We start from the raw sequence: 56,758 nt of genomic DNA, 5'->3' as shown, positions 1-56,758 counted from the left end.
GTCGCCGTCGTCATCTGTGGTGGCGTTGTGCAAGCGTGCCGCAGCGAGCGAAGCCCCAATCTCGGTCTTCCAGCCGTCACCGGCGAAGTTGCGCGCAACGCGCAGGTTCACCTGGTCGCGCTTTTCGTTGTCCTGGCGCGAGTGGATAGCCGGGATGGCGTTGTCGTTCAGGTCCGAGAAGCGCCCAACTTCAGGGGAATAGCGCAGGTCGCTGGGCAGCATGCGCGGGAAGTAGCCGGCCTGGATGTGCCAGTCGGCGTCCTTGTAGACGTACTTGGCGCCGGCCCCGGCGCTGACCCCGTAGCCGAGGAAGAACGGGATGTGGTAGCTCCAGCCGAACTGCGGGTAAGGCTCGAGGCCGAAGGGCTTGAACGGCGCCCCCAGTTGCAGGCTGGAGGTATCGCTGAACTTGTAGCCAACGAAGCCCCGGTCGATGGAGTGCTTGCCGTCGTCCTGAAACCAGTAGCCGACATCCGAGAAGAAGTCCTTGTGGGTCGCCTGCACATCCAGGCGGAAGGTGTCGAAAAGGAAGCGGCCGTTGTTCTCGGTGGTGTCCCAATCCTCGTCGCGGTAGTTCATGCGCAGGGCGCCGCCGATATCCAGGGTGCTTTGGCCGTCATCGCTGCGCAGGCTGATGTGGGGGAAAGCCTTGGCCGGCTTGGCGACTGGGGAGGCGGGACCGGCGGATTGGTCCGCCATGGCCGAAACAGTGGAAAACGCGAGACCAAGGGACAGCAGGTACTTGTTCATTACGACCTCATCTGCAAGTTCGCTAAGGCAGAGTTTTTTTGGCAAAGCGATACCCACCGACTGAACTTCGCAGCAACTTTAAAATTGCAATTACGAGATGCTCAGGCGCTTCGCTTATTGCTCGTTAATTGTTTCCAGGACTTTCCGTCGACCTGTCCGGCTGTTACCCGGCAGCGCTGCCGGGGGCCGACTTCATCGCGAGGCGTTTCACCTACGATACGTTGTTTTGAGCATGAATCATGCCATCACAAAACAACCCGAGTAACTCAAATAAAACCCTTTAAATACAATTGTTTATATGCTGAACGCGACACTTTGTACCGCCCTCGAAACGTGATGAATGCGGGGTAACAAAAACGCACAAAGTGCGTGCGTAGAATCTTCACGGTGACACTTTATGGGGATATCTGTCGTTTCACTGAAAAAACAAGGTGGAAAAGTCTGAATAGCTTTCGGGGATATTCGAATAGCACAAACAAACTTCAAACGCTGCCCAGAGAAAAAGGACTCAACAAGGTGCAACACGGAACTTCGGAGAACAGCGGATCAGGTTGAGTTGGCAGGATGGTGTATTTGCCTTTGTACATCTCCTTGCTGGTCGCGCCTGACGAGGAGAAAGATGACGGCATCCGGCGAGACAGTCCGCATTCGCCAGCAAGCTGGCTCCTACAAGGGAATCCAGAGTCGCACGGAGGCGAGCGACATGGATGCAGGGGAAAATGAGCAAGGCTCACGCCCCCAAGCCGGATTGCCAAACCCGTACTAGCCGTCCTCCCCGGCCAACCACGAGGAACAAAAAAAAGCCGGCGTCACGAGCGCCGGCTGAAGGGGTAAACAAAGGAGCACAACGGGTGAAGCGGTATTACAGATCCAGCACTAGACGCGAGCCCTTGCAGCCGGAAACACAGACCATCATCGTCTGGTTCGCCGCCTTCTCAGCCTTGGTCAGCACGCCGTCACGGTGGTCCGGTTCGCCTTCCAGCACACGGGTTTCGCAGGCGCCGCAGACACCTTCGCGGCAGCTGCAATCGACCTCGATGCCCGATTCAAGCAGCGCATCGAGCAGCGACTTGCCCCCCGGCACCTCGACGCTCTTGCCACTTCGAGCCAGTTGCACCTCGTAGGTGCCCTGGAGCGCTGCGGGCGCCTGGGGTGCGGCAGCGAAGCGCTCGATGTGCATGTTCGGGTGACCAAGGCTTTCGCAGAGGTTCTCGAAGGCATCGATCATCGGCGTCGGACCGCAGCAATAAAAATGCGCGCTGGACGGCCGCTCGGCGAGGAAGCTCCTGAGGTCGACAGGCCCGCCCTTCTCATCATCGAAGTGCAACTGGATATTGGCATCGCTGGCGGCCAGCTCTTCGACGAAGGCAGCCTCCTTGCGCGAGCGCGCGCAGTAGAGCATTTCCACCGATCGGCCCAGGGCGCGCAGCCGGTTGAGCATGCAATAGATGGGCGTCACGCCGATGCCGCCAGCCACCAGAACGGTGTGTTCTGCGTCTTCGTCCAGTTGGAACAGATTGCGTGGCTGGGAGATCTGCAACTGCATGCCAACCCGCAGGTTCTGGTGCACGTAGGCCGAGCCACCACGGCTATTGCGATCACGCAGAATACCGACCACATAACGGCTGCTGTCTTCCGGCGAGTTGAGCAGGGAGTAGCTGCGCACCAGCCCGTTGGGCAGGTGCAGGTCGATATGAGCGCCAGCGCTGAAAGGCGCGAATACCTGATCGCCGCATGGGCGCAGCTCGACACTGGTGATGCCTTCCGCTTCGAAGCGCAGGGTATGGACGAAGGCCGTAAGCGTGTTGTTGTGAGTCATGTTCTACCTCTGTTTCAGGCTTCGTCGCAGTTCGCCAGATCGATGTCCAGACGCGCCCAGGCGTCAATTTCCACCACCAGTTCGGGGAACACCAGGCCACGGACCTCCACCAGGGTGGAGGCCGGGAAGATGTTCTGTCCGGCGAAGAAATCGCGCCTTGCGCGCCCGACCTCGTCCTTGTCGGCGATGCGGGTGACATAGACGTTGAGCTTGTAGATATTGCCGATGTGTCCGCCCGCCGCTTCCAGCAACGCCTTTACCTTGCCCAGCACCACTAGGGTCTGGGCATGGGCGTCCAGCGGTTCGCCACGCTCGGCCGCTTGACGGGTGGCCGGGTGCCCGGTCATACCGGACATCACCAGCTCCTGCCCCACCAGCAGGGCATTGGACCAACTGGCGGTGGGCTGCTCGGGCAGGGCGTTAGCGCGGATGCGACGGACGGGGGTCATAGCTGCTTGGCCTCAATGAGCTCCAACTGAGCCTTGGCCAGGTTCTTCATGTGGCGGCGCAGTCGCACCAGGCCCAGGTCGTGTTGGTAGAGGTTTTCGCGCTGGTTAGCGTCCGACTCCATGAACTCGAGCATTTCCCGGTCCTGCTCCAGCACCGCCCAGTGACGGGCCTCCAGGCGGTTCTTGTAGAGGAAGCGCCAGGTGTCACGTTGCCAGCCGGTAAGCGCCCGGCAACGCCAATGGAACACCGCGGAGAGCTCACGGCTGATAGGCGTGTAGCTGCCGACGATATGGAAGTTGCCGCCCGGGCCGCCGGTCTTCGGATAGGGGATCTCCAGGCGCATCCAGTGCACACCGGTATCGGCCCACTCGGTCCAGTCGAAGTTGACGCCGCGCTGACCGTCCTTCTCGAAGATGAAGCCCGTGTCCGTGTCGCGGGTGACGAACTTCGCCTGGCTCTCACCTTCGGACATGGAATGCGACTGCTTGTGCAGGTAGGTGCCATGCATGGGGTCCATGACGTTGTCCAGCACGTAGCGGTAGTCGCCGCGCCACTCCGCATAGCAGAGGAAATGTGAGAACGCCGGGTCGGTCAGCTGCTCCGGCAGCACCAGCGGAGGCGCCTCCTCGATGTTGCTCGCCGAGTTGTACAACCACACAGCACCTGCCGCCTCGGTCACGTGGAAGTAGCGGGTGGCCTGGCTACCTTCCAGCTTGCAGCCGGGGCTGCCGGGGACGCGGGTGGTGACGCCATCGCAGCGCACTTCCACACCGTGGTAGGGGCACTGCAGGCGGTCACCCAGGTTCACCCCACGCGACAGTGGGGCGCCACGGTGCGGGCAGTGGTCTTCGAGGGCATGCAGGGAGCCGTCCGTGTCGCGCCAGAGGGCCAGTTTGTAGCCCAGGCGACGCAGGGACACCGGCTTGTCGGCGATGAAGCCGACCGGACAGATGGGGTACCAGAGGTTCTTCAGACCATTGGCCAGGAGTTGTTCAACAGGGTCCACGGTGCTCATATCGGTTTCCTCTTGAAGGGAATTCACTCGCCCAGGCGAGCCATCAGGGTCTTGTAGGCGTCCTCGGTCCAGGGCCCACCGCCGGGGCATGTCGGGCCGGCCTGGTTGAGGTAGCCGAGCAGACCCGGCAGGTCATGCAGCCCGGCGGCGTAGGCACGCTCGATGGAGTCACCGAGCAGGTCTTCGAAAGAGTTCGGCTCGCGGGAACGTGCCTGATGGGGTTCCAGATAACGGTCTTGCATTTCATTGGCCTCCATTGCGGACCCGTTCGCGGATGGATTCGCGAACCGGGACGAAGTCGTAGGTCGGGTAGCATTCGGTGCGGAACACGCCCCAGGCGGAGCGTTCCAGTTCAACGTTGATTCGTGGCAGCAGAGCTGGCGGCAGGCGCAGCGTGACGATCTGTCCCAAGCCCATGGCAACGGTCCAGGAAACGATCTCGACGCCTTCTCCGGGGAAGCGTTCCCACCACTCCATGGCCTTCATGTGGGCCTGGATGTCCTCGAGGTTCTTGGTCTGGTCGTGCTTGAGCAGCACGGTCAGCAGCAGGGTCTCGCTCATGGCCGCCTCAGCGCTTGGGCTTGTCGGTGAGGAACTTGCCTTGCGGCGCCTCGACGTTCTTCTGCCGCCGGGTGTTGCCGTCCAGGCCACCGGCGATGGCCCACTCGGCAAAGACGGTGGGACCCGGCTCGAACTCGCGGGCCTGCCACTCACCGGTCAGTTGGTCTTCGTCGGCGTAGTACTCCACCAGCGCGCCGGCGGGGTTCCTGAAGTACCAGAAGTAGGCGGACGACACCGGGTGGCGGCCCGGACCGATTTCGGTGTCCCAGCCGCAACGCGAAATGTGCATGCCGCCGCCGAACACCTCATGGATATCGCGCACGGTGAAGGCCACGTGGTTGAGGCCGGCGCGCGGCTGCGGCAGTTGCAGCATGAACAGGTCGTGGTGGCCGCCCTCCTCCGCGCAACGCATGAAGGCGCCACGGTTCGGGTAGCGGTCGGAGCAGACGAAGCCGAAGCGCTCGCGGTAGAAGCGTTCACAGGCGTTCACGTCCTTGACGAAGAACACCACATGTCCCACCTCGATGGGCTGGGCGCGTTCGTAGATAGGGCTGGCCTGGTTGACTCGCCCCTTGTATTGCCAGGTATTGGACTGGCCGCACTGCACCTGGATGTCGCGCTTCTTCGTGACCTGGAAACGAATGGCCAGGCCATTGGGATCAAGGCAGCCGATGCGACCTTCCCCTTCGGTAAAGCCGGGGTCGTTGGCGATACGTTCGGCGTAACGCTTGAGGTCCGCCTCGCTCTCCACGCCCCAGACCACCTCGCGCAAGGTGGAGCCGGCCTCGATGGCCGGGGGCAGGCCGGGTGTATCCAGCGGCGAGACAATGACCCGGCAGCCGTTGAGGCTTTCGAACACGACCCGGTCGCTGCCCGACTCCACCTGCTTCAGGCCCCAGTCGGCGAAGAAGCGAACGCTGGATTCCAGGTCCTCCACGCCGTAGGTGATTTCGTCGATTCCCAATACGCTCATCGCGTTTTCCTCGTCAGTGGCTGCCGGCCCAGGCCAGCGGCTGTTCGTTCAGGCCCCAGTAGAGGCTCTTCTGCTCCATGTACTGGAGGATCCCCAGGCGGCCCTTTTCGCGGCCCAGGCCGCTGTCGCGCCAGCCGCCGAACGGGGTGGAGATGGAGAACTGCTTGTAGGTGTTGATCCACACGGTGCCGGCCTGCACCGCTCGGCCCAGCTTCCAGGCTCGCTGGAAGTCGCGGGTCCAGATGCCGGCGGCCAGCGCGTAGCAGCTGTCATTTGCCTGCTCGATAAGCGCAGCCTCATCCTCGAAGGGCATGGCCACCAGCACCGGGCCGAAGACTTCCTCCTGGCACAGACGGGCGTCGTTGGAGAGGCCTTCGATGATGGTCGGGGTGTAGAAATAGCCACGGTCGAACGCCGCACCGTGGGGGCGGATGCCGCCGGTGCGCAGGCGGCCGCCTTCGGCCACGCCCATCTCGACGAAGCGCTCCACCGACTCGCGGTGACGTGCGCTGATCAGCGGGCCCATCTGCGTACGTTCGTCGGCCGGGTCGCCGACACGCAGGGCTGCCGCGCCGGCCGCCAGGCGCTCCATGAACGCCTCGTAATGCTCATGGGCGACGAACAGGCGCGAGCCGGCGATGCAGGACTCGCCGCTGGAACTGAAGATGCCGTAGAGCACCCCGGCTACCGCATGGTCGAGGTCGGCATCGGCCAGCACCATGGTGGGCGACTTGCCACCCAGTTCCATGGACACGGGCATCATCTTGTCGGCGGCGATGCGCGCGATGTGCTTGCCGGTGCTGGTACCGCCGGTGAAGGACACGCGCTTGACGAGCGGATGGCGGGTCAGCACGTCGCCGATCACCGAGCCCTTGCCCGGCAGCACGCTCACCAGGCCGCGCGGCAGGCCGGCCTCATCGCAGATGCGCGCCAGGGCCAGCGCCGCAAGCGGGGTAATCTCAGCCGGTTTCACCACTACCGCGTTGCCAGCAGCCAGGGCCGGCGCCATCTTCTGCGCCTCGGAGGCAATGGGCGAGTTCCACGGGGTGATGGCGGCCACCACGCCCATGGGCTCGTACACGCTCATGGTGACGAAGTCGCCGCGCGACGGTGTGATGGTCTCTTCCAGGGTTTCGCAAGCAGCGGCGAAGAACTGGAAGGTGGCGGCGGCGCTGGCCACCAGGTTGCGGGTTTCCTTGATCGGCTTGCCGTTGTCCAGACGTTGCAGCTGCGCCAGTTCTTCGCTGCGCTCGCGGATCAGCGCGGCGATGCGGTAGAGCACGGCGGCGCGCTCATGGGGCTTGCGCTGGGCCCAGCCGCTTTCACGGAAGGCGCGGTGAGCGCCCTGGATGGCTTCCTCAACATCATCCAGGCTGGCCGCGTGCAGGCGGGCGATGGCCTCGCCGGTGGCCGGGTAGAGGCTGGTGTAGAGATCACCACCGCCCAGGCGCCACTCGCCAGCGATGCAGATGGGTTGGATCGGGTTCAGGTCTATCACGGTAGTGCCCCTAAATCGAAATCACATGGGCGTGGTTGCCCAAGGCGCGGACCACGCTGTACACGGTCAGCGCCGACGTCTTGGGGTTGGCCGCCAGCGGCTTGCCGCGCAGGGTCAGCTCGAAGCCGCCGAAGGCGCCGCTGGCTTCCACCTGGTGAACGTTCTCGCAACTGGCCGGGTCGGCGATCAGACGCACCTGGGTGCGGTCCAGGCCGAGGCCGGCGAGCGACAGCGTGGCGGCGACGTTGGCGTTCTTCGGGTAGAGCCGTGCGGCTTCGCGGGCGCTGCCTTCGAAGATCACCTGCGCCTCGGCCAGATGCTCCAGGTCGCAGACCTGCTCACCCGGCGTGCCCAGCCAGGCGCGCGCCGGCTTGCGGCCGGTGTAACGCACCGATTCCAGCCCACCCACCTTGGCCGCCGACAGCGCATCGATACCGCCGATGGCACCGGGCAGCAGTTCGATACGGGTGCCGCCGAACTCCGCGGCGGCCTCCAGGCGTTCCACCAGCCCTGGCTCGGACAACGCGCCCACCGATACCACCAGGCAGGGAATGCCCTGGGCCAGTGCCGGCAGCACGTGCTGCTCGATGGCGCGATGCCCGGCGCACTCCACCAGCAGGTCGGGACGCGACCCGACGGGCAGCTCGCTGAGCACCTGCGGCGGCTTGCGCAGGCTGGCCAGGCGCTGGCGAACCAGCGCTTCGGACTCCGACGGGACTATCACCGCATCGACGCAGAGTTGCGGGTCGCTCTCCAGCAGTTCCAGCACACCGACGCCAATGGCGCCGCAACCGATCATGGTGATATGCAACATGGCATCTGCCTCAGACAGTGGCCTTGGCGGCCTTGGCTTCGTTGGTCGGCGGACCGGCGAAGATGGTCTTGAAGCTGCCCACCGAGAGCATGTCCACTTCCAGCAGGAAGGGACCGGACTCGGCCAGGGCGCCATCCAGCACGCTGCTGAATTCCTTCAGGTCGCTGACCTTGGCGTGGCGCAGGCCAAGGGAGGCGGATAGCTGCGCGTAATCCGGGGTGTGCAAGTCGACGTAGCAGCGACGGCCACCGTAGGCGGCGTCCTGGATGTTCTTGATCACGCCATAGCCTTGGTCGTTCATCAGGACGATGACCATGTCGGCTCGCTCCTGGACGGCAGTGGCCAGCTCACCCAGGTTGAGGATGAAGCCACCGTCACCGGCCAGTACGAAACTCTTGCGACCACGTGCGGTTTCCGCCGCGCCCACCGCCGCACCGATGCCCATGGCCAGGCCCTGGCCGATACCACCGCCGAGCGCATGTACTCCGGCACGCGGGCTGAAGATTTTCAGATGGCGGTTGCCCCAGGTGCTGTTGGAAACCGTGACGTCGCGGACCCAGTTGAAATCCCTGCCGGCCAGGGCCTGCAGCTGCTCAACCAGGGAGGCGTACGGGCCAAGGCCATCCACCAGTTGGGCACGGGCCTGGTTGCGCGCAGCGGCCAGGTCAGCGGCGAAGGCCGGGTCGACCGATAGGCGTCCTTCGAGCCGATCGGCCAGGCCCTTGAGGACCAGTTCAGAGTCGCCACAGACGAAGAAGTCACTGGGGTAGCAGCGGCCCTCCGCCGTGGCATCGGCGTCTGCCCGGTAGAGCGGACGCGGGAGCTTGAGCTCGTACTTGAGGGTTTCGTTGCCGCGCAGGCGCGAGCCAACGACAAGCATGGCATCACAGCTCTGGTAGAACTGCTCCACAGGCTTGTTCAGGTTGAAGGCGCCGAGCGAGCGTTCGTCGTCTTCCGGGACGATGCCGCGTCCCTGGGTGCTAGTGACCACACCCACGCCCATGGCCAGCAGGCGCTGGACCTGCTCGCCCGCGTGACGCGCACCGCCACCGAGCCAAAGCATCGGCCGCTTGGCCTTGGCGAAGCGCGCGGCCAGGTCGTCCAGGGCCTGTTCGGAGGGCTTGGCTACTGGCACCGGCAGTGGTGAGAGATCGGCCGGCATATTGATCAGGGCCGACTGAATGTCGATCGGGATTTCCACGCTCACCGGTCCGGTGGGCGCAGTCAGGGCGGTCTGCACGGCCAGCTTGATGGTGCTGATGGCGGTGTCGACGCTGCGCACGCGGAAGGCCGCCTTGGAGATGGCCTTGAGCATGGTCAATTGGTCCGGTGCCTCGTGAATGTAGGCCAGGCTCTGATCCAGGTAGGGGGTTTCGATCTGCCCGGTCAGGTGCAGCAGTGGCGTGCCGGCGGTGAGCGCCTCCACCATGGCGCCAGCCGCGTTGCCGGCGGCGGTGCCGGTGCTGGTCAGGCATACACCCAGGCCACCGGTGGTACGGGCATAGGCGTCGGCCATGTTGGCTGCACCAGCCTCGCCACGGGCCATCACGAAGCGAATGTTGCCGCGAATGGCGAAGGCGTCGAGGATCGGCATGTTGTGGATGGAGATCACCCCGAAGGCGGCCTTGACGTCGCACTGCTCGAGGAAGGCGGCGATAGCGGCGCCGACGGTGACTTGGTTTTCGTTACGCATGACGGGACAAACCTCCGGAAACATCGATGTGACTACCGGTCGTGTAGGCAGACAGGGGGGAAGCGAGGAAAACAATGGCGCGGGCCGCTTCTATCGGCTTGCCCAGGCGCCCCAGGGGAATCTGTTTGCGTTGTGCCAATTGGCCGGTCCACTGCGTCCAGTCCTGTTCGCGCTCCTCGCGGGACTCGAAGCGGCGGCGCCACTGGCCGGACTCGACCAGGCCGATGAGGATGCCGTTGACCCGCACACCCTTCGGGGCGAACTCGAAGGCCATTGAACGCACCAGGTTCTTGACCCCGGCGCGGGCCGCGCTGGTGGCCACCATGTGCGGCTCGGGCTGGCTGGCCAGCAACGAGTTGACGCATACGATGGCGGCATCCGCCTGACCTTCCAGTTGCGGCAGGAAGGCGCGCACCGGGTGGATGATGGAGAAGAACTTCAGGTTCAGTTCCTCGCTCCAGGCCTCATCCGTGGTGTCGGCGAAGGTGGAGACGCGGCCCTGGCCGGCGTTGTTGACCAGGATGCTGGCGCGGCCCAGCCGTGCCTGGCTGGCCTCGGCGAAAGCCAGGACCTGTGCTGAATCGAGCACGTCGCAGACCTGGGCGAACAGGCGCGCCTCAGGGAAGCGCTGGCGCAGGCTGCTCTCGGCGCTGTGCAGGCGGTCGGCGTTGCGCCCGCAGAAGGCCACGGCGGCGCCTGCTTCCAGCAGCAGCTCGACCGTGGCCAGGCCGATGCCGGAGGAGCCGCCAGTGACCACCGCCACGGCGGAGGACAGATCACACATGCTCATGCTGCTTGCTCCGGAAGATGGAGGTGACGTTGTCGTGGCTCTCCGGGGTGTAATTGAGCAGGTGCGAGAGTTCGTCGGCACTGCCGCACACACTGCGTACCAGACTGTCGATGCGGGTCGGTTCGATGTGCGCCGACGGAATGGTGGCTCCCATGGCGGCCACCACCTTGCCGCTGTGGTCGCGCACCGGTGCGGCCACGGTGGAGATGGTCGACTCGAAGAACCCCTCGCCATGGACGAAGCCGCGCTGGCGGTCGCTTTGCACCAGGTCGAACAGCTCCAGCACCGTCTTCGGGGTATTGGGCGAGAACTGCTCCAAGTGTTCTTCCGGGTACAGCTCGCGCAGCTCACCGAGAGACAGGTCCTGCAGCAGGATGCGGCCAAGCACGGTGGCATGGGCCGGCAGACGGGTGCCGACGTTGACCGTGCTGGTCAGCAGGGTCGACGGCGACACCTTGGCCACGTAGACGATGGAACGACTATCGCGCACCACCAGGTTGCAGGGATAGCGGATCTCGTCGCACAGGCGGTTCAGCAGCGGCTGGCCCAACTCGGTCAGTTCCAGCGATGCCAGGTACTCGAAGCCCAGGCGCAGTACCGCCATGCCCAGGCGATATTCATTGCCGAGGCGAGTGACGAAACCCATGGTCTCCAGGGTGGTCAGCAGCCGGAAGATGGTCGAGCGCGGCAGTTTCAGGCGTCGCGCCAGCTCCGGCGCCGACAAGGTACGGTTCTTCCGGCTGAATTCGCAGAGCAGCAGCAGGCCGCGCTCGAGGCCGGGCACGATGTACTTGTCTTGCTGGTCGTCTGACTTATCCATTGGCGGTTCCTTCAAGAGAGTGGCGTTGCGCGTGGCCAATGCGTCCTGCGACCACTTCGGGTTGTTCGATGGGGCTGGCATGGCCGGCCCCGGAAATCAGCGAGAACGGTGCGCCGAGCTGGCGGGCGATGGCACCGCAGGCCTGTGGCGTGGTGATACCGTCGTCCTCACCGCAATGCACTTCGCAAGGGGCCGTCGGCAGCCCGTGGCCCAGCAGGTCGTCACCGCAGAGCAACTCGACGGCCTGGCGATAGCCATGGGGGTTGAGCCGCGCCATGTTCCAGCGAACCCAGGCCAGGGCGTCCTCACTGGGGTTACGCCCCAGCAGGCGGGTCGTACGCTCGCTGGCCATGCCGTCGATGCCCAGGCGCTCCAGGTTGCCCAGGCGCTGGCGGCGCACCCGCTCGCCGGTGTCGCGCAGCTCGGCCGCGCCATAGCCGCGCGCCGGGCTCAGCAGCACCAGGCGACGAACCCGCGCCGCGCCGATGCCGGCCGCATAAGCGGTGGCCATCAACGCGCCGAGGGAGTGGCCCACCAGCAGGCAGCTGTCCACGTCCAGGGTATCCAGCAGCAGCTCCAGGCGCGCGGCGTAGTCGCCGGCCTTGGGTTGCGCCGGCGGCAACGGGGTGGACAGCCCATAACCTGGCGCATCCCAGGCGATCACACGGGAGCTGGCAGTCAGACGCTGGGCGCAATGCAGCCAGGACGCCGAGCCCGAGCCGATGCCGTGCAGTAGCACCACCACCGGACCCTTGCCGCATTCGCGGATGGCCACCTGGATGCCGTCGGCCAGTTGCACCAGTCGCTCGGGAAAGCACTGCTGCAGGCTCGGAGCGGGGATGTGGGTCTGCGCCATGTTCATCGGTGACCTCAGCGCTTGATGCTCGCCAGAGGGTGCTCCGGCGGATAGGTCGGGGTGATGGGCTTCTTCGCGCCGAGCATTACGCACATCAGCGCGTCTTCGTCGCCGATGTTGATTTCCTCGCGGTACACGCCTGGCGGCACGGAAATGACATCGCGGTCGGTGAGGATGGTTTCGAAGCGCTCGCCGTCTTTTTCCAGGACCACCTTGAGCTTCCCGCGCAGGACGAAGAACACCTCTTCGACGTCGATGTGCAGGTGCGGCGGGCCTTCGTGACCGGCGGGGATCACCATGGTGGAAAAGGTGAAGTGCTCTGACGGGATAGTGTTCATGTCACTGGCCACACCGGTGCCGCCCGTACCGATGTAACGCATCTGCGCACGGCGGAACTTGGGGTCGTAGTCGGCCTGGAACTTCAGTGCGTTCCAGTCGTACTTGCGCGTGGAGTAACGGGCGATACGGGTGTTGCACCACTCCTCGAAACTGGCGCCTTCGGGGCGGTCCCAGGATTTGGGGGCGTTCTGGTTCTGGTTCAGATCGGTCATGGATTCCTCCGGATCAGGGCATGACGAACCCGCCGTTGACCGGCAGGGTTTGTCCAGTGATGAAGCGGGAAAGGTCGGAAAGGGCGAAGAGCACCGCGCCACAAACGTCGTCCGGGACCTGGGAGCGCTTGAGGGCGCGCTGGTCCAGGTACAGCTGGTGACGGGCGGCGGGCACATACTGGGTGGCCTCGACCTCCACCAGACCGGGCGCGATGGCATTCACAGTAATGCCATCGCCACCCAGTTCGCGGGCCAGGCTGCGGGTCATGGCGATCACCGCCCCCTTGCTGGCGGTGTAGGCCAGCAGGTTGGGCGCGCCCCACAACGGCGTGTCGGAGGCCAGGTTGACCACGGCGCCCTGGCCGGACTGACGCAATGCCGGCAGGCAGGCGCGAGTCATCAACCAAGTGCCGCGCACGTTGACCTGCAGCACACGGTCGAACATCGCGATCTCCAGCTCCTCGCAGCTCTTGCCGCCGGAGTTGGTGATCGACGCGTTGTTGACCAGGCCATCGAGTCCGCCGAGCAGGTCGACGGTTGCACTCACGCAACGCTCGATGGAGGCCGGGTCGGCCAGGTCCAGGGACAGGCCGCTGACGTCCAGGCCCAGTGCGGCGAGTTCGTTGGCAGAGGCTTGCACGCGGTCTTCCAGGATGTCGGCGATCACCACCCGGGCACCGGCTCGGGCCGCAGCCTCGGCGAAGGCGTAACCCAGACCACGGGCGCCGCCGGTGATCATCACGCGGCGACCTTGCAGTAGCGAGTTCAGGCTCATGGCATTCACACCGTGCTCAGGTTGGCTTTGGGCAGGTAGTGCAGGACGCGCTTCTCGGCCCAGACCACCGCGCTATAGGCCAGCACGCCAATCAGGGTGAGCATGACGATGGCGACGAATACGCCCGCGGTATTGCCTTGACCTTCGGAGTCCACCAGCAGGAAGCCGAGGCCCTTGTTGCCGCCGACCAGCTCACCCACGGTGACGCCGATCACCGCCAGGGTGGAGGCGATGCGCAGGCCGGAGAACAGCGCGGCCATGGCCGAGGGGAACTCCACCAGGCGGAATATCTGCCAACGGCTGGCACTCATGGCGCGCACCAGGTTGATCATGTCCGGGTCGACAGTGCGGATGGCCGAGAGCACGTTGATCATCACCGGGAAAAACACGATCAGCACGGCAATGAGGATCTTCGGGTAGACCGTATAACCGAGCCACATCACGAACAGCGGCGCGAAGGCCACCTTCGGCGCGATCTGCAGCGCCAGGATGTAGGGCGAGAGCATGGCCTCGGTGGTAGGCGACAAGCCCAGGGCGACGCCGATGGCCACGCCCAGGAGGGCACCCAGGCCGAAGCCGATGATGATCTCCAGGGTGGTGATCGCGGTGTGCTCCAGCAGGTCGGCGTTGCGCCACATGGCCACGCCCTCCTCCGCCACGCGGCTCAGCTTGGGCAGGACGAACTCGGGCATGCCCAGCAGGCCGGGGCCCCACTGCCAGCCGGCGAGAAACAGGACCAGCAGCGCAATACTGCCGAGCATGGGTTTGTTCAGGCTGTTCATCAGGTCACCTTATTGCTTGGCGGCCACGCCGTCGGTCTCGACGAAGCGGTTGGTATAGAGCTCATCCAGCGGGGTTTCGCGGCTGACGATGCCTTCGCTGACGTAGAACTTGCGGACCTTGTCCAGGCGTTCGGAGTCGATGCGGCCCAGGGGGTGCTGATTGGCGTAGACGTGCTCGACGTAGAGGCGCAGGACCCTCTCCAGGCTGGCCTCCTTGCCCTTGTAGCTGGGCACCGCCTCGGCGAAGGTGGCAGCCGCGGCCTTCGGGTCGGCGATGATGTCCTGCATCCCCATGAGGGTGGCCTTGACCACGCCCGCCACCACATCAGGTTGTTTCTCGATGGCCTCTTCGGAAGCGAGGATCGCCTGGGCCATGCTTTCGAACACTTCCCTGCCCGGCATCAGCTTGACCTTGAGTCCGGCGTCCTCGGCGTTCACCACCCAGTCCGGCACACCGGCCATGGCCTGGGACTTGCCGGCGGAGAACAGCTGCCAGACACCCGACGGGCCAGCCGCCTGGACTTCCACATCGGACTTGTCCAGCCCGGCCTTGCGCATGGATGCCAGCAGTGCGTAGTAGGTGGTGTCGGAGTAGGACATCACGGTCAGGGTCTTGCCCTTGAGATCCTTCACGCTGTTGATGCCGGCCTTCTCGTCGGTAGCGATCATGGTCACGCCGCTGGCACCCAGCACCGCTACCGCCTTCACCGGCACGCCGTTGGCGCGGACGATGATCGGGGTGTCGCCGATGGCGCCGCCCACCAAAGCGTTACCGGCGCCAATCTGCTTGGCCACATCCACCCCGCCCTTGCCGGCGACGAAGGTGACATTCAGATCCTGCTGGCCGTAGTAGCCCTTGTGCTGGGCGATGATCCAGGGGGCGAAGGCAGGCGAGTTCGGCGGCGCCGGCAGCAGGTAGGTGATTTCCTTGGGCGCGGCTTGCGCAGACACACCGGCAGCCAAGGCAAGGGAAAACAGCGAGGCGTTGATCAGGGACTTGAACATCTGCAGCTCCTGTTGGGGATTCAGGTCAGGTGGCGGGTCAGTGCAGCTCGGCGTCTTCACCGACTTTCAGCAAGGTCATCAGGCGCCCGGCCAGAGGGCCGATTTCCTGGAGCTTGCGGCGTTCTAGCGGGTTGTTGCGCAGCGGCAGGCTCACTTCGATTTCCTCGATGATGTTGCCCGGACGGGCGCTCATGACGAGGATGCGGTCGGACAACGCGATGGCTTCGATCAGGTCGTGAGTGATGAACAGAGCCGTCTTCTTCTGCTCGAAAAGCATCTGCGCCAGATCCTGCTGGAGGATCATCTTGGTCTGGGCGTCGAGGGCCGAGAACGGCTCGTCGAGGAACAGCACCTGCGGGTCGGTAGCCAGGGTCCGGGCCAAGGCGGCACGCTGGCGCATGCCACCGGAAAGCTGGAAGGGATAGTGGTCGCCGAAACCGGTCAGGTGGCACTTATGCAGCATTTCTTCGGCGATGGCGCGTCGCTCGGCTGCCGGACGACCCTCGATTTCCAGCCCCAGTTCGATATTGCGGCGAATGCTGCGCCAGGGCATCAGCAGATCCTTCTGCAGCATGAACGAGACTCTGCGCACCGGACCGGTCACACGCTCGCCGCCGACATACACCTCACCCTCGGTCGGGGTATAGAGGCCAGACCCCATGTTCAGCAGGGTGCTCTTGCCACAGCCCGACGGGCCGATGATGGACACGATCTCACCGCTGCGAATGCTGAAGTTAAGGTTCTGTACGGCAACCGTGGGTTCAGCCTGGCCCTTGACCGGGAAGCGTTTGGTGACACCCCGGAACTCGATCTCGACGCGGGCGTCGTTTGCCTTGGATGCGCCCTGCGGTTGTTCTGGGGTGTAGATACTCAACGAGGTGGCTCTCATCTATTTCTGGCCTCACACTTGTTTCATATACGAAACATTGTTTTATTTATAAAACGTGCATGAGACGTGCCAGGAAATAGGTGCTTGCAGAAGCCTCCTTGTTTCGAGGGTTAAACCTTATTAATCAATTAGTTACGATTACAATCAGACAGATCCAACGGAAATTGCTGACCAACGACATGGGAAGAGTCGAGAGCACCTTCAGGTGAGTCCTACGGAACTGGGTCCCAGGTGCACAACTTCGGAGCAGGCATGCTCCATTTGGTAACAGGCGTTGCTGTTCTACACATAAAACGACGTTTCACTTGTGAAACAGATCGATCATCACATGAGAAAGCGTCACCCGCGAACAGCGGACAAAAAGAAGCCGGCGCGAGGCCGGCTTTATAAGGACGCACAACAAATCGATCAGCGCAGCTTCTCCAGCATCTGGTAGTACCACATGCCCACCGCCAGCATGTGGTTGCCCAGGCGCTCGCTCAGCGGCACGCGGATGTGCTGGCACTGGGCGAAGGTGTCGAACTTCTCCAGGCTGCCGCTCATGGCATTGGCCATGACCTCGCCCATGATGTGGGTAGTCGCCACGCCGTGGCCGGAGTAACCCTGGCAGTACCAGACGTTTTTCGACAGTTTGCCGAGCTGCGGGATGCGGTTGATCACGATGCCCATGGCGCAGCTCCACTTGAAGTCGATCTCCACGCCTTTGAGTTTCGGGAAGGTGCGCTCGATGCAGGGCCGCAGCTCCGCCTCGATGTCACGGGAGTCGCGCCCTGAATAGTTGGCACCACCGCCGAACAGCAGACGGCCATCGCCGGTCATGCGGTAGTAATCGAGCACGAAGCGGCAGTCGTAGACGGCCAGGTCCTGCGGGTTGAGCGCTTTCGCCAGGTCGCCCAGGGGTTTGGTGGTGACGATGCCGCCCATGGCCGGGAAGATCATGCCCTTGAGCTTCTTGCGCTCCAGCTTGTGGTAGACGTCGCCGGCCAGCAGCACCTGCTGGGCATTGATCCGGCCACGGCTGGTGATCACCGCCGGGCGATCGCCGTGGATGATGTCCTGCACCTCGGAGTGCTCGAAGATCAGCGCACCCAGACTGGCGGCGGCCTTGGCCTCGCCAATGCACAGGTTCAGCGGGTGCAGGTGCATGTTGCGGGTGTTCTTGATGGCGCCGACATAGAGGTCGGAATCCAGGTGCTCGCGCACACCGGCGGCGTCCAGCAGGGTGACATCGTCCCCCATGCCACGGCGCACCGCTTCTTCGTAGGAGGCCTTCAGCTCGGCCATGTGCGAAGGTTTCATCGCCGCGTGCAAGTGGCCGTGCTTGAGGTCGCACTGAATGCCGTACTTGGCCACGCGGTTCTTGATGATCTCGTGGCCGCGCCAGCGCAGGTACCAGATGAAGTCGTCCACGTCCTTGCCGAGAAAGCCGCTCATCTGTTTACGCATGGCCCCGTCGCCCGACAGGCTGCCGGTGACCTGGCCGCCGTTGCGGCCCGTGGCGCCCCAGCCGATCTTGTGGGTTTCCACCAGCGCCACCTTGTAGCCGCGTTCGGCCATCTCCACTGCGGTGGCAACCCCGGTGAAGCCACCGCCGATAATGGCGACGTCAACGTTCACCTCCCCTTCGAGGGTGGGATAGGCCGTCTCCTCGTTGAGGCTTGCGGAGTAATAGGAAGGCGCGCGCTCGGCGGCAGGCAGCGGGTGTTTGATTGCAGCGGTCATGGTAGATCCTTTGGAAAAATGTCCGGGGCCGTCAGGGCGGGCTTTTGGCCTGCTTGGCGAATGAATTCGCCCCTACAGGAACGGCCTCGGATCGATACGTGATATCCGGTTCAAGCCTGGTTCAGGTACCAGCGCCAGTCCTGCTCGCCGACCTCGGACATGAACTGGCGGTATTCGGCGCGTTTCACCGCCAGGTAGACGCCGAGGAAGGCGGTACCGAAGGCATCGCGGGCCCAGCTGGATTGCTCCAGGGCGCGCAGCGAGGTGAGCCAGTCGGTGGGCAGCAGCTCCTTGGCCTGGGCGTAGCCATTGCCCTCCACCGGGTTACCCGGATCGAGGTTCTCGCGGATGCCGCGGTGGATACCGGCGAGGATGGCGGCCGCCGCCAGATAGGGGTTGGCGTCGGCGCCGCAGATGCGGTGTTCGATATGCCGGCTGTTGGCCGGGCCACCGGGAACGCGCAGGCTCACGGTGCGGTTATCCACACCCCAGGTCGGCGCCAGCGGTGCATAGCTGTTGGCCTGGAAGCGGCGATAGGAGTTGGCGTTGGGGCAGAACAGCAGCAGCGAATCCAGCAGGCTCTTGAGCATGCCGCCCACCGACTGGCGCAACAGCGGGGTGCCGGCAGGGTCTTCGCTGGCGAAGAGGTTGCGCCCTTCGGCATCGGCCAGGCTCACGTGCATGTGCATGCCGGTGCCGGCAATCTCGGAGAAAGGCTTGGCCATGAAGCAGGCCTGCATGCCATGGGCATGGGCCACGCCCTTGACCAGGCGCTTGTAGCGCACGGCCTGATCCATGGCCTCCAGGGCATCGCCGTGTTCCAGGGTGATTTCCACCTGGCCAGGGGCGTACTCGGAGATCGCGGTGCGCGCCGGAATGCCCTGGGCCTTGCAGGCGGCGTAGAGGTCGGCCAGGAAGGGTTCGATCTGTTCCAGCTCACGCAAGCCGTATACCTGGGTACCGCGCGGGCGGTGGCCATCGGCATCCACCGCCGGCTGCGGGCGACCGTCAGCATCGCGCTTCTGGTCCAGCAGATAGAACTCCAGTTCGCAGGCCATCACCGGATGGAAACCGTCGCCCTTGAGACGATCGATCACTTCCACCAGCACCTGGCGCGGATCAGCGATGGCCGCGGGCATGCCCTCCTGCGGATGCATGCAGACCTGCACGGCGGCGGTGGGCATCTTGCGCCACGGCAGACGCACCAGGCTGCCCGCCAGCGGGTAAGCGCGGCAGTCGATGTCGCCCACTTCCCAGACCAGGCCGGAATTCTCCACATCTTCGCCGTGCAGGGTCAGGCCGAGGATGGTGCTCGGCAGCGGACGGCCGGTTTCGTACACCGCCAGCAGCTCGTCGCGGTGCAGCAGCTTGCCGCGCGGCACGCCATTGGCGTCGAGAATGAAAAGTTCGAAGGCATCGATATCCGGGTTCTGCTCGAGGAAATCCCGGGCTTCCTGCACGCTGGCAAAATTCATGGCGCTCTCTTTAGTGCCCGTGGGCACGCACTCTGCCCTTGTCGCTTGGATCAAGGGACGACTTTCTCGTTCTGGGTGAGGTTGGCCGCGACGCTGGCGACCTTGAGTCAGGCGAGTGCGCCATCCGGTGGACGCGCGTGGCGGCAATGCCAGAGCGCCCAGAAGGCAAGGTCGAGCGGCAGGGAGATCAGGAGATTGACGGCCCACTTGCGGGAGAACAGGACCGAGGGAGCGACTCCAGGGGCACGGCGGGCGGCGCGGACCTGACCGAGGGTCAGAGCGCGGAGCGGCGATGTGTGCGGAGCCGGACAACCCATGAGGAAGCATCGTGTTATTGGAATGGGTCGCAGGCTCGCACGGCGCCAAGGGTCAATAAAATTCAGGTTTTCCTATCTTTGGTTAATCAATGACTAAACATTAACCCTGCCTGAGGGGGATTCCATGGCAACGCCATAGCCCCGTACGATCCACCCGCGGCGCCATGCCGGGCTTCGAATGGTGGACCGGTGAAGCGTGGTCCACCCTACGGCACACAGGTTCTGCCTAGCGCAGCTTCAGCGGATCCACCAGCCCCGCCACCACCGCCATGCCCACCAGGTCCGGCAGGCGCTCGGCCTGCATACGCTTCATCACCCGGGCGCGGTAGAGGTCGACCGTCTTCACGCTGATATCCAGCTGCTCGGCGATCTCGCGATTGGTGTACCCCTGCACCAGCGGCAACAGCACATCGCGCTCGCGGGGCGTGAGGCTGTCGAGGCGCTCCTGCAACTGGCCCTGGCCGCCGCTGCCGGTGCGGCGCGGGTCGCAGCTGCCGAGGGCCTGCTGCACGCTGTCCAGCAGCAACTGTTCGTTGTAGGGCTTCTCGATGAAGTCGCGGGCGCCGGCCTTGAAGGCGCGCACGACGATGGGCACGTCAGCATGGCCGCTGACGAAGATGATCGGCAGGTCGAGGCCGCGGCTGCGCATTTCTTCCTGCACATTGAGGCCACCCATGCCGGGCATGCGCACATCCAGCAAGACACAGGCGTCCAGGCTGGCATCGCAGGCATCGAGGAAGGCCCGGCCACTGGTAAACGGCAGCGCCTTGAGGCCCACCGACTCCAGTAACCAGACGGTGGAGTCGAGCATGCCCTGGTCGTCATCCACCACGTAGACCACCTGTTCGCCAGCGTTGGACATCAATCCCTCTCCTTTCCAGTTCTTGTTATTGCAGGGGCAGGCGGCAGCGCATCAGCAACCCGCCCTCCTCACCCGGCATCCCGTCGAGGGAACCCCCGAACCCTTCGACGATGCTGCGGCTCATCGACAACCCCAGGCCCAGGCCGTCCGGCTTGCTGGTGTAAAACGGGGTGAAGATACGCGACAGCGCCTCGTCATCGAGGCCGGGCCCCTGGTCACGAACTTCGATGGCCAGGTGGCCGTCGCCCGCATGCGCGGCCAGGCGAATCACCGAACCCTGGCCGGGATGGGCCTCGCGGTTGGCGTCGATGGCGTTGCGCAGCAGGTTGAGCAGCACCTGCTCCAGCAGCACGCGGTCGGCGTAGACCGGCGGCAGATTGTCCGGTAATTGCTCCTCGATCGCCACCTGACTGGCGCTGGCTTCCCAGGCGCAGAGGCGCACCGCCTCGTGGGCGACTTCCGCCAGGTCCAGCGCCTGCATCTTGCGCTGGCCCTTGCGCAGGAAGGCACGCAACCGCTTGATCACTTCCGAGGCGTGGTTGGCGTGTTCAGTGATGCGTTCCAGGCCTTGGGCCACTCGCTCTGCCGCCTTCGGGTTGGAGCCCAGCGACTGCAGGTAGCGCTGGCTGGCGCTGGCGTAGTTGACCACCGCCGCCAGGGGCTGGTTGATCTCGTGGGCGATGCCGGAGGCCAGCTCGCCCAGCGTCACCAGGCGCGCGGTGTGTGCCAGTTCGTCCTGGTGTCGGCGTTGCTGGGCCTCGCGCAGTTCGCGCTCGGTCATGTCGCGGGCGACCAGCGAGTAGTAGCGTTCGCCACCCGCACTGGAATGGGCCAGCAACACCATGGACACCGGCACCGAGGCACCGCCGCCCGGTGGCAGCAGCCGCGAATCGAGGCTCCACACGCCCTTGCGATCGGCGATGCTCCAGCCCTCGCGGTGCAGGCGCGCCAGGTCGTCGGCGGCAATGACCTCGGCCAGCGCCGGCATGGGCTGCTTGCCTCCCAGGCCAAGAGCACGACGTGCCGCCGGATTGAGGTAGGTGATGTGCCCGTCCGGATCGACGAAAAGCACCGGGTCGGTATTGGCTTCCACCACCTCGGCCAAACGCCGCTTGTTCTCCTCGGCCTGCACCCGCGCAGTGATATCGCGGGACACGCTCACCACCTCCACCACGGCTCCGGTGTACGTCTCGCGGATGGCACGGCTGGCGGTTTCGAACCAGAGGTAATGCCCCGCGCGATGACGGATGCGGTAGGTCATGGTGTGGTAGCCGTCCTGCTCCAGCGCGTCGCGCGCGCGCTGCACCAGTTGGGCGAGTTCCTGGGGATGGAACAGGCACTGGGCGAGTTGTCCGCGCAGTTCTTCCGGCCAATAGCCGAGCAACGTCCAGGAGGCCGGTGAAGCATCGAGAAAGCGGCCTTCAGGTGTGTGGCGGGAAATCAGGTCGGTGGTGTTCTCGGTGATCAACCGGTACAGCCGCCTTGCTCGCGCCGCCTCACGCTCGGTGAGAATCTGCGCGGTCGCCTCACGGCAACGCGCCAGCACGCGCCGTTCCTGTGGGTCGGGGATATAGGTCCAGATCAGCATGCGCTCGCCACACTGAGCCTCCACCCCTTCGATGGCGCGTGTCTGGGCGAGGCAGGCGCGCACCAGCGAGGCGTGGTTCACCGGCAGGAAGCGCAGCACCTCGACCAGGGGCATTTCCCCGAGCATCGCCAGCAGCGCGGCATTCAACTCCAACGGCCGGGCCTCGGCATCCACCAGCAGGCTCGGCTGCGGATCATGACCGAGCAGTGGCGACGCACGCAGCAAGCCATTGACGCTGCCGAGCAGGGTCGTGAGCAGTTCATGGACCCAGCCCAGCCAATCCAGGCTCACCCCCTCCCGCACCTCCACCAGCAGCAGCCCCTGTTGCCCGCTTTCCAGCGCGAGGTCAAAGGCCTGGCCATGGCTGATGGCGGCGCGACGCAAGCGCCCGGCCAGCCAACAGTCGAGCTGACGCAACTGGTCCAACCCCAGCCGACCCACTTCTTCCAGGCGTGCGGCAAGAACTTCGTCGCTGGCCTGCAGCGGGTCGCCCTGCCCCGGCGGTAGCTGCTGGCCGCTGCCTTCATGGCTGTAGATGCGCGCACCGGGCAGCCAGCTCAGGTAGTAGGCCTGGCGCACCTCGGGACAACCCCGCAGCGCCCGGCACAGGGCATCGACGCGGGCGGCCAGGGAAACGCCCTCGCGCTGCAGGCGCAGCCAGGTGTGAAGTCGAACCGGAGTCTGGGTCATGGCGAGTCCAGCGGCTGGGGGTGGGCAAGGATAGCGTGGCTAACGAGGGGCCGGAATGTTCGCGGAGGTGCGCCACGTCCCTGTAGGAGCCAGCTGGCTGGCGAATTGACCGCCCCATGTGGATCAGGGCCTGACCTCGCGCCCCGGGGCATTCGCGAGCCAGCTCGCTCCTACATCATCAGAATATAGTAGTTTTACTATACGACTCTAGAACTACTTCCATACGTATCCGGTATTGGTATATAAATCACCCCAGAAATCTACCGGCCACTCCCAGATGAGCCGGTAAAGAAGAGCTAATAATCAGCCGCCGGGTATCCAGCATGTCGATCTACGATCAGGGCCTCGCCCCCGCCGCCGTCAACCACATCGCCCTCTCACCCCTCAGCTTCATCGAGCGCACTGCCGCCGTTTATCCCCACTACCCCGCCGTCATCCACGGTTCCATCCGCCGCAACTGGGCCGAAACTTACGCGCGCTGCCGGCGCCTGGCCTCGGCCCTGGCCGGTCGTGGCATCGGTAAGGGGGACACGGTGGCAGTGATGCTGCCGAACATTCCGCAGATGCTGGAGGCGCACTTCGGCGTGCCCATGATCGGCGCCGTGCTGAACCCCCTGAACGTGCGTCTCGATGCCGAAGCCATCGCCTTCATGCTGCAGCATGGCGAAGCCAGGGTGCTGATCACCGACCGTGAGTTCCATGAGGTGATCCACGCCGCCATCGGCATGCTCGACCACCCGCCACTGGTGATCGACGTCGACGACCCGGAGTACGGCGAAGGCCAGGCGGTGAGCGACCTCGACTACGAAGCGCTGCTGGCCGAAGGCGACCCGGACTTCGCCTGGCAGTGGCCGGCGGACGAGTGGCAGGCCATTTCCCTGAACTACACCTCCGGCACCACCGGCAATCCCAAGGGCGTGGTCTATCACCATCGCGGTGCCTACCTGAACGCCCTCGGCAACCAGATGACCTGGAACATGGGTAACCACCCGGTCTACCTCTGGACCCTGCCGATGTTCCACTGCAACGGCTGGTGCTATCCCTGGACGGTCACGGCCCTGGCCGGCGTGCATGTGTTCCTGCGCCGGGTAGACCCGCAGAAGATCCTCACCCTGATCCGCGAACACCAGGTCAGCCACCTGTGCGGCGCACCCATCGTGCTCAACGCCCTGGTGAACATGCCCGAATCAGCCAAGGCCGCCATCGACCACCCGGTAAACGCGATGGTCGCGGGCGCGGCACCGCCGGCCAAGGTGATCGGCGCAGTGGAAGAGATGGGCATCCGCGTCACCCACGTCTACGGCCTGACCGAGGTCTATGGCCCGGTTACCGTGTGCGCCTGGCATGACGAATGGGACGAACTGCCCCTGGAAGAACGCGCCCGCATCAAATCCCGCCAGGGCGTGCGCTACCCCACCCTTGAAGGGGTCATGGTGGCGGACCCGAAGACCCTGGAACCGGTCCCCCTGGACGGCCAGACCATCGGCGAGATTTTCATGCGCGGCAACACCGTGATGAAGGGCTACCTGAAGAACCCCAGTGCCACCAGCGAAGCCTTCGAGGGCGGCTGGTTCCACACCGGCGACCTGGCCGTGTGGCACCCGGACGGCTACGTGGAAATCCGCGATCGGCTGAAGGACATCATCATCTCCGGCGGCGAGAACATTTCCACCATCGAGCTTGAGGGCGTGCTCTATCGCCATCCGGCGGTACTGGAAGCGGCCGTGGTGGCACGGCCCGACGAGAAGTGGGGTGAAACCCCCTGCGCCTTCATCACCCTCAAGGCCGACCAGCAGGAGACCCGCGAGGCGGAGATCATCGCCTTCTGCCGCGAGCACCTGGCGGGCTTCAAGGTACCCAAGACAGTGGTCTTCACCCAATTGCCGAAGACCTCCACCGGCAAGATCCAGAAATACGTCCTGCGCGACATGGCGAAGAACCTCTAGGAACCGGATTGAGCAAACAGGCCGGCAGCCCCACGGCTGCCGGGACAGGCCGCTGCATGCCCGAAAAAGCTGCGGCGACTGGCAACAGGCATCGACAACAACAACAAGCGGAGCCGTCATGAGTACCCATAACCCAGCCCTCACCCAAAGCTTCGACCGTATCCGGTCCAACCCCAAGTTCCAGAACCTGGCACGCCAGAGAGCCGTACTCGCCTGGTCCCTCAGCGCCATCGTGCTAGGGGTTTACTACCTGTTCATCATGCTGGTGGCCTTCGTGCCCGGCTGGCTGCACCAGCCACTCTACGACGGCAGCAACCTCAGCCGCGGCATCCCGGTGGGCGCCGCCATCATCGCCCTTTCCTGGTTGCTGACCGCCTGGTACGTGCGCAGCGCCAACACCCGCTTCGACAGCCTCAGCGCGGAAATCATCAAGGAGGCCCAGGCATGAAAGCCCTGCTCAGCCTGCTCGCCCTGGCGCCCCTGACCAGCTTCGCCGCGCCCCTGGTGGCGGAGAAGCAGGCGCTCAACCTCAACGCTATCGGCATGTTCTTCGTGTTCGTCCTTGGCACCCTGGCGATCACCTGGTGGGCCGCCCGGCGCACCCGCTCCACCGCCGACTTCTACACCGCCGGTGGCGGTATCTCCGGCTTCCAGAACGGCCTGGCCATCGCTGGCGACTACATGTCGGCAGCCACCCTGCTGGGCCTCACGAGCCTGGTGTTCACCAAGGGCTACGACGGTTTCGTCTACATCATCGGCTTCTTCGTCGGCTGGCCGGTCATCACCTTCCTGATGGCTGAGCGCCTGCGCAACCTGGGTCGCTACACCTTCGCCGATATCGTCTCCTACCGCCTGGACCAGACCCGCGTGCGCAGCTTCGCCGCCATCGGCTCGCTGACCGTGGTGTGCTGCTACCTGATCGTGCAGATGGTCGGCGCCGGCCAACTGATCAAATTGCTGTTCGGCCTCGACTACCAGATGGCCGTAGTGGTGGTTGGCCTGCTGATGCTGGTCTACGTGATTTTCGGCGGCATGATCGCCACCACCTGGGTACAGATCGTCAAGGCCGTGCTGCTGCTGGCCGGCGGTACCACCCTGGTGCTGATGGCCATGAGCGAGTTCGGCTTCAGCTTCGAGAACCTCGCCGGCCGCGCCGTGGAAGCCCACGCCATCGGCAACGGCATCATGGGCCCCGGCTCCATGCTGGCAGACCCGATCAACGCCGTGTCGTTGTCCCTTGGCCTGGTGTTCGGCATCGCCGGCCTGCCGCATATCCTGATGCGCTTCTTCACCGTGCCCAACGCCCGTGAAGCACGCCGCTCGGTGCTGTTCGCCACCGGCTTCATCGGCTTCTTCTTCCTGGTGGTCTGCGTACTCGGCTACACCGCCATCGTCATCGTCGGCACCGACCCGCAGTACTTCGTCGACGGCAAGCTGGGCGGCACCCTGGTAGGCGGCGGCAACATGGTCGCCATGCACCTGGCCCAGGCGGTGGGTGGCAACCTGTTCCTCGGCTTCCTCTCCGCCGTGGCCTTCGCCACCATCCTCGCCGTGGTCGCGGGCCTCGCCCTGGCCGGTGCCTCGGCCATCTCCCACGACCTCTACGCCACCGTGCTGAAAAAAGGCCGCGCCAGCGAGCGCGACGAGATGCGCGTCAGCCGCATCGCCACCGTTTGCCTCGGCCTGGTGGCCATCGGCCTGGGCCTGCTGTTCGAGCAGATGAACATCGCCTTCCTGGTGGGTCTGACCTTCGGCGTGGCCGCCTCGGCGAACTTCCCGGTACTGATCATGGCCATGTACTGGAGGGGCCTGACCACCCGTGGCGCGCTCTGGGGCGGTTTCATCGGTCTGGCGTCCGCACTGGTACTGGTGATCCTCTCCCCGGCGGTGTGGGTGACCGTGCTGGGTCACGCCAAGGCGATCTTCCCCTACGACCACCCGGCGCTGTTCTCCATGCCGCTGGCCTTCCTGGTGATAGTCGTCGTCTCCAACCTCGACCGCAGCGCCCGCGCCAACCGCGAACGCGCCGCCTACGACGACCAGTTCGTACGTGCCCAGACCGGCCTGGGGGCGGCAGCGGCCAGCAGCCATTGACCGATGGGGCACGGCTTGCCGCCGTGCCCTCCCCGCTTCGACCTGGCTGAACGATCCCGCCTGTTGAGCCGTGGCGCGGTCTCGGCTCCTTTGGGCCGCGCCCTTTTTATTCCCGCTGTACCCCGACAACAAAAACAAGAGGACTCACCATGCATCGCAACACCCTCACCACCGGCCTGTTGCTGGCCGGCGGCGCCCTCGGCATGTCCGCGCCCGCCCTGGCGGACTTCGTCAAGGACGGCAAGGCCAGCCTGGAACTGCGCAACTTCTACTTCAACCGCGACTTCCGCCAACACGCCGCGCCCCAGGCCAAGGCCGAGGAATGGGCCCAGGGCTTCCTGCTGCGTTATGAATCGGGCTTCACCGGAGGCCAGATTGGCGTCGGCCTGGACGCCATCGGCCTGCTCGGCGTAAAGCTGGACTCCAGCCCCGACCGTGCCGGTTCCGGCCTGCTCAAGCGCGACCGCGAAGCGCCCAAGCGCGCCCAGGACGAATACGGCGAACTGGGCCTGACCGCCAAGCTGCGCGCCTCGAAAAGCACCCTCAAGCTCGGCACGCTGATGCCCAAAGTCCCCGTGCTGCTCGCCAACGACTCGCGTCTGTTGCCGCAGACCTTCGAAGGCGGCCAGCTCAACTCCCTGGAGATCGACGGTCTGACCTTCGATGCCGGACACCTGCGCCAGGTCAACCAGCGCGACTCCTCCGACTACGAGGACATGAGCATCACCACCGTCGGGGTGAAGAACGTCCGCGCCCGCCAGGCCACCAGCGACGCCTTCGACTTCGCCAACCTCAGCTACAAGTGGAACGACACCCTCAGCACCGGCTATGGCTTCGGCCGCCTGGAAGACTTCTACCGCCAACACATGCTGACGCTGAACCACCTGCTGCCGCTGGGCGAAGGCCAGACACTGAAGAGCGACCTGCGCTTCGCCCGCTCCACCGACGAAGGCTCCAGCAACGTCGACAACAAGGCCTTCGGCGCCATGTTCACCTACGCCCTCGGCGGCCACGCCTTTGGCCTCGGCTACCAGAGCATGAGTGGCGACACCGGCTTCGCCTACGTCAACGGCAGCGACGCTTACCTGGTGAACTTCGTGCAGATCAGCGACTTCGCCAACCGCGAAGAGCGCTCCTGGCAAGCGCGCTACGACTACAACTTCGCCGCCGTCGGAATTCCCGGCCTGACCTTCATGACCCGCTACCTCTCGGGCGACGACGTCGAGCTAGGTGCCGGCCGCGAAAAGGGCAAGGAATGGGAGCGCGACACCGACATCGCCTACGTGGTGCAGAGCGGGCCGCTGAAGAACCTCGGGCTGAAGTGGCGCAACGCGACCGTGCGCTCCACCAACTTCGGCAGCGACCTCGACGAGAACCGCCTGATCCTCAGCTACACGCTGCCGCTTTGGTAGCACGGGCCCAGCTCCGAATTGGGGAGATACCCAGCGACGCCCGATCCGGGCGAGGCAGCGCGTAGCCCGGATGGAGTCCGGGATCGGTGTTGGGCATTTCCCCGAATCGCCAGATACGCCCGGCTTTGTAGCGCTTGGGCGCCTGCCCCTTGAGCTGAGAGATCACCTCGCCCTCGGTCACGTAGGCGAACACCGACCCCGAAGGGCTATCGGGAGAGGCTGCGCAATAGTCCAGGCGTGGAGTCATCAAGGCATCCTCGTGGGGGAAGGGATACCTCAAAACCAATGCCGGCGGGGCTTGCGACCTACGGCCAACGGGCGTGATCACGGGGTGGCCAATCCGCTGAAACGACCGAGGGAAGGCTGCGACTGTAAGGGCGAATTCATTCGCCCTTACAAGGAAATCGGCACGGGGCGACCACGAACGAATTCGCCCACAAGGACCAGCGATCAAGCCTTCAGCTTGTGGGTCCAGTCCAGCAGGCTGCGCCACAGGCAGATGCCCACGAAGTAGGCCGAGGACAGCCACCAGATGCCCAGCACCAGCGACTTATAGAAGGGATGCTGAAGGATCAGGAACATGCTGCTGATCATCCACACGAAGGTGACCACGATGTTCAGCGGCATCAGCTTGCGCACGCGGAACGGGTGCAGGAACTTCAATTTGGTCAGCGTCAGGGCCGCAAGGAAGCAGATCAGCAACAGGCTGACCACGGGCAGCGGATCGATGATCCAGATGTACAGCGCCACCACGTTCCAGGCTGCGGGGAAGCCGACGAAATAGTTGTCGCTGCTCTTCATGTTCAGGTTGCAGAAGCAGAACAGCGACGACACCAGGATCAGGCTCACCGCCACCAGCGCCGTATGCTCGGGCAGGTCGATGTAGCGGTAGATGAAGATCGCGGGGATGAACACATAGGTGAGGTAGTCGATCACCAGGTCCAGGGTCGAACCGTCGAAGTTCGGCAGCATGGTGCTGGTCTGCACGCGTCGGGCGAGGGTGCCATCGAGGCCGTCTACCAGCAACGCAGCCCCCAGCCACAGCAGGCAGTCACGGGGCTGGTTGTCGAACAGGGCAAGGATGGCCATCAGGGCCAGCACGACACCGGTGGCCGTGACACCGTGAGCGGACCAGGCCTTGGCTTTATTGACGACACTAATGTTGGTGGACACGAGGCAGCTCTGCTCTAAATAGTGGGCGACAGAATCGATAGACCGCGATTATGCGTCAGCTTCTCAAAGGCCTTCAGACATTTGTGAATCCGGCCATGTCGTTTTCAGACATCTTTACCTTGCTTATTCGAGCCTAGGCCATCCGAGCCAGACGGCAACGTCCGCCACCGCGCGATCATCGGGAAACGGCACCCATCGGCATGCACTTGCAGCCCAGCGCGCAAGGCTGCACCCTTGCGCCCTTTCCACCGTGAACTCCCTTCATGAGCGCCCCGTCCGACCCGACCCGCTGCCCACTCTGCGGCCAGAGCAATCAGTGCACCCAGGCCGATCCTGCGCGTGCGGGTCAGGACTGCTGGTGCTTCACGGCAAAGATCGACCCCGTCGCGCTCGAGCGCATCCCGCCGCAGGACATTGACCGCGCCTGCCTCTGCCCCCATTGCGCACAGTCGCTGCCACCCGATGCACCAAGCTGATGCGCCTTGATCGATTTTTGAGCAATCTTTCTGAATTCAACCGCCTCGACGCGCGCCTCCTGCTAGCCGCTGGTCGGGTAAGGGTGGATGGACAGGCGGTCGCCGATGGCCGCTTCGAGGTCCGCGAGTTCAACCGAATCGAGCTGGACGAGCGGCTGCTCCAGGCCGGCAAGCCAGCGCGCTACTTCATGCTCTACAAGCCTTCCGGCCACGTCAGCGCCACCGAGCACCCGGAGCATCCCACCGTGCTCGACCTGCTCGACGAGCCTGACAAGCACGAGCTGCACCTGGGTGGACGCCTGGACCTCACCACCACCGGCCTGCTGCTGATCACCAACGACGGGCACTGGTCGCGCCGCCTCACGCTGCCCGGCAGCAAGCAGCCCAAGGTCTACTACGTGGAAACCGAGCAGCCCATCGGCGCCGAATACATCGATACCTTCGCCCGAGGGCTCTATTTCGCCTTCGAGGACCTGACAACCCTCCCCGCCCAGCTGGACATCCTCGACACCCGCGCCGCCCGCCTGACCCTCCACGAGGGCCGCTACCACCAGGTCAAGCGCATGTTCGGGCACTTCCAGAACCGCGTCGTGCGCCTGCACCGCGAAAGCATCGGGCCGCTGAAACTGGACCCTCAGATGCAGCCAGGCGACTACCGGTCACTCACCGATGCAGAAGTGGCCTGCTTTTAGCTAGATCATCTCCGAGTCACATCGGGATCGAATAACCCGACGAACTGCAAGAATTTTTCCTTTCAATGAGCTTGCGAGTGACATGATGCCCTGCTTAAATCGGACACAAGGTCGAAGCGTGACCAAAGAGTCACACCGACCATCTAAGCGTTCCCTGCGGTCCCTTGTGCTCTGCACTCGTAGGTTCCCTGCCTGGTTAGAAGACCCCTCTGGCGCCCTTCAAAGCGCTGGAGCCCGCCGTCTTTTTTCGACCTATCCGCTTGATAAATAAAGAATTTTAAAAATCTACGCCTGACATCCGATTGTCATCGAAAGGCGCTTTCCTACTGCCAAGACTTAAGCGCGAGCCAAGCCGTTTAGAGGGCTCGCACGACCCATCTGCGCCAGGAGGAAACGACATGAGGCCGGAAACTGCCATCGTCGAGATTCACAGCCAGTACAAGGTTCACACGGAGTTCTACGGCAACCCAGAAGCCAAGGAGACCATCATCCTGGTCAACGGCTCCTTGTCGACGACCGCCTCGTTTGCGCAGACAGTGAAATACCTGCAACCGCACTTCAACGTGGTGCTCTTCGACGAGCCCTATGCCGGCCAGTCCAAGCCGCATAACGACAACACCCGCTTCATCGGCAAGGAGACCGAGGCCGACATTCTCCTTCACCTGATCGAGCACTTCCGGGTGGACTACCTGATGTCCTTCTCCTGGGGCAGCGTCTCCGCCCTGCTCGCCCTGGCCCAATGCCCGGCGCGAATCAAGAAGGCCGTCGTCACCTCCTTCTCGCCCATCCTCAACGCACCGATGATGGACTACCTCACCCGCGGCATGGACTACCTCTCCGCCATCGACCGCGACAACGTCGGCCATCTGGTGAACAACACCATCGGCAAATACCTGCCGAGCCTGTACCAGCGCTTCAACCACAAGCACTGCAGCAGCCTCGACGATCACGAATACCTGCAGATGCACCACCACGTGTGCCAGGTCCTGAACATGGATTCGCGCTGCTACGTGGATTGCCTGGCCAACGTCGACATCCCGCTGCTGTTCATCAACGGCGACCGCGACGAATACACCTCGGCCGAGGACGCCCGCCACTTCGCCAAGCACGTGCGTGATTGCCAGTTCGAAGTCATCGACAACGCCGGACACTTCGTCGACGTCGAAACCAAGGCCGCCTGGCTGCAGACCCAGCAAGCCATGCTGGGCTTCCTCAAGACTCCGGCCACCAAGGGCATGGCTCGCCCGCAGGTCGCCGACTACCAGGCAGTTGCCGTTTGAACGCGCGGCCGCCCGGGCAGGTGCAAGTATCTTTCAGTAACTTGTGACTGCCCCGGGCTTCACCTCGCCCGCCTCTTCTGGTAAAAAGAGCACCCTTCGCGGGCGTCGTATAATGGCATTACCTGAGCTTCCCAAGCTCATGACGAGGGTTCGATTCCCTTCGCCCGCTCCAAAATCCCCTGACTAAGCCCCTGATTTTTGGGGTTTTTTCGTTTCTGGGCGCTGGTGGTGTCGATAAAGTGTCGAAATCTGCCAGCCACAGGCTCGCCTGGATGACGTGCTCAGGATCGCAAGGCTTTCGTTCCCCACGGTGAATTTCGTCCATCTGCTGGACACACTTTCCAGCAAGCCGTCAAAGAATTTGCTCATGGCGATTACCTCCACCGCTCAACAATCTGCTTGAGTGTTTTGCGCTCATCGCTCGTTAGGCAGAGTTACGCGCACTGCTGTTGCGGCCGCCGCGACGATGCATTCGCCGGTCGAACACTTCAGGCTCAGAAGTATTTCAGCCAGGCAATGTCACGGCGACGCGCCTTGAGCCGGGCGAACCAGCGAACGGGCAGGTAGAGCGCGACGACCAACAGCAGCGAGCACAGCCACACCGGCAGCACTGAGTCGAAGCCGAAATACTGCCCGTGGTTCGGCCCCCAGATCGCCATGCTGGACAGGTACAGCAGCTTCAAAACATACAGGTGCAGCAGGTAGAAGAACATCGGTGCCGCGCCGAACACCGCCAGCAGGCGTGCCAGGTTGACCTGCCCGCGACGCTCGAAAAACACCAGCAGCAAGAGTCCGATGCCCAGTGTCAGGGCGAGGAACAGCAGCGACGGCGGGTATTTGGTGATGTTCAAGAAGCTCATCAGCGTCTGCAGTGCCGTCTCGCCGCTGGTCCAGGGCTTGTCGCCGTAGCTATTGCACAGCCGCAGTACCACGAAAGTGCCCAGCGCGGTGGCGGCGCAGAGCAGCAGGTTGCGCCGACGCTGCGCGGAGTCCGTGGTACGACCGAACCAGGGCCCTGCGGCATAGCCCAGAGCGATCACACCGATCCACGGCAGCAACGGGTAGGAAGTGCGCAGGCGCAGCGAATCACCGACCTCGATCCAGCCGCGGTCATGCAGTATCGACCAGGGGATATACGCCCAGTCGCCCGGCATGACGTGCACACCATCAAGCAGGTTGTGCCCCGCCACCAGCAACAGCCCGAGGGCGGCCAGCACAGCGCGTGGCAGCCAGACCAGTATCGAGAGCGCCAGCATGCTCAGACCGATGGCCCAGATCACTTGCAGATAGATGACGCTGGGCGGCAACTGGAAGGTCCAGGCGAAGTTCACCAGGGTGATTTCCAGCGCCACCAGAAACAGGCCTCGCTTGAACAGAAAGCGTGAGACTGCTGTCCGGCCCTCGTGCTTTTCCCCATAGAGGAATGCCGACAGGCCGGTGAGGAAGACAAAGATCGGTGCGCACAGGTGCGCCAGGGTGCGGCTGAAAAACAGCGCGGGTTCGGTCTGGCTCACGTCCATCGGGTCGCTCACCTGCATGTGCAGGTAGAACGTCTCGCGGACGTGGTCGAGAAGCATGAAGAGGATCACCAGCCCACGAAGGGCATCGATGGAGTGGAGCCGGGAGGAAGGTATCGCTGTCATCTGAATCAACTGCCACAAGATTTATGTAATATTATTACGTACTATATCTCCCGACCACCAGTGTCATGGGCATACAAACGAGCCCGGGGCGGCGGTCGCCATCTCCAGAAAGATTGCTTCCGTCAGCACCCCATGAAACCAGGCCAATCACTTCATCCCCCGATGTTCGACGTGGGCCGGCGCGTAACTACTGCACCAGCCGGCCTCGACGGCTCCGCCTAGGCAATCCAGTCCGCTCCAGCCGCTTTGCAGAACTCCCCAGATCACCCTGACAAACCTTCAAGGAAACACGATGAAGCACGAACTCGTTCCCCTGGCGGTATTGGCGGCGCTTGCCAGCGCGGTCAGCCAAGCTGCGCAGAGTGGCGAATCCACCATCACCCTCGGTGAGATCCATGTGGACGGTAGCGCTGGCCAATCGCTGCAAGCAGGCGGCAGCAGCGTGCTGACCTCGGTCGATGTCCTCGGCAGCGACAAGGTGGAAGACAAGAACGTGATGAACAGCTGGGAGCTGCTGGGCCAGATGCCCGGCATCCAGCTCACGGAAACCCGCCAGGGCGCCGAATCCGGCAAGGCCACCTTCCGCGCCTTCAATGGCGAGGGTTACATCAACGGCATCAAGACGCTGATCGACGGCGTGCCGAGTAACGTCAACAGCGGCAACCAGCGCTTCATTGATATGGTGTTCCCGCTCGACATCGACTACATCGAGGTGGTGCGCGGCACCAACGATCCTCGCTACGGCCTGCACAACATCGGCGGCAACATCAACTTCGTGACCCGCCAGGGCGGCAACTACACGGACAGCCGGCTGACCTACGGCAGCTTCAACACCCAGGAAGTGCAACTGGCAGTGGGCCACGAGTCAGAGAACTTCGCGCAGAACTACTTCCTCGCCAAGCAGGACTCCGACGGCTATCGGGACCATGACCAGTCGAACAAATACTCCCTCAGCGGCAAATGGTTCTACACCGACGATGCCAGCCTGCTGAAACTGGGCCTGGTCACTCGCCTCTACCACCACCAGGCCGAAGAGCCGGGCTTCCTGACCCGCGAAGAACTCAAGGCCAGCCGCACCGATTCCGACCCGAAGAATGCCAACGACGGTGACGACCGCGACATGAAACAGGTGGCGGTGCACCTCGACTGGCAGATGCGCGACGACCTGAGCCTGAGCAACAAGCTCTACTACAACAGCTACGAAGACGACCGGAAGGTGACCTTCACCAGCTACCCGGTCGGCAATGCACCGCGCCAGCGCCGCCAGTGGGATGAGCAACAGACCGGTATGCTGAGCAGCATGACCTGGGCGACCCGCGACTGGCTGACCCTGGAAGGAGGCCTGAACGTCGAGCATCAGGACAACGAGTACCGCCGCTACCGCTACAACTACAGCGTACCGACCAACTTCGACACGACTCCCGCACGCGTCCAGAACGACGACGCCTACACCCTCGATAACTTCGGTGCCTACGTGCAGGCGGTGATCCAGCCGATCGAGTCGCTGAAGATCATTCCGGCCTACCGTGTCGATCGCTTCTACGGCGAGACCGAGTTGCCCGACGGCACCGAAGCCGACCTGCAGGACTACGGCTCGATCCAGCAACCCAAACTCAGCGTGGTCTACAGCCTGACACCGAACATCAACCTCTACGCCAACTGGGGCCGAACCTTCCAGATCCTCACAGGCTCCAGCGCGCCGGCGTACATGACCGCCGGGCAAGCCAGCTTCGACCCCTCGATCAACACCGGCAAGGAAGTGGGCATCAAGTTCAGCCCGGTGAATGGCACCGAAGCGCGCATCGCCGTGTGGCAGCAGGACGCCACCGACGAAGTGGCGAACATGCCCAGCACCGGCACCACCGTAGGCCTGGGCGAGACCCGTCGGCGCGGCATCGACCTGCAAATCACGTCGAACATCACTGACCAGTGGTCCGTCTGGGCCTCCCACGCCATCCAGGAAGCCAAAGTGGTCAGCGCCTACACCGCCAGCGGTGCGTCGCTGGCAGGCAAGGAGGTGTTCTCCACGCCGCGCTACATCAGCAACCTCGGCACGGACTACCAGCTCAACCACGACTGGCGCGTCGGTCTCCAGGCCCGGGCCCAGGGCGACTACTACATCGACGAGCTGAACCAGCAGGGCAAATACGGCGGATACGCGCTGCTGGACGCCAACGTAAGGTACACGCTCTCCCCCACCGCTCGCGTGGATGTCCAAGTGAAGAACCTCACCGACCGGGAGTACGAGTACGTCTGGTACGACAACTTCTTCTGGGGCGGCGATGACCAACCCATGTTCTCGCCCGCGCCGGGACGAACCGTCTACCTGTCCCTTAACCTGAAGCTGTAAACGGAAGGCGCTGTCGACCCGTCCCCCCCAGCCCACCGGTGTGGGAGTGCCACGCAGGTTTCCACCGGCCACCAGGGCGTAGCCATCGCTGCGTTATTGGTGGACGGGAAGGCGTGGCTGCCGCTGAATGAATGCGCGCGTTTGCTGGAGCGGGCGCCGGTCGTGCTTGGTTAGAGAGAAAGGGGGCAGGAGAATGGATCTGCCGCCGTTCTCAATAACGATCTTCGCCTGTACGGCCCCCCCAAAAAATGAGATAGCCCAGGACCGCCAGGCCGCGATCAACGCCGACCAGCGCGGGAGGCAGCCGCAACAGCGTGAAGCGGTGCGACCAGTCGATTTCACTGATGATGGTCGCCCGCCAGATGGCTTTGCCCTCCGGCGTGGGTTGGAAACGCGCCCCGAGTAACGTTTTTGTGCAAAAAGCCTGGTTTAGTAGCAAAAATAAGCAACTGGTAGCCTTTTTGCGCACCGAGCATCGGTTAGCGTTTTCGACTAACGTATTCCATCCAGTAACGTTTTCAGGTTCCCGGTAGAGGATTTCTTCCATGCAGGTCGGCTTCAAAGCTCTGGCGGCCCGCTACGGGGTCGAACCGGCACAACCTCTACGCGTCGACTCGGTGATCGGCACGGTGCGTGCGAACCGCGACCCGGGGCGCCGAGTCGCTAGCGCGAGCCGCGGCTTTAGCATTTGGCTTCGTCTACATCCATCCCATGCGGGATGGCAACGGACGGATTCGTCGCTTCCTGATCAACGACACCCTCGTTCGAGACAATGCTGTCCCGAATGGCGTGATACTGCCGGTCTCTTCAACCATCACGAGTTCAACCGAATTTCGTGCCGGCTACGACAAAGCGCTCGAGGTGTTCTCGCGCCCATTCATGCGGCGCTATGCGACGTCCTATCGGTTTAGCGAACTCGTTACCTACGAGGACGGTACTCCCAGCAACTTCGTGTTCGACGACTACGACGATGCGCGCTTTGCCTGGCGCTATCCGGATCTGACCACTCACGTTCTATACACCGCGCGAGTCGTCGAGCATACGATTCGAACGGAGATGGCCGAAGAAGCCAGAGTCCTGGTGATCTTTCAGCTCGCCAAGGAGCGGCTCAAAGAAGTCGTGGAGATGCCAGGCCAGGATTCGAACCGCATCATTCGTGCCATCAAGGAGAACGGCTGGAACGTCTCCGGCAAGCTCAAGAGGGAGTACCCGCGACTCGACGATGAGCGCCTGGCAGAGCGCGTCGTGGAGGCCGTTCAATCGGCATTTGAAGGCCGGGAGATGAAAGACGGCGACGTGTGAACTCCTTCACATCCGTCAGATCCTGAGGTCGGCCACAGGCGATTACCCGTGGCTGCAATGGCCGGACTGGCTGATGGCGAACGGCCTGGCGGACGCACGACCGAAAGGCGTGCTGCGTTTCCACCGATACGACCTGGTGACCCAGGCCGAAGCCCAGGTCGACCAAGGCGGAACAACGCCAAGCTGAGCTGCGAAAGGCGCTTGGGATTCCTGTGCCCGATCAGCGCGGCTCAGCCGCCAGGATCGCCCCCGCCAGCTCCAGGTCACTGCGCGCTTGCAGCTCAGGATTCTCGCTACGAAGCCGTTGCAGCTCCGCTTCGAGGTACGGCCCGCGAATCTCGCCCTCGCTGGCGATGAAGCTGCTGGCGTCGTCTTGCACCGGGCCGACGACTTTGTCGTCGCCGCCGCTGGTCAGGTAGGTGGAGGCCGTCGTGGCGCCGGTGGAGATGAGGTTTCGCAGCAGGTCATCGTGATCATCCCGTGCCAAGACCGATGTGCAAGGAAGGGCAATGAGGACGAGGGTTGCAGCGGTGATGCGGAAACGCATGGTGACTCCTTGGTGTTTGCGTTTCCCTCAGAGTGCGGCCCGTGAAACGAGTTCCAGCCTGCGTTGACCGATCACCGTTCTTTTCACCCGCCGTCTGTCCGGTTGCGACATCCGACCTCGGAACCCTGCCGCCCACGCTGTACTAGACTGCACCACCACTGTGCACAGGAGCAGCGTTGATCAGGGCTCCGCGCACAGCGCATCCAGGATTTCCAATCACTGCATCCGGTAATTCGCTGGCCAGGAGAGCCGACCTTCCCAGGGGAGCGCGAGCCCAACCATGCCGTACAGAAAGCACTTGATTGCCACTGCCACTTGCCTTTCAGCCATCTGTATTTCCAGCACCCAGGCCAGCGAGTCGGCCATTCAGGCGCATTGCCTGGAAAAATGGAGCGGTGACGCCATGCGCGCCTACTGCCTGGAGGAACAACGTGAAGCGGCTGACGCGGTCGCCGGCTACAGCGGAGCGATTCGCAGCCGCTGCGAGTCGGAATGGCACGCCGACTTCCATATGGTCCTGTTCTGCATCAAGGAGCAGCAGTCTCCGTCCCAAGCCGCCGTTGCAGATGCGATAGCGGATTAGGCAAACAAACTTCGTAAGAACGAGCCCTGCTCGCGAAGGGATCCCCGTTCGCGAGCAAGCTCGCTCCTACAGGAATGCCGCCAGCTACTCCAGCAATCCAGCCACTCCATACAACTCCGGGCGGCGGTCGTCGTGCAGGTGGTTGTGCTGGCTGATGCGTTTGTTGCGCGCGTCGTCCAGCTTCAGGGTGGCCATCAGGATCTGTTCCCCGCCCTCCTCGGCCGGCCCGGCCAACGGGTAGCCGTCCGGGTCGACGATGACCGAGCCGTGCACCCAGTTCACCCCGCGCTCCGTTCCATGACGGTCGCAGGCGGCGATGAAGAGGCGATTGACTGCGGCATTGGCCTGCACGCGCACCACTTCGGCCGGGCGCTCGATGGGCGGGCGCGGGCCGTCCGGCCAGTTGACCGGTGCACAGAGCAGGTCCGCGCCGGCCAGTGCGGGCAGGCGCACCCATTCGGGGAATTCCAGGTCGTAGCAGACCATCACGCCGATCCGCCCGAAGGCGGTTTCCACCACCGGCGGCGGTTCGCTGCCGGCGGTGAAGATGGCGTTCTCGGCGTCCCACAGGTGGGCCTTGCGGTAAATCGCGCGCACACCCGTGGCGTCCACCAGGGCCGCACTGTTGGCGACCCGCTGTGCATCCAGCCGCTCGCAGAAACCGCCGACAATGACGATCTCCAGCTCGCGGGCAAGGGCCTGCCACAGTTGCAGGGTCGGCCCGTCCAGCGGCTCGGCCAGGGTCAGCGCCTCCGCCAGGTCGCGGAAGACGTACCCGCTCTGCACCAGTTCCGGCAGCACCACCACCTGGGCGCCCTGCAGCGCCGCCGCGCGGATGGCCCGCTCGGTGATGCGGCGGTTGTGGGCGAGATCGCCGACTTTCGGCGCCAGCTGGCAACAGGCTACCGGGATGTTTCTGGAGGCGTTCACTGGGTTGTACTCCCTGCTGTTTCCGTCACTGCGCCGGGTCCGCGCCCGGTCGGGCGATGGCGAGAATGTCGCGCTCGCTGAGGCTGTCGATGAGGCGTCGTTCGCCTTCCAGGTCGAGCGAGCGGCTGAGGATGAAGTAGGTCAGGCCGGAGACCAGCAGCCCCACCAGCCAGGCGATATCCACGCCGTCCAGCAGGCGCGCCATGGGGCCGACGAAGACTTCCTGGCCGGCGGCGGCATCGAAGATGAAGAAGAACGGGACCATGCAGGCGAAGCCCACCACGTAAGCGACGATGCCCCGCAGTTGCCAGGCGCCATACATACCCTTGGGCGTGAAGAAGTGCGGGATCGCATAACGGCCCTTGCGCACGAAGAAGTAGTCCACCAGGTTCACGGCGGTCCAGGGCACCAGGAAGTAGAGCATCAGCACCAGGAAGGTGTTGAGGATGGAAATGCCGTTCCCGCGGATAGACAGCACGCAGGCCAGGACCACCAGCGTGATGACGCATATCGACAGCACCCGTGCGCGCGGCGTGGGGTCGATGCGGCGAATGGAGTCGATCCCGGTAAGCAGGGTCAGCATGGCGCTGTAGGTGTTGAGCGCGATCACCGGCAGGAAGCCCACCACCGACACCAGCACCAGCACATGGCCCAGCCCCGGCATGAGGGAAGTACCCACGCGGTCCAGCGCCACCAGCGCGTCGGACGCCTGCAGCAACTGCGCGAGCCAGGCGCCGAGGCCGATCATCCACGCGCCCGACAGGGAGGCACCGAGAAACACCGCGGCGATCAGCTTGGGCCGGCTGGTGTTCTTCGGCAGGTAGCGCGAGTAGTCGGACACATAGGGCGCGTAGGAGATGTTGTAGCTGGCGGCGATGGCGAACTGGGTGGCAAAGGCGACCCAGCTGAAACCGAGGCTGGCCGGTTCGGCCGTCTCCACCTGCCCGGCACCGAACATCAGTGCGACAGTCACCAGCGCATAGAGCGGCAAGGTCAGCATCAGCGCCCACTTGAAGGCCTTGTGCATCAGGTCGTGGCCGTAAATCGCCAGCAGCGCGCCGATGGCGATCACCCCGCAAGCCACGGGGATGGGGTCCAGCCCGAAGACGTTGTTCAGGCCATCGATGATCAGCGAGACGTTCACCACGTTGAAGCCGACGAACACGAACATGGTCGCCAACAACGCCAGCACCACCCCGCGATAACCGAACTGCGCGCGCGACTGGATCATCTGCGGCAGCCCCATCTCCGGCCCCTGGGAACCGTGGAAGGCCATGAACAGAGTGCCGAACATGATGCCCAGCGCACCGGCCAGGGTTGTCCACAGGGCGGACAGCCCGAGGCTCGGGCCGACGAAGCCGATGGAGATGGTGAAGAAATGGAAGTTGCCGAGGAACCAGAATGGCCCCTGGCTGCTAAGCCGGGCATGGCGCTCGGATTCGGGAATGTAGTCGATCGAGTGGCCTTCGATGGCCAGGCCGCCTTTGGCTTCAGCCGCCTGGGCGGGCTGGGTGGACCCTGACATGGGATGCTCCTTCGCTCTCGGTCGAGCGAACTGTTGTTCTTGTGAGGATGCGGTCAGCGGCTACGCAAGGCCCCTGCCATACATCGACTTCATCTATGTTGGGTGAGGTAGCGCTGCCCAAACCCTGTGGCGAACGCCTCCGAACGCGCCCTATGATGGCGCGCCCGCGACCTGGCTCCTGCCCTTATCCCTGCTGGCTATCAGCCCTGCCGCTGAAGCCGCAATCTAGGCGCCCCGGCAGGCGCTTAAAATAGCGCGGGCCAACTGTTCACATAGACTGGACTCTATGTAATTAACTTTCGGAGGCTGCATGCTGGGGAACGTATCCGAGCTGGATATCCGCTTGATCCGCATCTTTCTCGCCGTTGTCGAAGCGGGCGGTATTTCGGCGGCGCAGACCGCGCTCAACACCTCGCAACCCACCATCAGTGCGCAACTGGCCTCTCTGGAAACCCGCGTGGGATTCCGCCTGTGCCAACGCGGCCGGGCCGGTTTCGCCCTCACCGCCAAAGGCAGCCAGTTCGTCGAAGCGGCGCGCCGTCTGCTGGCTGCAGCCGAAGGCTTCCGCCTGGAAGTGCAGCACATCAACCGCACGCTCACCGGCACGCTGAATGTCGGCCTGCTCGGGCAGATCGACCCGACCGCCAACAAGAAAGTCGCCCAGGCCATCGCCCGTCTGCGCGCGCGGAACCAGGGGCTGTATTTCCAGTTCACCGAACTGTCGTCGTCCTTCCTCGAAGAAAAACTGGTGAACGGCCACCTCGACCTTGCCATCGGCTACTTCTGGCGGCGGCACGACAGCCTCGACTACTTCTCGCTGTTCTCTGAAACGCAGATTGCCTATTGCGGCTCCTCGCACCCGCTCTACGAACAGGCGGGCTCGCTCGCCAGCCAGGACGTGGCCGAGCACGAATGGGTCTGGCCCAGCCACCCGTTGCCGGAAATGCCAGCGCCTGCCGCCATCGACCGCTTGACCGCCCTCACCGACAGCATGGACGGCGCCGCTTTGCTGATTCTCTCCGGCCAGCACCTGGGCTTTCTGCCACAGCACTATGCGGCGCGGCATGTGGAACTGGAGCAACTCCGCGCGCTCGATCCGGCGCAACTGCGCTATGAGGTGCAGTTCCACGTGGCGGTGAGGCGCTCCACCCGGCAGAGCGAGTTGGTGAGCACCTTTCTGGCGGAATTGATGGACGTGTTCGACGTAGCCTGACGCCGAACACCGCTCACAAGCCGTACTTGGCCTTCAACGCCTGAATCGCCTGCTGCTCTCGCTGAAGAAAAGCATCGAAGCGGTGGATCAGCTCCGGATGCCGAATGCTCGACAGGTGATAGAAGCTGTCGCGGAGCGGCAGCAAGCCGGGCTCCACCACCAGGTCGTTCGCCCGCCCCTCACGCTTGAGGTGAAAGTGCGCCACTTGCTGCGCCATGTTGGCGGCGTCTATATGGCCGGCCAGGACCATATGGATCAGCCCTTCCGGGTTGGGCGCCTCCTCGATAACAACCCGTCCGGCGGCGATGTCGTCCTGGAATTTCCACGGCGTGAAACCGCGAACGAAGCCAAGCCGATGGAAGTTCTCACGCGGCTGGCCCTTGCGCTCGGGCAATACCAGCATGACATCCTGGAACTGCAGCACCGGCTGTGAATAAGCGATGTGGGACGGCTTGTGCGCCGCCTCCCAGCGCGGATTGTCAGGGAAGACCAGGTCGAGCCGACCCGTCAGGTAGCCATGGGACAGGCGCCGCACCGGCAGCGCCACGTAGGTGAAGTGCAGGTTCTCCCGCGCCGCGAACAGGTCCAGCAGATCGCGGGCGTAGCCACGGTACGGGTAGTCCGGCGCTACGGCGGAGTAGATCGGGTAATAGTCCACCTGCTCCACGCCGATGAGGTATTCCGCCGGCTCAGCGGCCAGCCCGGACTGCAGCCAGAAAACAGCGAGCAACAGCGTGACGAAACGCTGTGCTCGACAACGGCATGTAACCAGCGGGATTGGCATGGAAGGGCAAGAGCCTTGCAGAAATGCCCGCCAGTTTAGGCTGGCGGGAAGTCGGCAGTCTCCCCCCTTTTCAGTCTTTCAGTGGCACTCTGCCTTTGACATGGCCGGTGCCTGCCTTGGGGTCTTCCTTGCTTACTCCTCAAGAGATTCGCGACCGCTTCAGGCGGCGCCCTCGTTTCGAAGTACCCACGACGCGACAGCCTGCGGCGCTGGGCGCACCCACAAACAGAAATGCCCGCACAGTGCGGGCATTTCTGCTTTACCGCGACGGACTTACTTGGCGTTCAGCGCCGAATAGCTCTGCATCAGGTTGGCGTAGGCCGGCAAGTGGCTCGCCAGCAGGCCGCCGAAGCCTTCGATGTCGTTGCGCCAGTCACGGTGCAGCTCGCAACCCACGGCGAACCAGTTCATCAGCTGGGCGCCCGCCTGGCTCATGCGGTTCAGGGCGGCATCGCGCACCACCGGGTTGAAGGTGCCGGAAGCGTCGGTCACCACGAACACTTCAAAACCTTCTTCGATGGCCGACAGGGTCGGGAAGGCCACGCACACGTCAGTCACCACGCCCGCGATGATCAGTTGCTTCTTGCCGGTGGCCTTGACGGCTTTGACGAAGTCTTCGTTGTCCCAGGCGTTGATCTGGCCGGGGCGCGGAATGTAGGGCGCGTCCGGGAACATCGCTTTCAGCTCCGGTACCAGCGGGCCGTTGGGGCCGCTTTCGAAGCTGGTGGTGAGGATGGTCGGCAGGTTGAAGAACTTGGCGATGTCGGCCAGGGCCAGCACATTGTTCTTGAACTCGTCGGGGGTGAAATCACGGACCAGTGACAGCAGGCCGGCCTGGTGGTCGACCAGCAGTACGGCGGCGTTGTCCTTGTCGAGGCGGTTATAGCGCGTTGTCATGGCATTTTTCCTTGCTTGGGTGGTGACGAACTGTTTTTCCGTAGGGGCGATTTCATTCTCCAAGCAGGCCGAAGGTCTGCCCTTCGAACCCGCAGGGGGCGGTCAGAAGGCAAAGCACGAACAGCCAAAAGCGCCCCAGAAACCCTGGAAATCACTCACTGGCACATTGGACTGCCGCGCCCGCTCGTGGCTGTGGGCATGCACCGCGCAGGCGCCGACGCACTGGTGCACCTGGGCGGTCAACGGCGCGGCGGGTTTCCAGTGGCCGGGAACCTTGGCCACCGGCGACCAGTCGGGCAGCACCGGCAGTTGCGGTGGGCCGAGCTTGTCGAACTCGCCGGCGGCGTACACCACCTTGCCGTCCACCACCGTCAGCACCGACTCGATCCACTTGATGGCTTCTGCCTCGACGCTGAAGAAGTCCGCCGACAATGCCGCCAGGTCGGCCAACTGGCCCACCTTGATCTGGCCCTTCTTGCCCTGCTCGCTGGAGAACCAGGCGCTGCCGTGGGTGAACAGTTGCAGCGCGGTGTCGCGGGACAGGCCCTGGGGGTACAGCTCCAGTCCGCCCACGGTCTTGCCGCTGACCAGCCAGTAGAGCGAGGTCCAGGGGTTGTAGCTGGACACGCGGGTGGCGTCAGTGCCGGCACCCACTGGCACGCCCTCGGCCAACATGCGCTGGATCGGCGGGGTCTGCTCGGCGGCCTTGGCGCCGTAGCGGTCGACGAAGTACTCGCCCTGGAAGGCCATGCGGTCCTGGATGGCAATGCCGCCGCCCAGGGCGCGCACGCGTTCGATGTTCTGCGGGCTGATGGTTTCGGCGTGGTCGAAGAACCAGGGCAGGCCGTTGAACGGGATGTCGCGGTTGACCTTCTCGAACACGTCGAGCATGCGCGAGATGGATTCGTTGTAGGTGGCGTGCAGGCGGAACGGCCAGCGCTGTTCCACCAGGTGGCGCACCACCGGCTCCAGCTCCTGCTCCATGCTCGGCGCGAGGTCCGGGCGCGGTTCGAGGAAATCCTCGAAGTCGGCGGCGGAAAACACCAGCATCTCGCCGGCGCCGTTGTGGCGGAAGAAGTCGCTGCCGTCGCCGGGTTTGACCTGCTTGCTCCAGTTCTGGAAATCGGCCAGCTCTTCCTTGGGCTTCTGGGTGAACAGGTTGTAGGCGATGCGCACGCTGAGCTGGCCCCGCTTGGCCAGTTCCTGGATCACCTGGTAGTCGTCCGGGTAGTTCTGGTAGCCGCCGCCGGCGTCGATGGCGCTGGTCAGCCCCAAGCGGTTGAGCTCACGCATGAACTGGCGGGTGGAGTTGACCTGGTACTCCAGCGGCAGCTTCGGCCCTTTGCTCAGCGTCGAGTAGAGGATCATCGCGTTGGGCCGGGCGATCAGCATGCCAGTGGGTTCGCCGCTGGCGTCGCGCTGGATCTCGCCACCGGGCGGGTTGGGCGTATTGCGGTCGTAGCCGACCACCTTGAGGGCGGCACGGTTGAGCAGCGCACGGTCGTAGAGGTGCAGGACGAACACCGGCGTGTCCGGCGCCGCCTTGTTCAACTCGTCGAGCGTGGGCATGCGCTTCTCGGCGAACTGGAATTCGTTCCAGCCGCCGACCACCCGCACCCACTGCGGCGAGGGGGTGCGATCAGCCTGGTCTTTCAGCATGCGCAAGGCATCGGCCAGCGAGGGCACGCCTTCCCAGCGCAGTTCCAGGTTGTAGTTGAGGCCACCACGGATCAGGTGCAGGTGCGAGTCGTTGAGGCCGGGGATGACGGTGCGCTTGTTCAGGTCGATGACCTGGGTCGCGTCGCCGCGCAGGGCCATGGCTTCGGCATCGCTGCCGACGGCGAGGAACTTGCCGTCCTTGATGGCCACTGCGCTGGCGGTGGGCCTTTCACGGTCGACGGTATGGAAACGGCCGTTGAACAGGATCAGGTCAGCTTTCATGTCGTTCCTCGATGGGCTGGCGAAGGTCGCGCCGCCACTGCCGGTAAATGGCAGGGCAGACCACAGGGCACCGGTGGCGCCCAGCACGGAACTGGTCGCCAGGAATCGGCGACGGCTCTTGTCGGAGGGGTCTTGGCTCATGAACGGTTCCTCGGTCAGTGGGCGCCGGAGCGGTGGCACAGGTCGGACCCCGAGCATGCCGTGCCCCGGCGAAAAGCGATTGCACGTATGTGCCGTCTCGCACTGGAGCGCGGCCGTGCTAGACGGCTTCCGGTTCACCCAGCTCATGCAGCGAGCGTGACATGTGCTGGTAGATGTGATTGCGCAGCCAGCGTTCGGCCGGGTCGTTGTCATGCGCGCCACTCCAGACCATGGAGAGTTCGGCAGGGGCGATGGGAAAAGGGGGATCCTCGGCACGCAGGCAAGTGCCTTCCACCAGCGCGCAGGCGGCGTAGTCCGGCACGGTGGCGATCAACTCGGTGCGCGCCAGCAACGAGCGCAGGCCACTGAACTGCGGCACCGCCAGCACCACGTTGCGGCTGCGCTCCACCCGCTGCAGGTCCAGGTCGATGTTGCCGCACAGGTCTCCGGAGAAAGACACCATGGCATGGGGCCGCTCGCAGTAATCGTCCAGGGTCAGTGGCTCCGGCCGGTCGTCGCCACGCAACACCTTGCAGGGGATGTCCCGCAGCTTGCGGCGCTTGGCGTTTGCCGGCAGGTCCTGGGTGTAGCTGACGCCCACGGAAATCTCCCCGGAGGCCAGCAGCGAGGGGATCAGCAGGTAGTTCACCCGGCGCACCACCACCTTGATGCTTGGCGCCTCTTCGCGCAGCCGCCGCAGCAGTTCGGGAAACAAGCCAAACTCGGCATCGTCGGAGAGGCCGATGCGGAACACCTCGCGACTGCTGGAAGGGTCGAACTCCCGGGCACGGCTCACCGCACCGGAAATGGCATCCAGGGCCGGACGCAGTTCCTTGAGGATGGCCTGCGCCCTGGGCGTCGACTCCATGCCGCGTCCTTGGCGGATCAGCAACGGATCGTCGAAGAGGTCGCGCAAGCGCGCCAGCGAGGCGCTTACCGCGGACTGGCCCAGGAAAAGCTTCTCAGCCACGCGCGTCACGTTCTTCTCGAACATCAGGGCTTCGAACACCACCAGCAGGTTGAGGTCGACGCGGCGCAGTTCGTTTCGGTTCATGGAGCCATCCTGGTGGAGGAATCGGTGTCGTGGTGATGGGGTGGGTCTGGCAGGAATTTCCAGGCCCGATTGAATGTAGGCCATGGCCAGCGGCACGGTAGTACCAGATTGGCAGTCACCCCCCGTTCATCACCGGTGCGCGCACGCGGCCGCATGGGCAGGCGTGCGCCCGGCTCTCGACGAATGGCTTTATCTTGTCACTTGGAGACTGGGCGACAACCGCGCAGCGAGGCCGGGTACGGACATCGGAGTGCCCGATGCGGACACGCGGTCACTCAGTTGAACTGCAGGCGGTACTGCAAGGGGGTCAGCCCCAGCCGCTCGACGAAGCGCTGGCGCATCAGTCGCACGCTGCCAAAGCCGCTGCGGAAGGCAATAGTCTTCAGTGGCAGGTCACTGGACTCGAGCAGGCTCCGGGCCTGGTCGATACGAGCGTTCTGCAGGAATTCCATGGGCGTCATCTGCACTTCGCGGGCGAACAGACGGGCGAAGTGGCGCGGACTCATGGCGGCGATCTCAGCCATCCGCGCGATGCTGAAGGACTCGTCAAGGTGCTCCAGCACGTAGTTCTGCACCCGACTGATGGGCGTCTCATGGGTGGTGATGTTGGCCACCAACGGGCTGAACTGAGCCTGCCCGCCCTGCCGGCTCATGACCACCAGCAGCACCTTGGCGACGTCCAGGGCGACCTTGCGACCATGGTCCAGGGCCACCATGGACAGCGCCAGGTCGATGCCGGCGGTGACACCACCCGAGGTCACCAGGCGGCGGTCCTCGAGGAAGATCTGGTCGGTCTCCACACGCGCCTTGGGGAAGGCCTTGATCAGGCGCTCCGTGTAATGCCAGTGGGTGGTCACCCGATAGCCGTCCAGCAATCCGGCATGGCCGAGGATAAAGGTGCCGGTGCAGATGGAGCCATAACGCCCCGCCCGCTCGCTCGCGCCGCGCAGCCAGGTCAGCAGTTCGGGATGCTGGTGGTTGTAGGCACCGGGGCCGCCGGGTACCAGCAGCAAGTCATAGCTGCCAGTGGCCTGTTCGAGGGTGAACTCCGCCTGCATCAGCGCGCCGTTGGACGCACGCAGGGGGCCGGACTCGGTGCCGATGATGGTGATGCGGTAGTGCTTGTCCGGTGCCAGATAGCGGTTGGCGATCGAGAAGACTTCCAGGGGGCCGGCGATGTCCAGGAGCAGGAAGTCCGGATACAACACCATCGCTATATTTTTCATGGACTTAGGCATACCAATGCGGGACCGAGAGGAGCATGGGGGAAGACGTGGTGAGACGCAATTGCGAGTTCACCGCACTGAACCTGATCGATATTCTTCCGCTTGGCGCCTGGCCGACCCCAGCCCGACAGCCGGATGAGGAGTGCGCAACCAATGCCCGCCTCCGCTGTCCATAATGGTGCGCTCCGTCAGCGCCTCCGGGAGGCCCCTTGTTCGCTGTATCCGCTCGTAATTTGCTTCGCCAGACCATTCTCGCCCTGTCCTTCATGTCCACCTCCGCCCTCGCCTGCCCCGCCGGGCAATCGCAGGTGTGCGTAGTGACCTGCTTCTGTGCACCAGGTGCCCCGGGTGATATGGCGCCGCTGCTGGAAAGCGTCAATCAGGTGGCCGCCACCAGCCTGCAGCAGTGGATCGTGCAATCTCGAAGCAACATGCTTGCCACCCAGTTGCAGCCGATTCCGCTGCATATCCGTGCGCAGCTGGAGCCCTACTACGACCTGCGGGTGCTGGACACGGCGCGCTACAAGGTGGGCGTCGACGCCGAGATGAATGCCGCCAACACCCTGATGCAGAACCCCGACGTGGAAGCGGTGACCCTGGTGGACGTGATCGTCTTCCGCAACGAGGACGATGCGCAGAACAACATCGCGCTGTGGGCCCACGAACTCCACCACGTGAAGCAGTACCTGGACTGGGGCGTGGCAGATTTCGCCCGCCGCTACACCCGCGACTTCAACGCAGTGGAAGCGCCGGCCTACAAGATCCAGGGCGAAGTGGCGCGGGCGCTCAAACCGACAGTGGCGAGTAGCGGCAAGGCACTCTGAGCCAGGTTGCTGGTGGCGTCGGCGAGGATGACGATGGTGGGCTGAAGCCCACCCTGCGTAACCGGTCGATTGCCCCTGTAGGGTGGGCTTCAGCCCACGCAGTAGCGCGGCCACGAAGGCGTCACCCATGCCGAAATATCATCGAGGCATGACGAAAAATGAGTTGTCCGACAATCCCCTCTAGCCCCATTTTGTCGCTCTAGATTGGGCCCTTGCGCCCCGTAGAAACCCTTGAACAAGAACAAGAGGGGATGTAGATGCGTGCAGAATCGGGCCTGTTCAAGGGCCTCAATCCCACGGTGACGCTCGGCTCGGTGCTGATTGTGATCGCCTTCGTCGTGAGCTGCGTGCTGCAGGCCGAGCAGGCAGGGGACGTGTTCAAGGCCACTTCCAGCTTCGTCCTGCAGCAGTTCAAGTGGTTCTACCTGGCCCTGGTCACGGGTGTGCTGGGGCTGCTGATCTACCTGGCCATGAGCCGCTTCGGGCACATCAAGCTCGGACGTGACGAGGACGAACCCGAGTTCAGCTTCGGTTCCTGGATTGCCATGCTATTCAGCGGCGGCATGGGCATCGGGCTGATCTTCTGGTCAGTGGCCGAACCCATGTCCCACTACGCCGGCAACCCCTTCGCCCAAGGGCTGAGCGACGAAGCCGCCACGACCGCCATGCGCATCACCCTGTTCCATTGGGGTCTGCATCCGTGGGCGATCTTCACCATCGTCGGCCTGGCGCTGGCCTACTTTGCGTATCGCAAGGGCCTGCCGCTGACCATGCGCTCGATCCTCTACCCGCTGATCGGCGAGCGCATCCACGGGCCGCTTGGCCATGCCGTGGATATCACCGCCGCCGTGATCACTGCCTTTGGCGTATCCCTTTCCCTGGGCATGGGGGTGGTGCAGATGAACACCGGCCTCGCCCAGGTGTTCAATCTACCGATCAACCTCAATGTGCAAGTGGGCCTGGTGATCGCCATCAGCCTGGTCACGACCCTTTCCGTGATGGCCGGCGTGTCCCGCGGCATGAAGATTCTCTCGGAGTGGAACATGATCCTCTCCGTCGTCCTGGTAGCCGCCGTGCTCTGCCTGGGGCCGACCCGTTACATCCTCAACCTCATGCTGGAAAGCACCGGCGACTACGCACAGAACATCATGCACCTGAGCTTCTGGAGCGACGCCCAGAAGGACGACGGCTGGCAGAACCTGTGGACCGCCTTCTACTGGTCCTGGTGGCTGACCTGGGGCCCCTTCGTCGGCCTGTTCATCGCGCGGATATCCAAGGGCCGCACCGCTCGCGAGCTGATCGTCGGTGCGCTGCTGGTGCCGACCCTGGTCACCATCGTCTGGATGTCGGTGTTCGGCGGATCGGCACTCAAGGCCGAACAGGAAGACCGCCTCCAGCACGAGCAGCGCGTGGCTGCTGGCGAGCTGTCCGGCCCTCAGGCCGAGTTCAAGGGCGGCACCGTGCTGCAGGCCACCCAGCGGGAAACCACCTCGGCCATGTTCGTGCTGATGGACCGGATCGACACGGGGCTGCTGGGCAAGGCGCTGAGCATCCTGATCTGCATCCTGCTGGCGACCTATTTCATCACCTCGGCGGACTCCGGCACCCAGGTGCTCTGCACGCTCAACTCCAACGGCAGCGTCGACCCACCCAAGAGCATCCGCCTGGTCTGGTGCGTGCTCCAGGCCGGCATCGCCATTGCCCTGCTGCTGGCTGGCGGGCTGACGGCGATCCAGATGGCCAGCATCGCCGCGGGGCTGCCCATCGCGCTGTTCGTCCTGCTGCTCAGCTACACGCTGATGCGCTGCCTACGCGAAGAGCCGCTGGGCGCCCTGCCCGGCCATCCGGGCGGACGTCGCCTCCCCGGCCAGGCGCCCCACCTGGTGGACGCCCTCGCCAGCGGCCAGGCCCAGCGCAACACCGACCCAGCGGGCGCCCTCACTGCGCGTAAGCAGGTCTGACCAGCCGCAATGCGAAACCCATCGCCTACCAACAGCATGGGTTTCGCTGCGCTCTACCACATCCTACGATTGCCCCAGGTCACAGGCTCTCCGTCAGCCACTGGCGGAACTGCCGCACGCTCTGCCTCGGACTGCCCGGACCGGCGCGTTCCAGCAGGCAGAAACTCCCCTCGGTTTTCAGCGCGAGGCTGTTCGGTCGCACCAGGGCGCCGGTCAGCAGGTGGTCATCCACCAACTGATGCCAGCCCAGCGCGACCCCTTGTCCAGAGAGGGCCGACTGGATCAGCAGGCTGTAGCTGTTGATATTGATCCGTTGGCGCGGCATCAGCGGGCCAAGGCCGAGTCGATCAAGCCATTCCGGCCAGCCGATCCAGTCACGCTGAGTGGCCTCCAGCCAGAGCCAAGTGCAATCGGCCAAACCGTCCACCGTCGTCAATTGCGGGTGGCGCGCCAGGTAGGCCGGGCTGCAGACCGGGAAGACTTCTTCGGCGAACAGCGGCGTGCTTCGCATGTCCTTGGGCGGTTTGCTGCAGTAGTAGAGCGCGAGATCGCACTCCAGGCGGGAAAAGTCCCTGACCTGATCGTCAGCGACGATGCGCAGGTCGATGTCTTCGAAACGGCTCTTGAATTGCGGTACGCGCGGCAGCAGCCAGTGCGCCGCCAGCGCCGTGCTGGTGACCACCGTCACTTGCTGGTCGCCACGCCAATGACGGATTTCGTCCGTGGAACGGGCCACGTGCAGCAGGCTGTCGCGCACGGTTTCGTAGTAGCGGCTGCCCGTGGGCGTGAGGTGAATGGTACGCGTGCCACGCTCGAACAGCGGCTTGCCCAGGTACTCCTCCAGGTGACGTACCTGGCGGCTGATGGCGCCCTGGGTGACATTCAGTTCGCTCGCGGCGTGCGTGAAGCTCAAGTGCCTGGCGGCAGCCTCGAAGGCGACCAGGCTGTTCAAGGGAGGCAGAGGATGGATCTTCATGATTCAGGCCAGCGGCGATGGATGCTCTCATCGATGGCGCGATCTTAAGGCCCCGCTCCCCTGTCGTCGCCGAGGCTGGCGGGGATAGCTATCCCGGTGTCGCAGACGGCTTGGTCAAGTACTGGCCAGTCGCCTGCAAGGCCGCACGCATCTCGCGGTTTTCCCGACGCAACGCCTCATTGGCGGCTTGCAGCCCCTCCAGGCGCCGACGCATGTCCGCCAGCGCCTCCTGCCCGTAGCGCACTCGCAGTTCCTGCCAGAACAGGGCCAGCATCAGCAGCACAATCAGCAGGATCGCACCGCTGAGCAAGGCCCAGGCCAGTTCCATTGCGTTCATCCCTGTCTCCAGAATGGGCGGTCTTGCCCGATGACGCGAAGATATGTAGCGTCACAAGACAGGTCTAGAATGTGGATGTGTACAGGTAAACTTTTGGCACGGATGGAGGCACGCCATGAAACGCAAGCAGTCGATCGAACACGTGCGCTGGGACCTGGCCCTGCGCTACCGCCTGATCGAGACCGTTGTCTGGTGGGAGGGGCGCCTGACCACCAATCACCTGATGCAAAGCTTCGGCATCAGCCGCCAACAGGCGTCCAAGGACATCAACACCTACATCGGTGAACATGCGCCCAAAAACCTGACATATGACAAGCACCTGAAAGGCTATGTCCCCAGCAAGCAGTTCCGTCCGCTGTTCATCGACGACAGCGCCGATGCCTACCTCCACCTGCTCAACCACAACCACGAGCGCGCCCCGCATATCGAGGGCCTGGCCCTGGCCTACGCCCACACCGAAGTGCTCAAGGTGCCAGACCGCTCGGTACGCCCCGAAGTGCTGCGGCCGCTGCTCAAGGCCTGTCGGGAAGGGCTGCGGCTGGAAACCGAGTACGTCTCCCTGGCCAACCCCGCCCCGGAAATCCGCCTGATCGCCCCGCACACCCTGGTCTACACCGGCATGCGCTGGCATGTACGCGCCTACTGCGAGAAGAACCGCGCCTACCGCGACTTCGTCCTCAGCCGCCTGCGTGGCGTGCCGGAGCTGCTGGACGCCTCGGAACACAGCCGCGAGCAGGACGAGGGCTGGAATACCCAGGTGCAGGTGATCATCGAGCCGGACCCGCGCTTGAAACCGTCGCAGAAGGCGCTGATCGAAGTCGACTACGGCATGCAGGACGGCCGCCTGGTGCTGGATACCCGTGGCGCCCTGGTGCAATACGTACTGCAGCGCTACCAGATCGACCCGAACAAGCTGCAGGCCAAGGCTGTGGCCCAACAGATAGTCGCCGCCAACCTGGAAGAGCTGGAGCGCTGGCTGTACAGCTGAGCGCCCTCACACCACGTCATTGTGGGGGCGAATTCATTGGCTATGTCCGCGTTAGCTGTTGCTTGGCGGCAACCGGTGAGCGCGAGTGCCTGTAGGACGCCGAGTTCCTGCTGGCGAGAATGTCCGCATTCGCTAGCAAGCTAGCGCCTGAAAGGGACTCCAGGACCTTCGCCACTGCCTGGCGAATGATTTGCCTATCCAGATGGCATAATCTCAACCGGCTCATAACAGGTACGCATGAATGACCGCTGAAAGCTACGACCAACTTGCGATCTTCTCGGCCGTGGCGCAGGAGCGCAGCTTCACCCGTGCCGCAGCCAAACTTGGCATGTCGCAGCCTGCCTTGAGCCGGGCCATGCGTCAGTTGGAGGAGCGACTGGGCGTCAGGTTGCTTTCGCGCACCACTCGAAGCGTGTCTCCCACGGAAGCCGGCGAACACCTGCTGCGGGTGGTCGCTCCCAGGTTCGAAGAAATCAACAACGAGTTGGCATTTCTCAGCGAGTTCCGCGACAAGCCGGCAGGCACGCTGCGTATCACGGCCGGCGAGCATTCCGCGATCACCATCCTGCACCCCGTACTCGCGAAGCTGCTGCCCGAGAATCCCGATCTCAACATCGAGATCATCGTCGACTACGGTCTGACCGACATCGTTGCGCAAGGCTACGACGCCGGTGTCCGGTTGGGTGAGCAGGTCGCCAAGGACATGATTGCGGTGCGCATCGGGCCCGACATGCGGATGGCCGTTGTCGGCTCACCGGAGTATTTCGCCAGGCATTCGAAGCCCAGAATCCCGCGCGACCTCATGCAGCACAACTGCATCAACATCCGTATGCCAACCTACGGCGGCATCTACCCCTGGGAGTTCGAAAAGAAGGGGCAAGAGCTGAAGGTGCGTGTCGAGGGCCAACTGGTGTTCAACAACATCGCCATGCGCCTGGAGGCCGTCCTCCAGGGGCTGGGGCTGGCCTACATGCCCGAAGACCTGGTACAGGCGCATGTCGCCGAGGGGCGGTTGATCCGCGTGCTCGCGGACTGGTGCGAACCGTTCACGGGATACCACCTCTACTATCCGAGCAGGCGTCAGGCCTCACCTGCCTTCTCCTTGTTCCGCGACGCCCTGCGCTACTTGGGCTGAGCCCAGAGTCACGGCCGCCCAGCGGCTTCAGCCAGCTGCGTGTCCAACGCCTCGCGGGCGCGCCTGGCTGCATCGGCATCGCCGTTGTCGGCTAGCGCCTGGATCAGTTGACGCAACTGCGAAACGGTCAGGCCCACCCTCATGCTGGCGGCCATGTGCGAACGCAGTTGCGGCTCCACACCGGGTGTAGCGGCCAGCGCTCCGACCGTGGCCAGCTCACGGCTTTGCCAGTCCAGGTTGTCGCGCTCGAAGATGTCGCCGAACAAATGCGCCTGCAGGTACTGATTGATGACGGGGGCGAAGTCGAACAGCGGGCCTTGCACAGGTGCGCCCGCAATACGGGTCTGATTGGCCTTGCCCGCCGCGAGCAGTTCGTCGCCGGTGGGAATGACGCGACTGGGCTCGCGTCCCGGCGCATCCTGGATGCCGCGCTGCTTGCGCGCCTCCGCCACCCTCATCAGCTCACCGAGCGCGTTGAGACTGCGCGGAAAGCCGGCATAGGCGTATAGCTGCACGAGGATTTCCTTCGCCTCACTGATGGTCAGGCCCGCATCCAGCCCCTGGTTCAAACTGGCATTGAGTTTGGGCATGTCGCTCGTGGCCATTGCGGCTGCGATCAACGGGATGGCCTGCTGCTTGGCGGACAGCGTCTCGGACGCGGATTGTTCGGTGATCATGGTTTGCGGCTCCAGGGTGCCCTGGGCAGCGTGGCTCGACGTAGCCGCCAGCCCCAGGCTCAGCGCGAATGCCGCTGCCAGCGTTCCGGGCTTGCAGTGTCTAGCGTGCGTTGTATTGGTCATCGGTCACTTTCTCCAGCCATTCCACGTTCTTGCCATCCATCGAACCCGTCACGGCCAGGTGAGTCATTGCAGTGGTCGGCGCGGCACCGTGCCAATGCTTGACGCCCGGAGGGCATAGGATCACGTCGCCCGGGTGGATCTGCTGCACGGGTTTGCCCCATTCCTGTGTCAGGCCGACGCCGGAAACCACCACAAGACGCTGTCCTGCGGGATGGGTGTGCCAGGCCGAGCGCGCACCGGGCTCAAAGGTCACGTAGGCACCGGACGCATTGATCTCGTCGCTGGCGGGAAACAAGGGATCGACGCGCACCCGCCCGGTGAAGTTATCCACCGGCCCGGCTACGGAAGCCTGAGTGCCTGCGCGGCTGATCTGCTGGCTGCCTACAGACTCTTTGGCCTCGCTGGCCGCGTTGGCGAAAGGAATCGCAGCGCATACCGCGATCCCGAGCAAAGTCTTGTTCATGGTGACGCATCCTTTGTTTAGAGAGTCCTGGCGTAGAACGCCGTCAACTTGCCCATTGCGGCGTCGACATACTTCGGAACCCAGTAGGTTTCGATGTGCGTGGCCCCATCGATCATGAACAGCTCCTTGTCCTTGGTTCCGCTGGCCTTGGCGAACGCCTCTTCACTCATGTACAGGCTGTCGGCTTTGCTGCCCGCGATCATCAACAACGGTTTGTCGATCAGTTCGATCTGGTTGCTAGCGTCGAAACGCATCAGGTCCAGCAAGCTGCTCATGGTGTACTTGAAGGTCGAGTTGGGGTGCGCGTGCGTCTTCCAGTAGTACTCGTAACCCTGCCGATACAGATCAAATGGCAGTTTGGCGATCTGCTCATCGGTCAGATTGGCGTCGCCGGCATAGAGCACCTCGCCACCAGCCGCTTCCTGGGCGCGGGCAGCCGAAGCCCGCGTCAGGCGTTCCTGAATGGTGTCCAGTTGCGAATCCACGTAGCCATTACGACGAACCCGTCCGGAGTTGAACATGCTCAACGTCGCAATCGAGCGGAATCGCTTGTCGGTTTGCGCCGCCGCCAATGAATAGCCGCCACCGCCGCAGATACCGAGCAGGCCCAGGCGTTGCTGATCGACGCCAGCGTACTGGCTGATGAAATCCGCCATCCCGTGGATGTCCTCGATGCGGTGCGCGGGTTTGTCCACATTGCGCGGCTGACCGCCACTCGCCCCCTGATAGGCCGCATCAGCAGTGATCGTAATGTAGCCCTGATCCGCCAATCGCTGGGCATACAGACCTGCGACCTGCTCTTTAACCCCACCATTGGGATGCGCCACCACGACTGCTGGATATTGCTTCGCCGGATCGTAGTTCGCGGGGGTGTAGACGTTGGCTGAAATATCCAGGCCATTGAGTGTGTACGTGACCGGGTGGATGTTGATCTTGCCCGGCTCGTTCTTCGCAATCGCACCGTCGTAAACCAGGGTGAATGGGTTCTGCTTGTAATCCCCAGCGCCGGCCTCGGCCGACAACATCCCGACCATGGCGGCCATGAGGGTCGCCTTTATCGTTCGCTTCATCTGAAAACTCCTGCCAATTTCTGACGCTAAAAGGCACGGCGGCCATCGCCGTGCGCGTGGTCAATCCAGGTCTTTTTCTGCGAGAAACTTCGAAACCAGATCCGCGATTTCGACGTTGTTGATGTCCGAGAACGGAAAATGGGAGTTGCCCTTGATCCCGATCTCCGGCAAGTGAATGAGCGTTACGTCGCCGCCATGACGATTCACCGTATCCCGCCACAGGCGCGCCATCTCGAGCCGGGCACGCCAGCTGTCCTGAGCAGGCAAACGAACCGGTTTGGCGGGGATGTTGTCGCCATA

General features: G+C 63.8%; 54 protein-coding genes, 1 tRNA gene and 1 pseudogene (2 of these 56 only partly in view). 16 read left to right on the top strand and 40 right to left on the bottom strand.

Translation table 11 applies throughout. The features are described 5' to 3' along the window. The 22 genes from G559_RS0114290 to G559_RS28990 all read right to left on the bottom strand — a co-directional run. Window positions 1-750 carry the 5' portion of a hypothetical protein gene (locus G559_RS0114290; RefSeq protein WP_028628875.1) on the bottom strand. Its footprint begins 477 nt before the window's first position, so 750 of the gene's 1,227 nt are visible here — the first part of the coding sequence; the start codon lies at window positions 748-750; its stop codon lies off the left edge, out of view. Window positions 751-1,612: 862 nt separating this feature from the next. Beyond that, window positions 1,613-2,569 (bottom strand): PDR/VanB family oxidoreductase, encoded by a 957-nt coding sequence (locus G559_RS0114285; protein ID WP_028628874.1) that lies wholly within the window; start codon window positions 2,567-2,569, stop codon window positions 1,613-1,615. A 14-nt stretch (window positions 2,570-2,583) separates the two neighbouring features. Continuing rightward, on the bottom strand, window positions 2,584-3,018 hold the full coding sequence (locus G559_RS0114280; RefSeq protein ID WP_028628873.1) for a RidA family protein: 435 nt from the start codon (window positions 3,016-3,018) through the stop codon (window positions 2,584-2,586). After that, window positions 3,015-4,034, bottom strand: coding sequence for an aromatic ring-hydroxylating oxygenase subunit alpha (locus tag G559_RS0114275; protein ID WP_028628872.1), 1,020 nt, complete (start codon window positions 4,032-4,034; stop codon window positions 3,015-3,017). Before G559_RS0114275 ends, G559_RS0114280 begins: the two co-directional genes overlap by 4 nt. 23 nt (window positions 4,035-4,057) lie before the next feature. Beyond that, window positions 4,058-4,276: a recombinase-like helix-turn-helix domain-containing protein gene (locus G559_RS0114270; RefSeq protein ID WP_028628871.1), complete on the bottom strand. Its 219-nt coding sequence runs from the start codon at window positions 4,274-4,276 to the stop codon at window positions 4,058-4,060. 1 nt (window position 4,277) lies between these two features. After that, window positions 4,278-4,595 carry a hypothetical protein gene (locus G559_RS0114265; protein ID WP_028628870.1) on the bottom strand — a complete coding sequence of 106 codons (318 nt, stop codon included), beginning with the start codon at window positions 4,593-4,595 and terminating at the stop codon, window positions 4,278-4,280. A 7-nt stretch (window positions 4,596-4,602) separates the two neighbouring features. Next, window positions 4,603-5,568, bottom strand: coding sequence for a VOC family protein (locus G559_RS0114260; protein ID WP_028628869.1), 966 nt, complete (start codon window positions 5,566-5,568; stop codon window positions 4,603-4,605). 13 nt (window positions 5,569-5,581) lie between these two features. Next, complete coding sequence (locus G559_RS0114255; RefSeq protein WP_028628868.1) at window positions 5,582-7,066, bottom strand: aldehyde dehydrogenase; 1,485 nt, start codon at window positions 7,064-7,066, stop codon at window positions 5,582-5,584. Window positions 7,067-7,076: 10 nt separating this feature from the next. Next, on the bottom strand, window positions 7,077-7,880 hold the full coding sequence (locus G559_RS0114250) for an aspartate dehydrogenase (RefSeq protein WP_028628867.1): 804 nt from the start codon (window positions 7,878-7,880) through the stop codon (window positions 7,077-7,079). Window positions 7,881-7,890: 10 nt separating this feature from the next. Next, window positions 7,891-9,573: a thiamine pyrophosphate-binding protein gene (locus G559_RS0114245; RefSeq protein WP_028628866.1), complete on the bottom strand. Its 1,683-nt coding sequence runs from the start codon at window positions 9,571-9,573 to the stop codon at window positions 7,891-7,893. After that, window positions 9,566-10,363: an SDR family oxidoreductase gene (locus tag G559_RS0114240; protein ID WP_028628865.1), complete on the bottom strand. Its 798-nt coding sequence runs from the start codon at window positions 10,361-10,363 to the stop codon at window positions 9,566-9,568. The genes G559_RS0114245 and G559_RS0114240 overlap by 8 nt, the downstream gene beginning before the upstream one ends. Further along, entirely contained in the window at window positions 10,350-11,183 is an 834-nt protein-coding gene (locus G559_RS0114235; RefSeq protein ID WP_028628864.1) for an IclR family transcriptional regulator, read from the bottom strand. Before G559_RS0114235 ends, G559_RS0114240 begins: the two co-directional genes overlap by 14 nt. Then, window positions 11,176-12,045: an alpha/beta fold hydrolase gene (locus G559_RS0114230; protein ID WP_028628863.1), complete on the bottom strand. Its 870-nt coding sequence runs from the start codon at window positions 12,043-12,045 to the stop codon at window positions 11,176-11,178. Before G559_RS0114230 ends, G559_RS0114235 begins: the two co-directional genes overlap by 8 nt. A gap of 8 nt (window positions 12,046-12,053) precedes the next feature. Further along, window positions 12,054-12,590: a cupin domain-containing protein gene (locus tag G559_RS0114225; RefSeq protein WP_028628862.1), complete on the bottom strand. Its 537-nt coding sequence runs from the start codon at window positions 12,588-12,590 to the stop codon at window positions 12,054-12,056. A gap of 13 nt (window positions 12,591-12,603) precedes the next feature. Further along, entirely contained in the window at window positions 12,604-13,365 is a 762-nt protein-coding gene (locus G559_RS0114220) for an SDR family oxidoreductase (protein ID WP_028628861.1), read from the bottom strand. A 5-nt stretch (window positions 13,366-13,370) separates the two neighbouring features. After that, window positions 13,371-14,147, bottom strand: coding sequence for an ABC transporter permease (locus G559_RS0114215; RefSeq protein WP_028628860.1), 777 nt, complete (start codon window positions 14,145-14,147; stop codon window positions 13,371-13,373). Between the two features lie 9 nt (window positions 14,148-14,156). Beyond that, window positions 14,157-15,152, bottom strand: coding sequence for an ABC transporter substrate-binding protein (locus G559_RS0114210; RefSeq protein WP_028628859.1), 996 nt, complete (start codon window positions 15,150-15,152; stop codon window positions 14,157-14,159). 37 nt (window positions 15,153-15,189) lie between these two features. After that, entirely contained in the window at window positions 15,190-16,041 is an 852-nt protein-coding gene (locus tag G559_RS0114205) for an ABC transporter ATP-binding protein (RefSeq protein WP_028628858.1), read from the bottom strand. A 408-nt stretch (window positions 16,042-16,449) separates the two neighbouring features. Next, on the bottom strand, window positions 16,450-17,763 hold the full coding sequence (locus tag G559_RS0114200; RefSeq protein ID WP_028628857.1) for an NAD(P)/FAD-dependent oxidoreductase: 1,314 nt from the start codon (window positions 17,761-17,763) through the stop codon (window positions 16,450-16,452). Between the two features lie 110 nt (window positions 17,764-17,873). Continuing rightward, the gene (locus tag G559_RS0114195) at window positions 17,874-19,238 is read right to left on the bottom strand and encodes a glutamine synthetase family protein (RefSeq protein ID WP_028628856.1); all 1,365 of its coding nucleotides are present in this window, start codon (window positions 19,236-19,238) and stop codon (window positions 17,874-17,876) included. A 543-nt stretch (window positions 19,239-19,781) separates the two neighbouring features. Further along, a complete protein-coding gene (locus G559_RS0114190) occupies window positions 19,782-20,417 on the bottom strand; it encodes a response regulator transcription factor (protein WP_028628855.1) in 636 nt (211 codons plus the stop codon). A 25-nt stretch (window positions 20,418-20,442) separates the two neighbouring features. Continuing rightward, window positions 20,443-22,695, bottom strand: coding sequence for a PAS domain-containing sensor histidine kinase (locus tag G559_RS28990; RefSeq protein WP_028628854.1), 2,253 nt, complete (start codon window positions 22,693-22,695; stop codon window positions 20,443-20,445). A gap of 323 nt (window positions 22,696-23,018) precedes the next feature. On the opposite strand from G559_RS28990, the gene G559_RS0114180 reads away from it, so the two are divergent. From G559_RS0114180 to G559_RS0114165, 4 genes are all read left to right on the top strand, one after another. Beyond that, complete coding sequence (locus G559_RS0114180; RefSeq protein ID WP_028628853.1) at window positions 23,019-24,641, top strand: acyl-CoA synthetase; 1,623 nt, start codon at window positions 23,019-23,021, stop codon at window positions 24,639-24,641. A gap of 118 nt (window positions 24,642-24,759) precedes the next feature. Continuing rightward, the gene (locus G559_RS0114175; RefSeq protein WP_028628852.1) at window positions 24,760-25,089 is read left to right on the top strand and encodes a DUF485 domain-containing protein; all 330 of its coding nucleotides are present in this window, start codon (window positions 24,760-24,762) and stop codon (window positions 25,087-25,089) included. Then, complete coding sequence (locus G559_RS0114170; RefSeq protein ID WP_028628851.1) at window positions 25,086-26,735, top strand: cation acetate symporter; 1,650 nt, start codon at window positions 25,086-25,088, stop codon at window positions 26,733-26,735. The genes G559_RS0114175 and G559_RS0114170 overlap by 4 nt, the downstream gene beginning before the upstream one ends. 149 nt (window positions 26,736-26,884) lie before the next feature. Then, a complete protein-coding gene (locus G559_RS0114165; protein WP_028628850.1) occupies window positions 26,885-28,147 on the top strand; it encodes an OprD family porin in 1,263 nt (420 codons plus the stop codon). Here the strand turns inward: G559_RS0114165 and G559_RS30815 are convergent. Both G559_RS30815 and pcsA read right to left on the bottom strand, forming a co-directional pair. After that, complete coding sequence (locus G559_RS30815; protein ID WP_211228798.1) at window positions 28,122-28,394, bottom strand: cupin domain-containing protein; 273 nt, start codon at window positions 28,392-28,394, stop codon at window positions 28,122-28,124. The two genes, G559_RS0114165 and G559_RS30815, sit on opposite strands and share 26 nt — an antisense overlap. 203 nt (window positions 28,395-28,597) lie before the next feature. Next, complete coding sequence (gene pcsA / locus G559_RS0114160; protein WP_028628849.1) at window positions 28,598-29,320, bottom strand: phosphatidylcholine synthase; 723 nt, start codon at window positions 29,318-29,320, stop codon at window positions 28,598-28,600. A gap of 263 nt (window positions 29,321-29,583) precedes the next feature. On the opposite strand from pcsA, the gene G559_RS29890 reads away from it, so the two are divergent. The 4 genes from G559_RS29890 (at window position 29,584) to G559_RS0114145 (ending at window position 31,940) form a co-directional block, all read left to right on the top strand. Then, window positions 29,584-29,796 (top strand): cysteine-rich CWC family protein, encoded by a 213-nt coding sequence (locus G559_RS29890; protein ID WP_081668073.1) that lies wholly within the window; start codon window positions 29,584-29,586, stop codon window positions 29,794-29,796. Next, window positions 29,796-30,488: a pseudouridine synthase gene (locus tag G559_RS0114155; protein ID WP_028628848.1), complete on the top strand. Its 693-nt coding sequence runs from the start codon at window positions 29,796-29,798 to the stop codon at window positions 30,486-30,488. Before G559_RS29890 ends, G559_RS0114155 begins: the two co-directional genes overlap by 1 nt. Before the next feature lie 398 nt (window positions 30,489-30,886). Continuing rightward, window positions 30,887-31,768 (top strand): alpha/beta fold hydrolase, encoded by an 882-nt coding sequence (locus G559_RS0114150; protein ID WP_028628847.1) that lies wholly within the window; start codon window positions 30,887-30,889, stop codon window positions 31,766-31,768. A 98-nt stretch (window positions 31,769-31,866) separates the two neighbouring features. After that, window positions 31,867-31,940: transfer RNA gene (locus tag G559_RS0114145), tRNA-Gly, on the top strand. Between the two features lie 322 nt (window positions 31,941-32,262). Here G559_RS0114145 and G559_RS0114140 read toward each other — a convergent pair. After that, window positions 32,263-33,411, bottom strand: coding sequence for a DUF1624 domain-containing protein (locus G559_RS0114140; protein WP_028628846.1), 1,149 nt, complete (start codon window positions 33,409-33,411; stop codon window positions 32,263-32,265). A gap of 292 nt (window positions 33,412-33,703) precedes the next feature. Here G559_RS0114140 and G559_RS0114135 point away from each other — a divergent pair, with 292 nt between their 5' ends. Then, complete coding sequence (locus tag G559_RS0114135; protein ID WP_028628845.1) at window positions 33,704-35,761, top strand: TonB-dependent receptor; 2,058 nt, start codon at window positions 33,704-33,706, stop codon at window positions 35,759-35,761. Window positions 35,762-35,972: 211 nt separating this feature from the next. Here the strand turns inward: G559_RS0114135 and G559_RS29885 are convergent, their stop codons facing one another. After that, the gene (locus tag G559_RS29885; protein WP_155945725.1) at window positions 35,973-36,308 is read right to left on the bottom strand and encodes a hypothetical protein; all 336 of its coding nucleotides are present in this window, start codon (window positions 36,306-36,308) and stop codon (window positions 35,973-35,975) included. 95 nt (window positions 36,309-36,403) lie between these two features. On the opposite strand from G559_RS29885, the pseudogene G559_RS28985 reads away from it, so the two are divergent. Continuing rightward, a pseudogene (locus tag G559_RS28985) lies at window positions 36,404-37,063 on the top strand (Fic family protein); the annotation flags it as partial. A 220-nt stretch (window positions 37,064-37,283) separates the two neighbouring features. Here G559_RS28985 and G559_RS0114115 read toward each other — a convergent pair. Beyond that, a complete protein-coding gene (locus tag G559_RS0114115) occupies window positions 37,284-37,610 on the bottom strand; it encodes a DUF2388 domain-containing protein (protein WP_028628843.1) in 327 nt (108 codons plus the stop codon). 280 nt (window positions 37,611-37,890) lie between these two features. On the opposite strand from G559_RS0114115, the gene G559_RS0114110 reads away from it, so the two are divergent. Further along, window positions 37,891-38,193, top strand: a complete 303-nt coding sequence (locus G559_RS0114110) for a hypothetical protein (protein ID WP_028628842.1) — start codon at window positions 37,891-37,893, stop codon at window positions 38,191-38,193. Between the two features lie 84 nt (window positions 38,194-38,277). Here the strand turns inward: G559_RS0114110 and G559_RS0114105 are convergent, their stop codons facing one another. Further along, window positions 38,278-39,123, bottom strand: a complete 846-nt coding sequence (locus G559_RS0114105) for a nitrilase family protein (RefSeq protein WP_028628841.1) — start codon at window positions 39,121-39,123, stop codon at window positions 38,278-38,280. 25 nt (window positions 39,124-39,148) lie between these two features. Beyond that, the gene (locus G559_RS0114100) at window positions 39,149-40,648 is read right to left on the bottom strand and encodes a purine-cytosine permease family protein (protein ID WP_028628840.1); all 1,500 of its coding nucleotides are present in this window, start codon (window positions 40,646-40,648) and stop codon (window positions 39,149-39,151) included. A gap of 310 nt (window positions 40,649-40,958) precedes the next feature. On the opposite strand from G559_RS0114100, the gene G559_RS0114095 reads away from it, so the two are divergent. Further along, complete coding sequence (locus G559_RS0114095) at window positions 40,959-41,861, top strand: LysR family transcriptional regulator (protein WP_028628839.1); 903 nt, start codon at window positions 40,959-40,961, stop codon at window positions 41,859-41,861. A 13-nt stretch (window positions 41,862-41,874) separates the two neighbouring features. Here the strand turns inward: G559_RS0114095 and G559_RS0114090 are convergent, their stop codons facing one another. The 5 genes from G559_RS0114090 to G559_RS0114070 all read right to left on the bottom strand — a co-directional run bounded on the left by G559_RS0114090 (window position 41,875) and on the right by G559_RS0114070 (window position 47,904). Next, window positions 41,875-42,645: a substrate-binding periplasmic protein gene (locus tag G559_RS0114090; RefSeq protein WP_081668069.1), complete on the bottom strand. Its 771-nt coding sequence runs from the start codon at window positions 42,643-42,645 to the stop codon at window positions 41,875-41,877. A 273-nt stretch (window positions 42,646-42,918) separates the two neighbouring features. Then, window positions 42,919-43,542 (bottom strand): isochorismate family cysteine hydrolase YcaC, encoded by a 624-nt coding sequence (ycaC, locus tag G559_RS0114085; protein ID WP_028628837.1) that lies wholly within the window; start codon window positions 43,540-43,542, stop codon window positions 42,919-42,921. A gap of 102 nt (window positions 43,543-43,644) precedes the next feature. Beyond that, window positions 43,645-45,483 (bottom strand): amidohydrolase, encoded by a 1,839-nt coding sequence (locus G559_RS0114080; RefSeq protein WP_155945726.1) that lies wholly within the window; start codon window positions 45,481-45,483, stop codon window positions 43,645-43,647. 259 nt (window positions 45,484-45,742) lie between these two features. Next, entirely contained in the window at window positions 45,743-46,678 is a 936-nt protein-coding gene (locus G559_RS0114075) for a LysR family transcriptional regulator (RefSeq protein WP_028628835.1), read from the bottom strand. Window positions 46,679-46,953: 275 nt separating this feature from the next. Continuing rightward, the gene (locus G559_RS0114070; RefSeq protein ID WP_028628834.1) at window positions 46,954-47,904 is read right to left on the bottom strand and encodes a GlxA family transcriptional regulator; all 951 of its coding nucleotides are present in this window, start codon (window positions 47,902-47,904) and stop codon (window positions 46,954-46,956) included. Between the two features lie 209 nt (window positions 47,905-48,113). Between G559_RS0114070 and G559_RS0114065 the strand changes: the two genes are divergently transcribed. Both G559_RS0114065 and G559_RS28980 read left to right on the top strand, forming a co-directional pair. Next, window positions 48,114-48,728: an eCIS core domain-containing protein gene (locus G559_RS0114065; RefSeq protein ID WP_155945724.1), complete on the top strand. Its 615-nt coding sequence runs from the start codon at window positions 48,114-48,116 to the stop codon at window positions 48,726-48,728. 257 nt (window positions 48,729-48,985) lie between these two features. Then, on the top strand, window positions 48,986-50,689 hold the full coding sequence (locus G559_RS28980) for a BCCT family transporter (protein WP_051246665.1): 1,704 nt from the start codon (window positions 48,986-48,988) through the stop codon (window positions 50,687-50,689). A 79-nt stretch (window positions 50,690-50,768) separates the two neighbouring features. On the opposite strand, the gene G559_RS0114055 is transcribed toward G559_RS28980, so the two are convergent. Next, window positions 50,769-51,665, bottom strand: a complete 897-nt coding sequence (locus G559_RS0114055) for a LysR substrate-binding domain-containing protein (RefSeq protein ID WP_028628832.1) — start codon at window positions 51,663-51,665, stop codon at window positions 50,769-50,771. Between the two features lie 88 nt (window positions 51,666-51,753). After that, entirely contained in the window at window positions 51,754-52,002 is a 249-nt protein-coding gene (locus G559_RS0114050) for a hypothetical protein (protein ID WP_028628831.1), read from the bottom strand. 115 nt (window positions 52,003-52,117) lie between these two features. Here G559_RS0114050 and G559_RS0114045 point away from each other — a divergent pair, with 115 nt between their 5' ends. Beyond that, window positions 52,118-52,990, top strand: coding sequence for a WYL domain-containing protein (locus G559_RS0114045; RefSeq protein ID WP_028628830.1), 873 nt, complete (start codon window positions 52,118-52,120; stop codon window positions 52,988-52,990). A gap of 241 nt (window positions 52,991-53,231) precedes the next feature. Next, a complete protein-coding gene (locus G559_RS0114040) occupies window positions 53,232-54,125 on the top strand; it encodes a LysR family transcriptional regulator (RefSeq protein ID WP_028628829.1) in 894 nt (297 codons plus the stop codon). Between the two features lie 8 nt (window positions 54,126-54,133). On the opposite strand, the gene G559_RS30810 is transcribed toward G559_RS0114040, so the two are convergent. The 4 genes in view from G559_RS30810 to G559_RS0114020 are tightly spaced (at most 60 nt apart) and all read right to left on the bottom strand, a layout consistent with a single transcriptional unit that may run on beyond the window. Continuing rightward, complete coding sequence (locus G559_RS30810) at window positions 54,134-54,925, bottom strand: carboxymuconolactone decarboxylase family protein (protein ID WP_028628828.1); 792 nt, start codon at window positions 54,923-54,925, stop codon at window positions 54,134-54,136. Continuing rightward, window positions 54,903-55,388, bottom strand: a complete 486-nt coding sequence (locus G559_RS30805) for a (R)-mandelonitrile lyase (RefSeq protein WP_028628827.1) — start codon at window positions 55,386-55,388, stop codon at window positions 54,903-54,905. Before G559_RS30805 ends, G559_RS30810 begins: the two co-directional genes overlap by 23 nt. 17 nt (window positions 55,389-55,405) lie before the next feature. Further along, window positions 55,406-56,458, bottom strand: coding sequence for an alpha/beta hydrolase (locus G559_RS0114025; RefSeq protein ID WP_028628826.1), 1,053 nt, complete (start codon window positions 56,456-56,458; stop codon window positions 55,406-55,408). Between the two features lie 60 nt (window positions 56,459-56,518). Next, window positions 56,519-56,758, bottom strand: the 3' portion of a protein-coding gene (locus G559_RS0114020; RefSeq protein ID WP_028628825.1) for an alpha/beta hydrolase. The gene runs 852 nt beyond the window's last position; the window shows 240 of its 1,092 coding nt (coding positions 853-1,092); its start codon lies off the right edge, out of view; it ends in the stop codon at window positions 56,519-56,521.

Source organism: Metapseudomonas resinovorans DSM 21078, assembly GCF_000423545.1.
Classification (GTDB): Bacteria; Pseudomonadota; Gammaproteobacteria; order Pseudomonadales; family Pseudomonadaceae; genus Metapseudomonas; species Metapseudomonas resinovorans.
The sequence above is the reverse complement of the archived record's forward strand: the minus strand, read 5'-3'. Positions and strand labels throughout refer to the sequence as shown.

Coding starts and splice junctions, on each gene's coding strand:
- G559_RS0114175 (WP_028628852.1), top strand. CDS start 24,760: ATGAGTACCCATAACCCAGCCCTCACCCAAAGCTTCGACCGTATCCGG.
- G559_RS0114210 (WP_028628859.1), bottom strand. CDS start 15,152: ATGTTCAAGTCCCTGATCAACGCCTCGCTGTTTTCCCTTGCCTTGGCT.
- G559_RS0114220 (WP_028628861.1), bottom strand. CDS start 13,365: ATGAGCCTGAACTCGCTACTGCAAGGTCGCCGCGTGATGATCACCGGC.
- ycaC (WP_028628837.1), bottom strand. CDS start 43,542: ATGACAACGCGCTATAACCGCCTCGACAAGGACAACGCCGCCGTACTG.
- G559_RS0114260 (WP_028628869.1), bottom strand. CDS start 5,568: ATGAGCGTATTGGGAATCGACGAAATCACCTACGGCGTGGAGGACCTG.
- G559_RS0114235 (WP_028628864.1), bottom strand. CDS start 11,183: ATGGATAAGTCAGACGACCAGCAAGACAAGTACATCGTGCCCGGCCTC.
- G559_RS0114245 (WP_028628866.1), bottom strand. CDS start 9,573: ATGCGTAACGAAAACCAAGTCACCGTCGGCGCCGCTATCGCCGCCTTC.
- G559_RS0114240 (WP_028628865.1), bottom strand. CDS start 10,363: ATGAGCATGTGTGATCTGTCCTCCGCCGTGGCGGTGGTCACTGGCGGC.
- G559_RS0114095 (WP_028628839.1), top strand. CDS start 40,959: ATGCTGGGGAACGTATCCGAGCTGGATATCCGCTTGATCCGCATCTTT.
- G559_RS0114165 (WP_028628850.1), top strand. CDS start 26,885: ATGCATCGCAACACCCTCACCACCGGCCTGTTGCTGGCCGGCGGCGCC.
- G559_RS0114180 (WP_028628853.1), top strand. CDS start 23,019: ATGTCGATCTACGATCAGGGCCTCGCCCCCGCCGCCGTCAACCACATC.
- G559_RS0114115 (WP_028628843.1), bottom strand. CDS start 37,610: ATGCGTTTCCGCATCACCGCTGCAACCCTCGTCCTCATTGCCCTTCCT.
- G559_RS0114270 (WP_028628871.1), bottom strand. CDS start 4,276: ATGCAAGACCGTTATCTGGAACCCCATCAGGCACGTTCCCGCGAGCCG.
- G559_RS28980 (WP_051246665.1), top strand. CDS start 48,986: ATGCGTGCAGAATCGGGCCTGTTCAAGGGCCTCAATCCCACGGTGACG.
- G559_RS28990 (WP_028628854.1), bottom strand. CDS start 22,695: ATGACCCAGACTCCGGTTCGACTTCACACCTGGCTGCGCCTGCAGCGC.
- G559_RS0114200 (WP_028628857.1), bottom strand. CDS start 17,763: ATGACCGCTGCAATCAAACACCCGCTGCCTGCCGCCGAGCGCGCGCCT.
- G559_RS0114070 (WP_028628834.1), bottom strand. CDS start 47,904: ATGAAAAATATAGCGATGGTGTTGTATCCGGACTTCCTGCTCCTGGAC.
- G559_RS0114170 (WP_028628851.1), top strand. CDS start 25,086: ATGAAAGCCCTGCTCAGCCTGCTCGCCCTGGCGCCCCTGACCAGCTTC.
- G559_RS29885 (WP_155945725.1), bottom strand. CDS start 36,308: ATGGAAGAAATCCTCTACCGGGAACCTGAAAACGTTACTGGATGGAAT.
- G559_RS0114285 (WP_028628874.1), bottom strand. CDS start 2,569: ATGACTCACAACAACACGCTTACGGCCTTCGTCCATACCCTGCGCTTC.
- G559_RS0114155 (WP_028628848.1), top strand. CDS start 29,796: ATGCGCCTTGATCGATTTTTGAGCAATCTTTCTGAATTCAACCGCCTC.
- G559_RS0114075 (WP_028628835.1), bottom strand. CDS start 46,678: ATGAACCGAAACGAACTGCGCCGCGTCGACCTCAACCTGCTGGTGGTG.
- G559_RS0114215 (WP_028628860.1), bottom strand. CDS start 14,147: ATGAACAGCCTGAACAAACCCATGCTCGGCAGTATTGCGCTGCTGGTC.
- G559_RS0114025 (WP_028628826.1), bottom strand. CDS start 56,458: ATGAAGCGAACGATAAAGGCGACCCTCATGGCCGCCATGGTCGGGATG.
- G559_RS0114135 (WP_028628845.1), top strand. CDS start 33,704: ATGAAGCACGAACTCGTTCCCCTGGCGGTATTGGCGGCGCTTGCCAGC.
- G559_RS0114110 (WP_028628842.1), top strand. CDS start 37,891: ATGCCGTACAGAAAGCACTTGATTGCCACTGCCACTTGCCTTTCAGCC.
- G559_RS0114100 (WP_028628840.1), bottom strand. CDS start 40,648: ATGTCAGGGTCCACCCAGCCCGCCCAGGCGGCTGAAGCCAAAGGCGGC.
- G559_RS0114090 (WP_081668069.1), bottom strand. CDS start 42,645: ATGCCAATCCCGCTGGTTACATGCCGTTGTCGAGCACAGCGTTTCGTC.
- G559_RS0114265 (WP_028628870.1), bottom strand. CDS start 4,595: ATGAGCGAGACCCTGCTGCTGACCGTGCTGCTCAAGCACGACCAGACC.
- G559_RS0114055 (WP_028628832.1), bottom strand. CDS start 51,665: ATGAAGATCCATCCTCTGCCTCCCTTGAACAGCCTGGTCGCCTTCGAG.
- G559_RS0114140 (WP_028628846.1), bottom strand. CDS start 33,411: ATGACAGCGATACCTTCCTCCCGGCTCCACTCCATCGATGCCCTTCGT.
- G559_RS0114190 (WP_028628855.1), bottom strand. CDS start 20,417: ATGTCCAACGCTGGCGAACAGGTGGTCTACGTGGTGGATGACGACCAG.
- G559_RS0114040 (WP_028628829.1), top strand. CDS start 53,232: ATGACCGCTGAAAGCTACGACCAACTTGCGATCTTCTCGGCCGTGGCG.
- G559_RS0114275 (WP_028628872.1), bottom strand. CDS start 4,034: ATGAGCACCGTGGACCCTGTTGAACAACTCCTGGCCAATGGTCTGAAG.
- G559_RS0114050 (WP_028628831.1), bottom strand. CDS start 52,002: ATGAACGCAATGGAACTGGCCTGGGCCTTGCTCAGCGGTGCGATCCTG.
- G559_RS29890 (WP_081668073.1), top strand. CDS start 29,584: ATGAGCGCCCCGTCCGACCCGACCCGCTGCCCACTCTGCGGCCAGAGC.
- G559_RS0114205 (WP_028628858.1), bottom strand. CDS start 16,041: ATGAGAGCCACCTCGTTGAGTATCTACACCCCAGAACAACCGCAGGGC.
- G559_RS30810 (WP_028628828.1), bottom strand. CDS start 54,925: ATGACCAATACAACGCACGCTAGACACTGCAAGCCCGGAACGCTGGCA.
- G559_RS0114280 (WP_028628873.1), bottom strand. CDS start 3,018: ATGACCCCCGTCCGTCGCATCCGCGCTAACGCCCTGCCCGAGCAGCCC.
- G559_RS0114225 (WP_028628862.1), bottom strand. CDS start 12,590: ATGACCGATCTGAACCAGAACCAGAACGCCCCCAAATCCTGGGACCGC.
- G559_RS30815 (WP_211228798.1), bottom strand. CDS start 28,394: ATGACTCCACGCCTGGACTATTGCGCAGCCTCTCCCGATAGCCCTTCG.
- G559_RS0114250 (WP_028628867.1), bottom strand. CDS start 7,880: ATGTTGCATATCACCATGATCGGTTGCGGCGCCATTGGCGTCGGTGTG.
- G559_RS0114230 (WP_028628863.1), bottom strand. CDS start 12,045: ATGAACATGGCGCAGACCCACATCCCCGCTCCGAGCCTGCAGCAGTGC.
- G559_RS0114045 (WP_028628830.1), top strand. CDS start 52,118: ATGAAACGCAAGCAGTCGATCGAACACGTGCGCTGGGACCTGGCCCTG.
- G559_RS0114080 (WP_155945726.1), bottom strand. CDS start 45,483: ATGAAAGCTGACCTGATCCTGTTCAACGGCCGTTTCCATACCGTCGAC.
- G559_RS0114195 (WP_028628856.1), bottom strand. CDS start 19,238: ATGAATTTTGCCAGCGTGCAGGAAGCCCGGGATTTCCTCGAGCAGAAC.
- G559_RS0114150 (WP_028628847.1), top strand. CDS start 30,887: ATGAGGCCGGAAACTGCCATCGTCGAGATTCACAGCCAGTACAAGGTT.
- G559_RS30805 (WP_028628827.1), bottom strand. CDS start 55,388: ATGAACAAGACTTTGCTCGGGATCGCGGTATGCGCTGCGATTCCTTTC.